Origin of the sequence: Actinoplanes sp. NPDC023801 (assembly GCF_040639655.1) — a bacterium.
Classification (GTDB): domain Bacteria; phylum Actinomycetota; class Actinomycetes; order Mycobacteriales; family Micromonosporaceae; genus Actinoplanes.
Genome location: NZ_JBFAAI010000008.1, coordinates 254,641 through 299,149 on the forward strand (window position 1 = coordinate 254,641; position 44,509 = coordinate 299,149).

Genomic DNA, 44,509 nt, shown 5'->3' on the forward strand with positions numbered 1-44,509 from the left:
ATCGTGTCCGGCGCGGGCCTCGCCGACGAGGACGTCTCGCCGCTGGTCAGCATCACCGCCGCGCTGGATGCGCTGAAGTCCGTCGACGTCGTCTTCCCCTGCCTGCACGGCCCGTACGGCGAGGACGGGACCATCCAGGCGCTGCTCGACCTGGCCGGTGTCCCGTACGTCGGCAGCGGCGTGCTGGCCAGCGCCGCGTCGATGGACAAGGAGTTCACCAAGAAACTCGTCGCCGCGGAGGGCATCGCCGTGGCCGACGGTGTGGTGCTGCGCGACGGTGACGGCGACCTCGCCCCCGCCGACCGTGACCGGCTCGGCCTGCCGGTCTTCGTGAAACCGGCGCGCAGCGGCTCCAGTGTCGGCGTCTCCCGGGTCGACGACTGGGACGATCTGCCCCGCGCGGTCGCCCACGCGAAGGAGCACGACAGCAAGGTGCTGGTCGAAGCCGCGATCGTGGGCCGCGAGATCGACCTGGCGGTGCTGCAGCGCCCGGACGGTGTGGTCGAGGTCGGTCCGGCCCTGGAGATCAACCTCAAGGGCTCCGAGGGCTTCTTCGACTTCGACGCGAAGTACACCTCCGGCCTGGCCCAGTTCACCATTCCCGCCGAGATCGACCCCGGTCACCGCGACCAGCTCGCCGACGCCGCGCGCCGGATCTTCGAGATCCTGGGCTGCGCGGGCCTGCTGCGGGTCGACTTCTTCCTCGCCGAGGTCGACGGGACAGCGGTTCCGGTGCTCAACGAGGTCAACACGATGCCCGGCTTCACCGAGCTGTCCCAGTTCCCCCAGATGTGGCGGGCGGCCGGAGTCGACTATTCACAACTGCTCGACCGACTGATGGACACCGCGCTGAACGGCGCGAATCGGTCGTGATGCCGGCGGCCATGACCCGGGCGCTGATCGATCTCGACGCGATCGGGCACAACACCCGGCTCCTGGCCCGCGCCGCGGCGGGTGCGGGACTGATGGCCGTGGTCAAGGCCGACGGCTTCGGCCACGGCGCGGTCCGGGTCGCCGAGGCGACACTCGCCCACGGCGCGTCCTGGCTCGGCGTCACCTCCCTGCGGGAAGCGCTGGAACTGCGGTCGGCCGGGCTCACGGCGCCGATCCTGATGTGGTTGTACGCCCCGTTCGAGTCGATGGACGACGCCCTGCTCGCCGATGTCGACGTGTCGGCCTCCTCGGTCGAGGCCCTGGAGGCTCTCGGCCGGGCGGCCAAACGGGTGGGCCGGCCGGCGTCGGTGCACCTGAAGGCCGACACCGGTCTGTCCCGCGGCGGCGCCACCGAGGCGGAGTGGCCCGAGCTGATCGAGAAGGCCGTACGCCTCCGGACCGCGGGCCTGGTCGAGATCCGTGCCGTGTGGTCGCATCTGGCCCACGCCGAGGACCTGGCCGACCCGGGCCTGCACCGGCAGCTGGCGACGTTCGAGCGGGTCCGTGCCAAGGCCCGTTCCGCGGACGTCAGCCCGCCTCTGATCCATCTGGCCAACTCGGCGGCGGCCCTGCACCTGCCGGCGGCCCACTTCGATCTGGTCCGGCCCGGCATCGCCCTCTACGGCGTCGAACCGGTACCCGGGAAGACCTTCGGGCTGCGTCCGGCCATGACCCTGGAGTCGACGGTCATCCTGACCAAGCGGGTCGGCCCGGGCACGGGGGTGTCCTACGGCCCCGAGCACGTCACCGACCGGGACACCACGCTCGCCCTGGTCCCGGCCGGCTATGCCGACGGCGTCCCGCGGCGCACCGGCGGGCGGGGCTGGGTGTCGATCGGCGGGATGCGCTGCCCGATCGTCGGCCGGGTCGCCATGGACCAGGTGGTGGTCGACGTCGGTGACCACCCGGTGGTGGCCGGCGACCGGGTGGTGATCTTCGGTTCCGGGGAGGGAGGGGAGCCGACCGTCGCCGAGTGGGCCGTGTGGGCGGAGACGAACCCGCACGAGATCCTCACCGGCATCGGCACGCGGGTGCCGCGGTTCCATTACTCGGTGGAGTCACCGAACGAGACCTCGACCCGCAACCCGTCCCGGCCGGTGGAGTGCGCGGAGATGACCCCGTCGTGAGCCCGGGTGATCGCCCGCACGATGGCGAGGCCGAGGCCGGCGCCACCGCTGTGGTCGATCCGTGTCCCGGAGAGGCGGCGGAACGGCTCGAACAGTCCGACGACCGCCTCCTTCGGGACGTCGTCGCCGGTGTTGACGACGGTCAGCGCGGGGCGCGCACCGACCGTCACCTCGATCGTGCCGCCGGCCCTGTTGTACTTGACGGCGTTCTGGATCAGGTTGGTGACCAGGCGTTCGAGTAGCACCCGCTCGCCGCGGACCACTCTCGGCGCGAGCGAGCGGATGATCGTCACCTCGGCCTCGGCGGCCCGCGCCTCGTGATCGTCGAGAATGGAGCCGACGATCGTGTCCAGTCGCAGCGGTACCCGTGCGGTCAGGCCGCGGTCGCATTCACTGAGCACGAGCAGCCCCTCGATCAGGCGTTCGTTGCGCTCGTTGGTCTGCAGCAGCTGCGCCGTGACCAGGTCCAGTTTGTCCGGTGTGGTGGCGCGCCCGAGGCCGACCTCGATCAGGGTGCGCTGCACGGCCAGCGGGGTACGCAACTCGTGCGCCGCGTTGGCCGCGAAGTGCCGCTGCGACTCGTACCCCATCGCGATCCGGTCCATCATCGTGTCGATGGCGCGGGACAGTACGACGATCTCGTCGTCACCGTCGCCGGGGTTGATCCGGTATCCGAGGTTCTGCGGCCCGACACTCGTGATCGCCGGCACCAGCTGGCGGAACGGCTGGAGCGTCCAGCGTGCCGCGGTCCGGGCCACCACGAGCAGGGCCAGGAAGGTCACCACGAGCGCCGCCATGATCTGCCAGCCGTCGTGCCGGGCGACCGCCTCGCAGACCGCGGAGCGTTCGGGGCCCGGTCCGCACACCACCGCTCCGGCGGTCCGCAGCCGGCGCAGCAGCACCTCCAGGAGGCCCGGCGCCGTGACGCCGGCCAGGAAGGCGGTCGCGCAGACGACCATGGCCCGCCGGCTCGGGGCGAGCACCCGTCACCGTCCCAGCCGGTAACCCACGCGCGGCACGGTGTGGATGACCGGCGGCTCGCCGAGCTTCTTGCGCAACGTCATGATCGTGACGCGGACCGAGTTGGTGAACGGGTCGGCGTTCTCGTCCCAGGCCTGTTCGAGCAGTTCCTCGGCGCTGACGACCTGTCCGCCGGCGCGCAGGAGCACCCGGAGCACGGCGAACTCCTTCGGCGTGAGGTTGAGGGTCAGCCCGTCCCGTGAGGCGAAGTGCCGGGTCGTGTCGAGCAGCACCCCGTCCTGTTCCAGCACCGGTTTCAGCGGCGCCGCCGAACGCCGGGCCAGCGCCTGCACCCGGGCCACCAGCTCGGCGAACGCGAACGGCTTGGTCAGGTAGTCGTCGGCGCCGAGGCCGAGCCCTTCGACCCGGTCGCGGATCCCGGCGGCGGCGGTCAGCAGGAGCAGGCGCGTCGCGGTGCCCGAGTCGACGGCCCGGGTGCACACCTCGTCGCCGGTGACGCCCGGCATGTCGCGGTCCAGGATCGCCACGTCGTACCGATTGACGCTCATGCGCTGTAACGCACTGTCACCGTCGTAGACGACGTCGACCGCCATCGCGAACTGCCGTAGCCCGTCCGCCACGGTGTCGGCGAGGATCCGCTCGTCATCTGCCACCAACACCCGCACGTTGTGTAACCCCCGTCGATGGCAGCACTGATCCGGCAGCCACGATAACGACCCGGAGGCAACCCGGCGGTATCCATCGCGTGGCCACGATCACCGGCGTCTCGTTTTCTTTACTCATTCCAGAAAAGCAGTGCAGACTTCACGCCGGCTGATCGCTCGCTACCCGGAGGACTCCGACTCGCAGGACTGGTGGCCCGCCGACTTCGGCCACTACGGCCGCTCATGATCCGGATGGCGTGGCACAGCGCCGGCACCTACCGGACCTTCGACGGCCGCGGCGGCGGAGGCTCCGGCGAGCAGCGCTTCGCACCGGGACATCCGTGACACGTTCGGCCGGATGGGCATGAACGACGAGGAGACCGTGGCGCTCATCGCCGGCGGCCACACCTTCGGCAAGACCCACGGCACCGGCCCGCACGGCGTCTTCACCGGCACCCCGGGCGTGCTGACCAACGACTTCTTCGTCAACCTGCTCGACCTCGGCATCACCTGGTCGGCGACCGACCCCGACGGTGAGACCTTCGAGGGCCGTGACCGCCGGACCAGTGAGGTCAGGTGGACCGCCACCCGGGCCGACCTGATCTTCGGGTCGAACTCGGTGCTGCGCGCGCAGGCCGAGGTCCACGGCAGCGACGACGCCAAGGAGAAGCTGGTCACCGACTTCGTCAAGGCGCGGGTCAAGGTCGCGAACCTGGACCGTTTCGACCTCGCCTGATCAACCGCCGGTTCTTGCCGGGGCCCGGGTCGGCCGCGCCGATCCGGGCCCCGGCTGCTGGTACCCTCAGCAACGTCGGGCTCGTAGCTCAGTGGATAGAGCAACCGCCTCCTAAGCGGTAGGTCGCGCGTTCAAATCGCGCCGGGCCCACTTCTGCACTTCTAAAGCTTCAAGCGCTGCCCCACCCGCAGGTGGTGCGGGCTGTGCAGGACGTGCGCGTTCGTCCGGTAAAGGGCTCGCCACCCACCCCGGACGTCGTGCCGCGCCGCGATCCGGGCCAGCGTGTCGCCACGCCGGACGACGTAGGTGCCGCCGGAGGCCCTTGTCGTCCGGTTCGACGACACCGACCGCACACTGCCGCGGGACGCCGCCTTGAACGCGTTGCGCCGGCCGCAGTGCGGCCACGCTCCCAGTCCCTGACCGCGCAGCACCCGTTCGGCGATCTGGATCTGTTCGGACCTGGTGGCCCGGTTCGCGGTGCTCGCGTACCTCGTACCGCCGTAGGCCCGCCACGTGCTCCGGCTGAACTGCAGTCCCCCGTAGTAGCCGTTCCCGGTGTTGATGCTCCAGTTGCCCCCGGACTCGCATCGTGCGATGGCATCCCAGTTGATCGAGGCAGCCGCCGGTTCGGCGGGCCCGGCCAGGGCCACACTTCCGGCGAGGCTCGCGGCCATCAGGCCGACCGCGCGGTGGAGCTGCTGACGAATCTGAACCATGAGCTTTTCCTCCACGCCTACGAGGTCAGCTGTCGGGTTCGGGCAGAGGTGCCCGGCCGCCGTCGGCGGCTTCACCCCGAGGCGCCGTAGCGCCGAGGAACTCTTGGGTCCCCCGCTCCATGCCTGGGTTTCGTTGAACCGTGGCCGACGGCTGGACTCGGCGTTTCCGGCCACGGTGCCCGCCTTCTCGCGGGCTGCGACTTGCCGCGCTCCGAGGTAACGCGAGACGCGGCAATGGAGTTGTAAGTCACAAATTAGCGGCTTTGATCTTCCTTTGTGTGGATATTGCGCTGGTTTCGGCGCGGCGCACCGGGTTCCCAACCCTCCACCGAGGGTGCACAATCGGCAGCCATGAGCGAGCTCGCGAGCGAATCATCCGGCACGGACGATCAACCGCAGGAATTTGACGTGATCGTTTACGGCGCCTCGGGTTTCGTCGGCGCGCTCGTGGCGCGGCACCTCACCGGACACGCGCCGGAGGGCACCCGGATCGCATTGGCCGGTCGATCCGCGGAGAAACTCGAGCGTCTGGGACTGAACCTGCCCGTCGTGATCGCCGACGCGGACGACGAGCAGGCGCTGACCACGATGGCCGCCCGCACCCGCGTGGTGGTGACCACCGTCGGGCCGTACGCGAAGTACGGCAAGCTGCTGGCCCGCGTCTGCGCCGAAACCGGCACCGACTACGTGGACCTCACCGGTGAGGTGCTCTTCGCACGGGACAGCATCGACGAGAACCATGAGACCGCCCGGCGCACCGGAGCCCGGATCGTGCACTCCTGCGGCTTCGACTCGATTCCGTCCGACATCGGAGTGCACGTCCTGCATGCGCAGGTGGCGGCGGACGGCGAAGGCGAACTCACCGACACCACACTGGTCGTCACCCACCTGCGCGGCGGTTTCAGCGGCGGCACCATCGACTCGATGCGCCACCAGGTCGACGTGATGAAGAAGGACTCCCGGCTGCGGCGGATCGGTGCCAGCCCGTACTCGCTCAGCCCCGACCGCGGGTCCGAGCCGGACCTCGGCCGCCAGCCGGACATGCCCAGCATGCCGGCCTCGGATGTGGACCCCGGTCTCCGCGGCCACCTCGCGCCGTTCGTGATGGCGTCCTACAACACCCGGGTCGTCCGGCGCAGCAACGCGCTGCGCGGCTGGGCGTACGGCCGCCGGTTCCGCTATCGCGAGGTGATGCGGGTCAAGAACGCGTTCGCCGCCGCGGCCCTCAAGACCGCACTGAGCGCCCTGGTCGTCGGCTTCGCGGTGCCGCCGCTGCGGTTCGTCCTGGATCGTGTCCTGCCGGCACCGGGCGCCGGGCCGAGCGAGGACGTCCAGCGCAACGGACACTTCACCATGGACATCGTCACGACGACGACAACCGGGGCACGCTACCGGGCGCGGGTCAAGGCCAAGGGCGATCCGGGGTACGCCGCGACGGCCGTCATGCTCGGCGAATCCGCTCTGGCGCTGGTGTTCGACCGCGATCGGCTGCCGAAGATCGGCGGTGGCGTGCTCACTCCGGCGACCGGCATCGGCGACGCACTCGTCGACCGGCTGCGCGCCGCCGGACTGGAGATCACCGCCCAGCGGATCTAGCCCGGGCCACCACGTGGAAGACGTGCCAATGCTTCGGGCCGCTGAACGCGGCGCCGGGCCCAGTGCTCGTCCGCGCCCATCGGTGCCGACATGGTGCGATTTTGCCGCCCGAAAGGGTGTCCGTGATCCGACCGGTTGACGGTAAGGAATCGTGCAGGCTTTCCGGCCGGTCGCCACTAGCACCAAAGCCGGTCTTACCGGCACGATTGGAAAGGTGACCATCAGCCCGCTGCCCTACCCGCTGAGGCTGGCGGGCCCCGGCGTCGTGCTGCGGGAATGGCGTGGGGAAGATCTCGACGACCTGGTCGCGCTGCTCGACGAGCCGGACATCGCCCGCTGGACGCTGATGCCCTCCCCGTTCGACGTCGAGGCGGGGCTCGCCTATCTGCGGCGTGCCCATCAGGGCCGCATCGGCGGCAGCCGCATCCAACTGGCGATCACCGCGGACGGTGGCCGGCCGCTCGGCGAGGTGCTGCTCTTCAACGTCCGTTCCGGGCTGCCCGAGGCCGAGCTGGGCTACCTGGTCGGCCGGCCCTTTCGTCGCCGGGGTCTGGCGTCGGCCGCGCTGTCGCTGCTCACCGGGTACGCCTTCGACACGCTCCGGCTGCGACGGCTGCTGCTGCGGATCGACCGGGGTAACTCGGCGAGCACTTCGGTGGCCCGCCGGTGCGGTTACCGTCCGGCCGCCGAGCCGCCCATCGAGCAGGACGGGCCGTACGGGCCGGCCACCCTGGACACCTGGGAACACCTGGAAAGCCGGTCCGACCCGCAGGATGATCGCCGCAAAAACGTCGCCTCCCGGCGGTACGGTCGGCGGTGACCACGGAGGGAGTGCCGATGATCGACGTGGATCGCGCACGCGTGATGGCGTACCGGATCGCCGCACAGGGCCTGGCCGACCGCTCCGGCGACCGCCCCGGTGACCTGCCCCTGCTCGACCTCGGCGTGCAGGAGTACACCCCCGACTCGACGCGGGTCGCGCTGGCCGCCCGCACCACCGCCGAACCGGACGACGACCGTCTGGTCACCGTCTGGGCCGCGCGTGGTGCGCCGCACCTGCACCGCCGCTCCGACCTCGCCGATCTGACCGGGCAGCTGTGGCCGGTCAGCGACGACGACGCGGCGGCCCGGATCAGGAGCGCCCAGATCCCCGACGCTGCCCGGCTCGGTGTCCGGGCCTTCACCGCGACCGCCGAGGCGTTCCGCGAGGTCCTCACCGGGCCCATCCCGCGCGGTGCGGCGAGCACCGAGGTCAGCCGGCGGGTGCCGGCCGAGCTGACGTACGACTGCAGGTCCTGCGGGGCCCGTCACGTGGCCGGGAACGTGTGGCAGCACGCCGGTCTGGCCGGTGGTGTGGAGGTGCTCTCCCGCGGGAAGGACGCGGCCATCGGCCCGCTGCCCGATCCACCGCCGATCCCGGCCGCCAACCGTGGCGTCGACCGGCTGATCGGGACATACCTGCGTTTCCTCGGGCCGGCCGGTCCGGCCGAGGTGGCGAAATACCTGGGCAGCACCACCACGGTGATCAAAACGGTGTGGCCGGCCGAGGGCCTCACCGAGGTCCGGGTGGACGGCCGTCGCGCCTGGCTGCCCGACACGGCCGTCGATCTGCTCGAGTCGGCGCCGGCGCCACGCGGGGTGCGCTGGCTGCCGGCGATGGACCCGCTGCTGCAGGCCCGGGACCGGGACCTGCTGGTGCCGGACCGGGAACGGCAGAAGGCGGTGTGGCGGATTCTCGGCAATCCGGGGGTGCTGCTCGTCGACGGCGAGATCAACGGGGTGTGGCGGGCGAAGATGTCCGGGCGTAAACGGGTCGACCTCACGGTGACCGCGTTCGAGAAGATGACGGCGGCCCGGCTCGAGCAGGAGGCCGCTCAGGTCGCCCGTGCACGGGGCGTCCCGGAGGCGAGGGTGATCCACGAATGACCGTGATCGGGTTCCTGCACACGGCCGAGGTGCACGTCGCGACGTTCCGGACCCTGTTCGCCGAGCTGGCGCCGCCGGGACTGCACGATCTCCACCTGGTGGACGAGAAACTGCTCGCCGACGCCCGTCGAACCGGATCGGCGCCGGACCTGGCGAAGCGGCTGGAGGAACTGGTCGCCGCGGGAGCGGACCTGATCGTGTGCACCTGCTCGACGATCGGCGCCGACGCCGAGGCGATGTCCGGCGACGTGCCGGTGCTGCGTCTCGACCGTCCGATGGCCGAGGCCGCAGTCGCGGCGGGCGACCGGATCGCCGTCGTCGCCACCGTCGAGTCCACTCTGGAGCCGACCCTCGATCTGCTGCGGCAGACCGCCGGGCGGCCCGTGACGCTGATCCGGTCGCCTTGCCTCGCGGCCTGGCGGCACTTCGAGGCCGATGACCTGACCGCGTACCACGAGGAGATCGCCGGACACGTCCGGATGATCGCCGCGGACACCGACGTGATCGTGTTCGCCCAGGCCAGCATGGCCGGGGCGGCAGCACTGCTGCCCGGGATCCCGGTTCTGACCAGCCCGCGGGCCGCCGTCGCGGAGGCGGTGCGGAAGGGCCGCGGCATGGCCGCACGGCCGGAAACTTTCTGAGATCGCGAGCAACCTTTTACCGTCCGGCGGCCACATATGCGATGTCCCCCCGACTCGTATAGGTGGTCGCATGTCAATCCCCTCACACCGTCGCCCCGCTTCCCGCAGCCGCCGCAAGGCACTGGCGGCCGGGCTCGCCTCCGCGGCGGTCCTGGCCGGCGCGGGTCTGCTCGGCTTCGGCCAGCCGTGGGCGAACGCGGCCGCGAACGTCAGCTTCGACACCGGCACCGGCCTGACGTTCAAGATCAACGGCACCAACGGCAACATGACCTCGCTGAAGCACAACGGCACCGAGCTCGCCGCGTCCGGGCAGGCCGCCGGCCAGTTCCAGTCCGGCTGGTCGTCCGCGACCGTGACCAGCAAGACGTTCAACAGCGGCAGTTCGATCCTGGTGAGCGTGGCGAACACGTCGATCGGCGTGACCCAGTACTACTTCGCCCGCAGAGGCGACAACACGGTCTACCTGGCCACGAGCATCACCAAGGCGCTCAACCCCGGCGAGGCCCGTTTCATCTCCCGGCTCAAGCCGTCGGTGCTGACCAACTCGCCGGCCGCGGCCAGGACCGGCGGTCTCACCACCACGGTCGAGGGCTCGGACGTCTTCGCGAACTCCGCCGGCCGGACGGCGTCGAAGTTCTACAGCTCGCAGCGGCTCGTCGCGCAGAAGCCGTTCGGCGCCAGTGGCACCGGGCACGGCGCGTTCATCCTGCCCGCGTACACCGACATGTCCTCGGGTGGCCCGTTCTTCCGGGACATCGAGGTCAACGACACCGGCAGCGCGGTCAACATCACGCACTACATGTTCAGCGGGCACCAGCAGACCGAGGCGCTGCGACTGGGGCTGCACGGGCCGTACGCGCTGGCCCTCACCGACGGCCAGGCGCCCACCGCTCGCAGCATGGACTTCCTGGCGTCGTTCATTCCCGGGATGCTCTCCAACGCGCAGCGTGGCGGGGTCAGCGGCACCGCGTCCGGCACGTGGAACGGGCTGCGGGCCACCGTGGCCCTGGCCGGCCCGAACGGTCAGTACTGGGGGCAGGTGAAGAGCGGGCAGTTCGTGATCGGCCACGTCAAGCCGGGCACCTACACCGCCACCCTGTACGCCGGTGAGCTTGCCGTCGGCGCCCCGAAGACGATCACCGTGACGGCCGGCGCGACCACGTCGCTGAGCATGACCGGCAGCGTGCCCGCCGCGGGCAAGCTCTTCCAGCTGGGCACCTTCGACGGCACCCCCGCGGGCTTCCTGAACGCCGACAAGATCGAGACGATGCACCCGTCGGACAGCCGGATGTCGGCGTGGAAAGCGAGCTCCTACAGCGTCGCGAACGGTGCCGCGAAGTTCCCGATGGCCGAGTTCAAGTCGGTCAACTCACCGGCCGCGCTCAGCTTCGATCTGACCTCGGTTCCGGCGAACGGCGTCAAGCTGCGCATCGCCACCACCTCCAACTTCGCCGGTGGCCGCCCCGCCGTCGCGATCGGCGGCTACACCTCGCCGGCCTCGGCGTCACCCACCCCGGCGAACCTCAACTCGCGTGGCGTCACCCGCGGCACGTGGCGCGGCAACAACACCACGTACACCTTCACGATCCCGGCGAGTGCCCTCAAGGCCGGCGCCAACACCCTGTCGATCTCGGTGGTGAGCGGGAGCAGCGGCGAGACGTTCCTCAGCCCGAACTTCGTCTTCGACGCACTGGCCCTCGACCCCGCCTGATCGGCTCCGGACCGGCCGTGCCGTCCCGCCAGGCAGCACGGCCGGTCCGGTACCCCCGGCTGGACACCACCGCTGCCTCAGCGCGGCTGAGACAGCGGTGATTTCCAGCCGCAAAAGGCGGGCCGGTCACCATGACCGGTCCGCCTTTCTCAACCCCGATGTCGTAGGCCCGGAGCACTCACTTCGTGTAGGTGAAGTACGTCCAGGCGCCGTAGGTGCTGGCGTTCAGGTTGTCGCCGCTGCCGCTCCAGATGTACTCGGACCGGACCCGCCACTTCGTACCCGCCTTGTAGGTTCCGGCGAACCGCACGTACGAGTGCCCGTACCGGTCCAGCGGAAAGTACCCGGCGAGGTAGTTCTTCCACTTGCCGCCCGTGTGACGCTGGATGACGGTGCGCTGCCAGCGGCCCGCGTGCCGGGTCATGGTGACGTTGAAGTGCGGGTCCTTCGTGGTCCGGAAGTGGTAGTACTTCACCGCCCCGATCTTCTTGGTCCTGTAGTGGTTGCGGATCCCGAGCAACACGCTGACCTTGGTGTAGAGCCGTGACCGCACCGATCGCGCCGCGTACTCCCGGTCACCGGTGAACGTGGCGGTGATGGTGGTGTTGTACTGCAGGCGCAGGCTGGCGCTGACCTTTCCGGCGCTGTTCACGGTGGCCCGCTTGAGCAGCCAGCGGGTGTACGGGTCCTCGGCCCAGATCTCGACGACCCGGTTCGAGTACGTCTTGCCGAGCGTCGCGGTCACCGTCGCCGTCGCGTTGTGGGCGTGGGTGGTTCCGTGCTTGTCGAGGGTCAAGGCCGGCGTGAACTGGGTGAGTGCCACCCGGGCGGTCTTCGCCAGACTCCCGCCGTAGCTGACGGTGTAGATCCAGATGCCCAGTTTCGGTGGCGTGTCGGTGAAGGTGTACGCGCCGAAGCTGTCGATGACCGGCGATCCGATCACGGGCGGCTCGCTGCCGGTATCCCATTCTTCCCGGCGGGTGACTCTCAGCGTGTGCCCGACCGGCAGGCTCTTCGCCGTTCCGGAGAGCGTCACCGGGCGACCGTTGACGACCGAGGTGGGCACGGTCACGGTGATCGCCGCGTCTCCCGGGATCGTGACCATGCTGGGCTCGGGCGTCGGCGAGGTGGGAGCCGGGCGCGTCACCGTCTCGAGGTAGTACTTGTTCCTGCCCGATTCGTATCCGCGGGTTACCGCGAGAACGCGCTCGGCACCGGGCTGCCAGACGAGACCTCCGCCGCTCAGCGAGTGGGCAAGGCTTTCCGACCATTGGAATGCCTGGCCGCTCGGGTCGTACACCGAGACGGCGTAGCCGGCCGCCGTCACCAGCCGGCCATCGGCGGCGATGTCGATGTGCTCCTCGTACGGCCTGGGGCTCACCACGGTGACCTTGCCGTCAGCGAGCCGGACGCGACTGAGCCCCATCCCACCGACGCGGAACGCGGACGTGCCGTCCGCCGTGAACGCCACATCGGCGACCTCCAGGCGGTGCCCGGACTCCCGGAGAAGCGCCAGCGGAATTCCGGTGGAGACGTCCAACGTCCGGATGTTGTTGGGAACCGAACCGGCCGGGCGATCGGGTTTGACGACGAGAACCGACGAGTTGGAGAACACGTTCGGCGGACCCGTGTAGAACGATTCGTCGGCGGACGGTTCGTACAGGCGCACGTTTCCTTCGGCATCGACGGACCCGATGTTGCCGGTATTGGCGGTGGCGCCCTTGTCGTACCCGAACCAGAGGCGATCACCGGCGACCGTCACGTCCTCCGGGAAGACGTTCTCGCCCAATGGATAGCGGGCGGTCTCGGCGAGGGTGTCCGTCGCGAAGGCGACGATCGCCGCGGCCCCGTCCACCGCCGCGTAGAGGGTGTTCGAGTCCGTGGAGAGCGCGAGGCCACGCACACCGGGCAGGTCCGCCCGCCGGGCGACTTCCTCACCGGTGTAACCGGTTGCCACGATCGCCCCGGCGGTCGGGTCACTCAGAAAGAGACGCTCGTGCACACCGTCGGCGACGACGTCGCCCAGCGCCGAGAGGCCGAGAGCCTGGCTCCCGGCCGAAGCCGATCCGGTGGAGACGGTGAAGGCCAGCGCGGTGGAACCGGCGAGAACCGTGGCCGCGAGGGCGGCCCGGGAGAGACGCATGAAGACCCCGTGTTGATCGACGCGAATGTCGGTTCGCGCAGATTACCGACCCGGATGACCGAGAATGATCATCCGATTGGCCAGTTCGTGTCGGGATCGTTGCTACGTCACCGACCCGACGCTCAGAGGTCGAACTCGCCGTCGTTCACGCCGCCGGTGAAGGCGTCCCACTCGGCGCGGGTGAAGAACAGGATCGTGTCCGGGTCGTTGGAGTTGCGCATGGCGGCACCGCCGTCGGGCAGGCGGGCGATCTCCACGTATTCGCCGCCCGGCTCACCCGACCGCAACCACTCGGCGGCCCCGGCATCGAACGTGTCGGCGTAGGTCTTCTCGCTCATGTTCCCCAATAAACCGCAGCCTCCCCGGGTCCGGGGAGGCCACATCCAGGTGACGTCTCGTTCAGGCACCTCGGGGGTACGGCCCTCCGGCCGTACCCCCGATGCTTTGACCTGGTCTTTTACTTGCTGATGTAGAGGTACTGGTACGGCGTGTATGTCGTGTAGTTGACGTTGTCGCCGGAGGTGCCGTAGCGGTACGCCGCCCGCACCCGGAACTTGTAGCCGGCCCAGCCCCTGGTGTCCATCGGGATGATGCTGCGGCCGTACCTGTCCTGGGCGACGTAGGCGCTGCCCCAGCCCTGCCACTTGCCCCGGTAGTAGACGTCGACCCGCACGTACGCGGCGCGGTTCGGGTACTTCGGCAGCGTCACCGTGAAGACCGGCTGGGTCTTCTTCTTGTAGTACCGGTAGGTGGTCTTGCCGATCTTGGCGGTCCTGTAGTACTTGGCCAGCTTCAGGCCGGCCGGCACCTTGGTGTACACGGTCGCGGTGACGGTGCGGGGCGCCATCCGGCTGTCACCGGTGAAGACCGCCTGGACCGCGGTGTTCCGGTACACCTTCACGGACGTGTACAGGTAACCCCTGCCGTCGACCGTGGCCTTCTTCAGCAGGCGCCGGCCCTGGTCGCCACCCCACGGGTCGGCGTAGACCTCCACCACCCGGTTCTTGTACGTGACGCCCAGGTAGGCGGAGAAGTGGGCGGTCGCGCCGTAGTTGTAGACCCGGCCGTTGTTGTTCAGGCCCAGCGACGGCGTGGACCGTGCGACCTCGACGGCGTGGCTCGCGCTGACGCCCGAGCGGGTCTCGTCACCGGCGTAGGAGACCCGGTACGTGGCCCGGCCACCCGACTGCGGTGTGTCGGTGAACGAGAAGTTGCCCGATGCGTCGGTCGTACGGCCGGCGAGCGCGACACCGGCCGGGGACTCCGCGTCGGTGCGGGTGATGGTCAGCGGTGTGCCGGCCGGCAGGGCGAGCGACGACTTCAGGGTGCCGCTCACGGTGATCGCCTTGGCCCGTGCCGACGACAACGGGCCGGTCAGGGTCAGCGTGGGCTGCGACTTCCGCGGTTCGTCGAAGACCCGGAGGGTGTAGACGCCTGCGGAGTTCGAGGAGATCGCGAAGAGGCGACCGCCACCGGGCTCCCAGGCGAGGGCGTTCTCGGCGAGCAGATCGCCGCCGCTGTCCTTGCCGGAGTTGCCGAACTCGTAGTCCCGGACCGCGGTGCTCGTTCCGGCCGGGAAGACGAAGACGTCCGGGTCGTACCAGCCCATGGTGCCGGCCGCCACCGCGCCGTCGGCGGCGATGTCGACCGAGGTGGATCCCCCGTCGGTCGGCAGGGTCCGCACCAGGTCCAGGTCGGAGGTGCGCCGGATCTTGATGTGCTGGTCGCTGTAGACGACGGTGGCCAGGAACTCGCCGTCCGGCGTCAGCGCGATGTCCTGCTTCTGGCCGTGGTCGTTGAAGTCGATCCGGGCGAGCTGCTTCAACGTGCCGTCGGACACGTCGAATACGACGTCCTGCTCCTCGTTGGAGATCGCGATCCGAGTGGGGTCCGCGGCCGCGGACGTCAGGCGGGGCGGCGCGTCGTCCGAGGAATCCCAGTTCTCGTCACCCAGCGCGAGGGCGACCGCCGGGGTGTCCCCGGTCACGTCGAGCGAGCCGATGTTCTCCTTGGACGGATACCAGTACGGGTCCTCGGCCGGCTTCTCGCTGTAGCTGAACCAGATCTTGCCGCCACCCGAGGTCAGACGGCGCGGCTGGATGGTGTCGCCGACCGGGTACTCGGCGGTGACGTCCAGGGTCTCCGGGTCGAGCGCCACGATCTTGCGCTGCTCGGGGACCGTCGCGTAGAGACGGGCGGCGTCGCGGGTCAGGATGAGGTCGGAGACGCCGGGCAGCGCGTACTTGTCGATCGCCGAGCCGTCGTATCCGAGGGCCATCACACCGTTGATCCGGTCGCTGAAGAACAGGCGCTCACGGGTGCCGTCGGCGATCAGATTATCGGCGGCGTTGATGGGCAGGGTCCTGGTCGAGTCGGCCGACGCCGGCGAGGCGGCGAGCACGACCGAGCCCAGGACCGCGGCCGCCGAGACGGCCGCGATCGTCTTTCGCATGTGGACCCTTCTCGCTACTTGCTGATGTAGAAGTACTGGTACGGCGTGTAGGTGGTGTAGTTGACGCTGTCGCCGGAGCCGCCCTTGCGGTACGCGCCACGCACCCGGAACTTGTAACCGGCCGAGCCGGAGCTTTCCATGCGGATGAAGGAGCGGCCGTATTTGTCCTGGCCGACGTAGGCGTCACCGAAGGCCCGCCACTTGCCCCGGTAGTGGACGTCGACCCGCAGGTACGCGGTCCGGTACGGGTACTTCGGCATCGTCACGGTGAAGACCGGGTCGGCCTTCTTCTTGTAGTACCGGTAGGTCGTACCGCCGATCTTGCCGGTCTTGTAGTACTTGTTCAGCTTCAGCGCGACCTTCGTTTTCGCGTGGACGGTGGCCGTCACGACGCGGTTCGCGTACTGGGCGTCGCCGGTGAACACGGCCTGGACCGACGTGTTGCGGTACAGCTTCAGGGATGTGTAGACGTAGCCCTTGCTGTTGACCGTGGCCCGCTTCAGCAGCCGCCGCGGCTGGTCACCGCCGTACGGATCGGCCCAGACCTCGACGACCCGGTTCTTGTACGTCTTGCCGAGGTACGCGGAGAAGTACGCGGTCGCGCCGTAGTTGTAGACCTTGCCGTTGTTGTTCAGCGCCAGCGACGTGGTGGCCCGGGAGACCTCGACGGCCTTGGAGGCACTCACCGCGGAGTGGGTGGCGTCGCCGGCGTAGCTGACCTTGTAGGTGACCCGGCCGCCGACGGCCGGGGTGTCGGTGAACGAGAACTTGCCCGCCGCGTCGACCGTGCGGGTGCCGAGCAAGCGGCCGGCCGGCGACTCGATGTCGGTCCGGGTGACGGTGACCGGGGTACCGGCGGGCAGCGGCACCGACGCGTTCAGGGTGCCGCTGATGGTCAGCGCCTTCGCGCGGGGCGCGGAGGCGGGACCGGTCAGGGTCAGCGTGGGCCGGTTGCTCCGCGGCTGGTCGAAGGTCCGCAGGGTGTACCGGTCGTAGTAGGAGTCGCCCGCGATGCCGAAGACCCGGGTGCCACCCGGTTCCCAGGCCACCGCCTCGTAGAAGAAGCCGTCGCCGCCGTAGAAGTCACCGCCGCCGGACAGCTCGTACTGACGGACCGGAGCGCCGGTCCCGGGGGCGAAGATGTTCAGCTCCGGCCCGGCCCAGCCGTCGCCCGCGCCGGCCACGGTCCCGTCCTCGGCCACGTCGACGGCGATTGCGCCGGTCGGAACCGAGAGCGACTGCACCACGCTCTGGTCGGACACCTTGCGTACGACGACGCCGGCGTTGTTCTCGGCCGCCAGGAAGCGTTCGCCGTCCGGTGTGACCGCCAGGTCGAACGGCCGTTCCCAGCTGGCGACCCGGGACAGCGGCTCGACCGTGCCGTCACTGATGTCGAACGTGGCGTGCTCGCGGTCCCCGATCGCGACCAGCTTGCCACCGGCGGCGGCAAGCCGGGGCGCTTCGTACCAGTTACCGCCGCCGAGTGCCAGGGTGACGACCGGCCCCTCGGCGGTGAGCTCGAGCGTGCCGATCTCGCCCTTCATGACGGACTCGTCGTAGCCGAACCAGATCTTGCCGCCGGCGATCGTCAGGAAGCCCGGCTCGACGGCATCACCGAGCTTGTACTCGGCGATGAGCTCGAGCGTCGCCGGGTTGATCGCGACGATCTTGCGGGCGGCCGGCACCGCCGCGTAGAGGGCGGACGAATCCGGTTCGAGCGTGAGGTCGGTGAGAGCGGGCAGGGAGTATTTGCCGAGCAGGGCGCCGTCGTAGCCGAGGGCCACGATCTCGCCGCTGGTCCGGTCGTTGAAGAAGAGACGCTTGTTGACGCCGTCGGCGAGGAGGTCGGTCGCCGACTTGACGGAGAGCGGGACGGTCGAGTCGGCGCGGGCCGGCGAGGCGCCGGACACGAGCACGACCGAACCGAGCATCGCGGCCGCGGTGGCGGCCGCCAATCTGGTGCGCATGGGATCGTTCCCCCGTTTGACTGCGATCTCCCGTGAATGCATGGAGATGCTTCATATCGATCTAGGCAGATGACTGCACCGGCAGCCTAAAGGGAAAAGTAAGAAAGTTGATCAACCGAAAGGATGAGCCGCACCGGGAACGTCGCAACGTCGACGGCGCGACGTGAAAGGGCCGGCCCCATGGAGCCGGCCCTCGTCTCAGCAGGGGTTAATGTCGTCCTTGCAGACGAGCACGTCGGTGCCCGTCACGCCGCTCACCGCCACCGCGAAAACCAGAGGTCATCTTGAATGGCAACGGGTAGCTGGGAGATTCCTGGGTATGCGGGATCCACATCACGCATATGGAGGTGTGTCCATGGTGCAAGCTGCCCCGGCCTCCGGTTCGGAGAGTTCGGGAACCATCCGTAGTCTCATCCCGGCACGTATCGACCGGCTCAGCTGGTCGCCGTTCCACACCCGCATCGTCATGGCCCTGGGTACCGCCTGGGTCCTCGACGGACTCGAGATCACCGTGGCCAGTGCGGTCGGGCCGGTACTGGCCGAGCAGGAGACACTGGCGCTGAGTTCCACCCAGGTAGGGCTGATCGCCACCGTCTACCTGCTCGGCGAGGTCTTCGGAGCGCTGTTCTTCGGCCGGCTGTCCGATGCGCTGGGCCGCCGGAACCTCTTCATCGTCACCCTGGCCGTCTATCTGGGCGGCAACGCGCTCACCGCACTGACCTGGGGCAACGGACCGGCCGCACTGGTCTTCCTGTACCTCACGAGATTCATAGCGGGAGCCGGGATCGGTGGCGAGTACGCCGCGATCAACTCGGCGATCGACGAGATGATGCCGGCGAAATATCGCGGCCGCGTGGACATCGGGGTGAACGGAACCTACTGGGGTGGCGCCATCATCGGCACGCTCGGTACGTACATCCTGCTCAACAATGTGGAGCTCGACTGGGCGTGGCGGATCGCCTTCCTGCTCGGCCCGATCATCGGTGTGGCGATCTGGGGTCTGCGGCGGCACCTGCCGGAGAGCCCGCGCTGGCTGGTCATGCACGGCCGGGAGGCGGAGGCCGAGGAGAACATCGCCCGGATCGAGCGGGCCGCCGAGGCTTCCGGCCAGACGCTGGAGCCGCTCGACGACTCGAAGGCGATCGAGATCCGGCCCACGAAGCCGCACGGTTACCTGTCGCTGCTGAAGGTGCTGTTCCGGCTCTATCCCGCCCGGTCGACGCTCGGTGCGACCCTCATGATCACGCAGTCGTTCCTGTACAACGCGATCTTCTTCACCTACACGCTGGTGCTCACCAAGTTCTTCGGCGTGGATGAGAAGGCGGCGCCGCTGTACCTGGTGGCGTTCGCGGTCGGCAACCTGATCGGGCCGCTCACCATCGGCCGGCTCTTCGACACGGTCGGCCGGCGCAAGATGATCTCCGGCACGTACCTGCTCTCCGGTGCCCTGCTGGCGATCACCGCGGTGCTCTTCCACCAGGGCGCGCTGAACGCGATCACCCAGACGATCGCGTGGAGCGTGATCTTCTTCTTCGCCTCGGCGGGTGCCAGCTCGGCATACCTGACGGTCAGCGAGATCTTCCCGCTGGAGATCCGGGCCCAGGCGATCGCGGTGTTCTTCGCGATCGCCCAGTGCTTCGGTGCGATCGGGCCGGTCTTCTACGGCTGGCTGATCGGCGAGGGCGAGGACCCGGGCAGGCTCTTCATCGGGTTCCTGATCGGCGCCGCCGTGATGGCGATCGGCGGCATCGTCGAGTGGCTCATCGGCATCGACGCGGAGGGCAAGTCGCTGGAGGACGTGGCCACGCCGCTGTCCGCGGTGACGAACCGGCCGCGCGCGACCGGCTGAACCGCGGCCTGAGCGCCGGCCTCTCAGACGAGGCCGGCGCTGCCGGCCACCGCGGCCGCCTCGGTGCGGCTGGAGACATGCATCTTGCGCAGCAGGGCGGCGGTCAGGCGCTTCACCGTACGGTCGGAGACGTGCAGCAGCCCGGCGATCTCGCTGGTCGACGAGCCGGTCGCGATCAGGCGCAGCAACCGGCGGTCGTTGTCGTCGAGCTGGGCCGCCGCGGTGTGGGCGAGCTGCGGTCCGGGCCGGTCCACCAGCGAGGCGAGCAGCGGTACGGGCACGACCGCCCAGCCCTCCAGAGCGGCGAGCAGCGGTGGGACCGCCTCCTCGCCGCGCGGCAGGACGCCGGACGCCCCGGCACGCAATGCATCGAGCACGGCCGCCGGGTCTCCGTCGGCCATGGCCAGGACCCGGGCTTGCGGCGCCATGGACCGCGACGCCGAGATCGCCGCGACCCCGGCGGGCGGCGCCAGATCGACCAGGACCACATCGGGTACGGGCTCACGCAGCAGCCCCGCCACATCGGAGCCGTCGTCCGTTCCGGCGACGGCGGCCCGGCCCCCGGTCGCCTCGGGGATGCGTTGCTCCAGGCCGCGCACCAGGGGAGCGTGGCCGGACACTACGACGATTTTGATCCCGTTGCGCATGGCCCCCGGATGCCCCACCTGCGGCGAATCATGCCTCGGGTCCGGAAGCTCAGCGGTCCCGGAAAATCACAGTGGGCGCGGGTGGGCCGCCACGAACTCGGCAAGGTACTCGTCGAGCCGCTTCTCGGGGTGCCAGCCCAGGCTGTTGGCCTTGGTGGTGTCGGCCTGGCCGCGGACCCGCTCACCACGCCGCTCCGGGACCAGCACGAACTCGGTGCCGAACATCTCGGCCACCTTGGCCAGCGGCCACTCGCAGCCGGTGCCGAGCAGGTAACCGTCACCCGACCCGTCCCGGGCGACCAGCACCAGGCCACGGACGATATCGTCGATGTGGGTGAAGTCGCGGGTCTGGGTGCCGGGCGAAACCACGGTCAGCGGCTCGCCGGCGAGGTACTGCCGCTCGAAGATGCCGATCACGGTGGCGTACTTGCCGTGGGTGATCTGACCGGGACCGTAGACGTTGTAGAAGTACGCGATGGCGTAGTCCAGGCCGTACCAGTTCGAGTAGTTCTTGATGTACTCGATGTTCTTGGCCTTGGTCCACGCATACGGGTTGAGGTTCTCGTCCTCACCGTCGTTGCCGAATTTCGAGCTGGAGCCGGCATAGATCAGTTTCGCGCCTTGCCCGGCCGTGAACTTGACCACCTCCTTGGTGCCGAGGAGGTTGAAGTCCCACGTCAGGTCGTGATCCTCGAACGACTGCGGAATACGCGAGTACTCACCGAGGTGGAAGACGAGCTCGGGCCCCGGGAGACCGCGATCCGCCCAGATCTTGGCGATGTCGGTGGTCGACCCGTCGATGTAGGTGACGCGCGGGTCGTGGACGTGGTTCTCCGGGGTACCGGTGAAGTAGTTGTCCAGCGAGACCACGGCGGCGTCCGGGAAGTCGTTCAGGAGCGACCGGATCAAGGCACTACCGACGAATCCGGCACCACCGGTGACCAACAGGGTTCGACTCAACGTACTTCCCATCTTCCGGTCCACGCAGCGCCGACCAGGCTACCCAAGCCCCGCTCCCGGAAACCAACCGCGCGTACCCTATTACCCGCAGCGGCCGTGACGACACTCTGTGGTCGCCACGGCCGGGTGAAAGCGGCTCAGATCACCACTCGGACGGGGCCGGTGGCGGGACGACCGGCGGGCGGTCGTCGCAGGTGATCACGTTCGGGACGTACGGCCCGAGCCAGCCGCCGTCGTTGCCGCCGAGGTCGGTGAGCCCGAACTCGGAGCCGGTGGCGGGGAAGCCGAAGCGACCGCAGTTGTTCACACCGGCCGCACCGACGTTGCGGGCGTCGACGTTCTTAAAGGACGCGGAGCCGCCGGCGCGGGCGCTCAGGACGCTGGTACCCGTACCGTCGACCCTGATGTCGGAGAACCTGATCGCGTCGATCGAGTAGAGGTCCTTCACGCCCCACTCGGAGACCAGCATGATCGCGTTGTAGGTGCTGTCCAGGTAGTGGTCGCCGCTGACGCGGATGTCCGAGTCGAAGCTGCCCTGCAGGGCGTAGAACCAGATCGCGCCGAGGCCGATCCGCCAGTTCAGCTCGAAAGTGCCGGACCGCGCCGTGGTGTTGTTCGTGAACCGCAGGAACCCGGTGAACGGCTCGGCGGAGAAGCGCGTGCCGGCGTGCAGGGCGCTGCCCTCCCGCACCGGGTCGGCGACCAGGTTGTTCGACACCGTGGTGTCGCGGCCGCCGTAGATCGCGATGCCGTTGGCCAGGGTCGGCGACTGCACCGTGTTGCGGTCGAAGGTGTTGCCGGCGTTGGTGGTCCTCTCCGCCCACATGGCCAGCGCGTCGTCGCCGGTGTTGCGGACGAAGTTGTTGCGGGCCACCGAGTTCACGACCCCGGTGTGGAAGTTGAGCCCGTCCGCGATCTGGTCCACGATGATGTTGTTCGTGACCCTCGTGTTCGACATCGGGCCGTCGAACCAGAGACCGACCTTGGTGTGCTGGATGTACAGCCCGTCGATCGTCGAGTCGCTCATCGCCCCGCCGACCCCGTTGACCTGGTCGGTGTCGATCCGCTCGCGTACGTCGCCCTGGATCGCGAACCCGGACAGGTGCACGTTGCGGCTACCGCCCTCGGCGGCACTCCTGCCGTAGAACCCGACGCCGGTGTGCACCGAGCCGTCCGGGGCCGGCTCGTCGAGAGCGACCTCACGGCCCTTGATGATCGTGTACCAGTTGCCGGCGCCGGTGATCGTCACGTCGTCGACGACGATGTGCCGGTTCACCTGGAAGACGCCCGGCGGCAGATAGACCTTGCGATCGATCTTCCTGGCGTACGCGATCGCACGCTCGATGGCCGGCGCGGAATCCCGCCGCCCGGTCGGGTCGGCGCCGAAGAGCAGCGGATTGACGCCGGTCAGATCGACCTTCGGCAGGCCGACGAGTTCCGAGTCGAGCAGGTCGATGGTGGTGGGCACGTTCCGGGCGGTGAGCCGGACCTTGTCGCCGGCCCGGTACGTGCGCCCCAGCAACAGCCGCTGCTCGTCGTAGAAGTGCGCCGGCCGGAACGGCTTGGTGATCACCGGGGCCGGGGTCGTGGCGGCCGGCACGCACTGGCACTCGGTGATCCACCAGTCCGGGTGGAGCAGGTCGGCCTGCGGGTCGTTGCTGAACTGGTACTGGTTGTAGAGCCACGAGTACTGCGAGGTCAGCGTCATGGTGCGGGTGCCGTGCCTGGTACCGACGGTCAGCGGCGCGGTGATCCCGCCACCGTTCGGCGCGTCCGGGATGCTGTACCGCACGGTGATCGCGTTGGCCGCCCGGGGCAGGGTGAACTCCACCCATTCGCCCGGGTCGAGAGTGACCGCGGACCGGCCGGACGCTTCGGCGGGCAGCGTGTAGGCGGTGCGGTCCGGTCCGATCACGGTTCCGTTGGTGGCGGCGTTCTCGGCCTCCTGCTCCAGGAAGGCGACGGTCGCGCCGCGGCCGGCGGACAGGACCGGGTCCAGGGCGGCCCGGGTGACCCTGGTGGCCGTGGGAGCGGCCTCGGCGGCGTACGGGATGCCGGTGGCGCCGAGCACCACGCCGAGAAGAAGGACGGACCAGCGCGGTGGAACGCCGGTCCGCCTCTCGTCAGAGGACATCGAAGGCTCTTTTCGTCGAGGAAGGTGAGCCGACGATAGATGCAGGGAGATCTAACTCACAATGCTTCGTTCATCTATTTCGTTGATCTGCCGAGTTTTTGCAAGACGCCGCAAGATGACAGCGTGAGACGGTCCTGATGCGGCGCACGGTCTCAGAACTCAGCGGGCGGCACATTGAACGGCGTGATGACGTGCACCGCCGACGGGTGTGACCGGATCGGGCCGGGCAGCACGCCCTGGGCCCGCAGGATCGCCCGGCAGGCGTGCCGTACGTCGGCGCGCAGATCCTGGTGCAGCACCGCGGAGATCCGGTGCTCGCGCAGCAGGGTGGCGTTCTCCCGGTCCAGGCCGTGCGCCACGAAGGCGTCGTAGTTGCGGCGCTCGGCCGCGAAGGCGGCGACCACGGCCGCGTTCCCGCTGGTCCCGGCAGAGTAGACGGCACGGATCGAGGGGTTCGCGGCGAGGACCGTCCGTAACGGGCCGGTGTCCGAGCTGTCCACGGTGAGGAGACGCCGGGACGGCAGGACCGAGCGGAAGCCCTCCGCACGCTCGCCCCGCCCGTTGATCAGCAGCACGTCACCGGCCCGGTCCGCGAGCAGCCGCTCGACCAGGTACGCGGCCGTCGCCCCGGAGTCGAAGCCGTCCACCCCGACGTGCGCGATGCGTTTGCCGGCCGGCAGATCGTGATTGAGGGTGACCACCGGGACGCTCAGCCGGGCCATCGCGTCGGCCACCCCGGGCGCGGGCGGGGCCAGCAGGATCAGCCCGCGCGAGCGGGACCGGCCGATCCGCTCGAGCGCCGCGGCCGGCTCGTCGGTCGGATGCACCCGGGTGCGGACCGCCACCGGGGCGAACTCCGGGGTCTCGGCCTCGCACGCGACCCGGACCGCGGCACTGAACCGCCGGGAGGTGCGCAGCACCACGTCGATGACGAACGGGCGGCCGGACTGCGCCTGCTCCTGCCGGTCCAGATCGGCGATCGCCTGGTGAACCGCGCGGACGGTGCTTTCCCGTACCCCTCCGCGGTGGTGCAGCACACGATCAACGGTGGCCTGGCTCAGCCCGGCACGCGTGGCTATCTCCCGGATCCGGTACGGGTGCTTCACGCCGTACAGAATGATGGTTTTGTGACGTTCTATGGAAGGTTCTTGATGTTTTCTCGCCCCTTCGCGTGACCCCTCGAACCCACGCTAGGCTGCCCGCGTGCGCGTGTTCTCCCGCAAAATGGACAACGTCGTCGAGGTCTACGACACCGACATCGACGACACCGGGCTCGAGCTGGTACGAACGTTCGCCGTCCCACCCCGGAGCACCTTCAAGGAGCCCGGCAGCGAGGGTCACGCGGTCACCCGGTCCCGTGACCGGCTGATCTATGCGACCGACACCGCCGTGCTGCGCGTCGACCCGGACGGCCGGGAGGAGTGGCGTTTCGACCTCGGCGCGCGCGGCCCCGGTTGCGGCGTCTCGTACACCGATGTCGAGCTGTCCGCCGACGACTCGCTGGTCTGGGTCTACGCGCCGAACGCGATGGCCGACCGCGGCCGCGAGGACGAGTGGATCGTGCTTGACGCCGTCACCGGCGAACTGCGCGACCGGCACGTGCTGCCGACCGTGGGGCACGGCGGTGACCAGTACCCGCTGTCCGACGGCCGGATGCTGCTGGAGGTCGGCGAGGGGCAGGACGGCATCCAGATCTATCTGGGTACGCCCGCCGCGGCCCCGCACGACTACGGCTGGGGCGACCGTTCGCTGCACGGCGTCTCGCCGGACGGGACCCGGTTCGTCACCGTGGGCCACGACGCCGAGGACCTGGCCGTGCACGCGTTCCCCGGGGGCGAGGTGCTGTTCCGCTGCACGCTGGCGGATTTCGGCTTCGACGAGGACGCGGACGGCGTGTCCCTCGAGTGGAGTCCCGGGTTCCTGGACGACGACACTGTCGTCGCGGTCGTCTACGGGGCCTACGGGGAGGAGGACGACACCGATTGGTGGCGGCATCTCCGCGTCGACGCTCACACCGGGCGGCTCCTCGGCGAGATCGAGATAACAACCGTCAGCCAATACGACATGGAAGTACTCGGTGACGGAACGTATGTGATTACGGACACCGACGGAACACTCCGGCGGATGTGATCTTGTCTCGGGCGCGTTAAAGTGGTTCCCGGTCCTACCGAGAGGCGCTGCAACGGACTTCGCTGTCGATGAACAGCGGTCCGCCACGCTCGGCCGGGCTTCTTGACGCAAGGGCGCCTCCTGAGAGGGAGGAGCCCTCTTTCCATGAGCGACAAACTTCGATCCGTCAACGGTCTCGACTTCGCGGTCGCCGACCTGTCGCTGGCCGAGGCCGGCCGCCACCAGCTCCGTCTCGCCGAGCACGAGATGCCCGGCCTGATGTCGCTGCGCACGGAGTTCGGCGACAGCAAGCCGCTGCGGGGTGCCCGGATCGCCGGCTCGCTGCACATGACCGTGCAGACCGCCGTCCTGATCGAGACCCTGGTCGCGCTCGGTGCCGAGGTCCGCTGGGTGTCCTGCAACATCTTCTCCACCCAGGACGAGGCGGCCGCCGCGGTCGTCGTCGGCCCGAACGGGACGGTCGACGCCCCCGCCGGTGTGCCGGTCTTCGCCTGGAAGGGCGAGACGCTCGAGGAGTACTGGTGGGCCACCATGCGCCTGTTCGACTTCGGCGACGGCGCCGGCCCGAACATGATCCTCGACGACGGTGGTGACGCCACCCTGCTGGTGCACAAGGGTGTCGAGTTCGAGGCGGCCGGCGCGGTGCCGCAGACCACCGAGAACGACAACCATGAGTACTCGATCATCCTGGAGACGCTGCGCGGCAGCCTCGCCTCGGACAAGCAGCGCTTCACCAAGATCGCTGCCGAGATCAAGGGTGTCACCGAGGAGACCACCACCGGCGTGGCCCGGCTCTACAAGCTCGCCAAGGAGGGCACGCTGCTCTTCCCGGCGATCAACGTCAACGACGCGGTCACCAAGAGCAAGTTCGACAACAAGTACGGCATCCGGCACTCGCTGGTCGACGGTCTCAACCGCGCGACCGACGTGATGCTCGGCGGCAAGCTGGCCGTGGTCTGCGGTTACGGCGACGTCGGCAAGGGCTCGGCGGAGACGCTGCGCGGCCAGGGTGCCCGCGTCGTCGTCACCGAGGTCGACCCGATCTGCGCTCTGCAGGCGGCGATGGACGGCATGCAGGTCGTCCGGATCGAGGACGTGGTCGGTGAGGCGGACCTCTTCATCACCACGACCGGCGGCACCGACATCATCACCGTCGAGCACCTGTCGGCGATGAAGCACAACGCGATCGTCGGCAACGTCGGTCACTTCGACGACGAGATCGACATGGCCGGGCTGGCCAAGGTCCCGGGCATCGAGAAGGTCGAGATCAAGCCGCAGGTGCACGAGTGGCGCTTCCCGGACGGTCACTCGGTGATCGTCCTGTCCGAGGGCCGCCTCATGAACCTCGGCAACGCGACCGGTCACCCGAGCTTCGTGATGTCGAACTCGTTCACCAACCAGGTGATGGCCCAGATCGAGCTCTGGACCAAGCCCGGCGAGTACGAGAAGCAGGTCTACGTCCTGCCGAAGCACCTGGACGAGAAGGTGGCCCGGCTGCACCTGGACGCGCTCGGCGTCCGCCTCACCACCCTCACCAAGAAGCAGGCCGAGTACCTGGGCGTCGACATCGAGGGCCCGTACAAGCCGGAGCACTACCGCTACTGATCATCGAGGAACTCCTCGAGCGCGGAGTTGACGTCGAGGGGCCGCTCCATGTTCGGCATGTGGGCGGTTCCCTCCACCGGTGGCAACCGGCACCGCGGATCCCTTCCGAGACGCGCTCGACCATCGTGAGATGGTCGGGCGCGTCGCGCGTTCCGTACCACGCCGGCGCCGGTACACCCATCTCATGCAGCCGTTCCCGGGCACCACCGTTCGAGCAAGCCATCGGATTGTCCGGCTTGTCCAACTTATAATGCGTTCATGCATTTTCGTCACAAGATTTTTACGTTGAGTGTCGCCGCCCTGACGCTCCTTCCGGCCGGCGCCGCGACCGCCGCACCCGCGCTGCCCGCGGGCACCCACCACGCCGTCGTGGCGGCCCGCCCGGCCAGCCCGGAGGCCGCCTTCCTGATCGCTGCGCATCAGGGCAACCTGGCCCAGATCGCAGCCGGCAGACTGGCCGCCGGCAAGAGTCCGGATCGAACTGTCCGCAAGCTCGGCAAGCGGTTCGCCTCGTACCACAAGAAGCTGGATGCCCAGGTCAAGCAGGCTGCCGGCATGCTCAGCGTCCGCCTGCCCCAGGAACCGAACTCGGAGCAGTCAGCCCTTCTGGCGCGGTACCGGTCCGCGACCGCCGCCGAATTCGATGCCCTGTACGTCGAGACTCAGCTCGCCGCGTACGAGCACGCCGCCAAGCTCGCCCGCCTGATCCTCAAGGTCAGCACCGACCCGGTGATCGTGAAACTCGTCGGGACGGCCCGCCCGGTGATCGAGAAGAACCGTGCCGCACTGACCGCAGCCCGCGACGAACTGGCCGGAAAGCAGCAGCGACAATGATCGAATGACACCCGAGACGATCCTGCTGTTCGCGTTGGGGGCAGTCGCGGTGATCATCGTGGTCCACTGGGTCACGGAGAAAACCGGCCTCCCCGCCGCTGTGCTACTGACGCTGACCGGCATCGCCTACTCCTACCTGCCAGGGGAAAACCTGCGCCTGGAGGAGGAGATCATCCTGATGTTCGTCCTCCCCCCGCTGCTCTACAACGCGGCGCTCGACTCGTCTCTGCTCGACATCCGGCGCAACATGCGGACCGTCATCAGCCTCTCGGTGGTGCTGGTGCTGATCACCGCCCTGCTGCTCGGCTTCGGCTTCTCGTACTGGGTGACCGGGGCGACGCTCGCCACCGGCATCGCCCTGGGCGCGGCGGTCGCCCCGCCGGACCCGGTCGCGGCGCTCGCCGTCGGGCGCAAGGCCGGGCTGCCCGGCAAACTGATCACTCTCATCCAGGGTGAGGGCCTGCTCAACGACGCGACCGCGCTGACCCTGCTCACCGTGGCGATCGCCGCTCAGCGCGACGGTGACTTCTCGTACGACAACGCGGTCGGCAAGTTCGTCATCTCCGCGGCCGGCGGTGTGCTCATCGGTGTGGTGACCGCCTACGTCGTGCGGTTCCTGAAGCCGCTGCGGTCCGACCCGCTGAGCGCCAACGCGCTGTCGATCATCACGCCGCTCGCCGCCTTCGCGATCGCCGAGCACAACCACCGTTTCTCCGGTGTGCTCGCGGTGGTGGTCGCCGGCCTGATCATCGGCCACGACACCCCGCGCTACACCACCGGTGCCAGCCGTCTGCAGACCGCAGCCGTCTGGCGGCTGATCGACTTCCTTCTGGAGGGCGCGGTCTTCCTGCTGATCGGCATGCAGGTCAAGGAGATCATCAGGGGTCTGCGCGACTACCCGTTGAGCCAGGTCGTCGTCGCGGTGGCCGTCACCCTGGGTGTGGTGCTGCTGGTCCGCCCGTTCTGGCTCGTCGTCACCCAGCTGCTGCCGCGTCAGCTGCACCTGCGCCTGGGCGGCCAGCAGGACGACGACATGGAGGTCACGGACGGCCGGACCCGGCAGGAGCCGCTGTCCGGCCGGGAGGTCACCGCGCTGAGCTGGGCCGGCACCCGCGGCGTGATCACGCTGGCGGCGGTCTTCATCATCCCGGACAACTTCCCGAACCACGATCTGATGGTCTTCTGCGCCCTGATGGTCGTGCTGGTCACCCTGGTCGGCCAGGGCCTCACCTTCGCGCCGCTGGTCCGCTGGCTGGGCCTGCGCGCCGACAAGAAGGACCTGGCCCGGCTCCGCAACGAGGCCCGCTCGGCCGCTGTGAAGGCCGCCCTGCACCGGCTCGACGACATCCAGGAGGAGCAGCACGACCACGTCGAGGACGAGGCGATCGAGACGATGCGCAAGCAGCTCGAGGTCCGCCTGGACCGGTACCGGCGGCGACTCGACCTGCTGGAACAGGTCGGATCGCACGAGGTGCCGCAGTCGCCCCAGTACGAGGCGGCCCTGATGGTCCGCCAGGCCGTCATCGACGCCGAACGCGAGGAGCTGCTGCGCTGGCGCGACGCGGGCCGCCTCGCCGACGACAGCCTGCGGGTCCTCAACCGCGAGCTGGACCACGAGGAACTGGTCCTGCCGAAACGGCCGAAGGACTAACCCGGGACGTCCCGGCGGCGCAGGGCGAGCAGTCCGGCGCCGCCGAGGGCGGCCGCGATCAAGGTCAGATTCATCAGCGGTACGGCCGTGAAGCCGGCTCCCGGCAGCTGCGGCACGTGGGTGAACGGCGACAGGTCGAGCACCCACTGATCGAACCCGAGCAACGGCCCGGCCAGCATGAGCAGCAGCACTACGGCAATGCCGGCCCAGGCGCCCGCCGCCGCCCTCGGGACCACTCCGATCAGCAGCATCGCCAGCCCGGCCAGCACCCACACCGCGGGCAGCTGCACGAGCGCCACCTCGACCATCAGTACGACGTCGCCGTGCACCAGTCCGGTCATCAGCCCTTCGGCGAGCAGGGCCGCAGCGGGTCCGGCCAGCACGAACAGCAGGTGGCCGGCGGCCCAGGCGATCCGGCTGACGTCGGTGCTGAGAATCGCCTCGGCGTGCCCGGCCTGTTCCTCGTCACGGATCCGCAGCGCGGCCTGCACCGCGTAGCAGGCGGACAGCACCCCGCAGATCGGCGCGACGGTCCCGAAGTAGCCGTCCAGCACCCCGTCCGACCCGCCGATCCGGGCGAACATCTCGCCCACCCCGGCCGAGTCCTCGGCGAGTGCCACCACGCTGGAGGCCACCGCGCCGAAGATCAGGCCCAGCGCGGCGAACCCGGCGACCCACCCGAACAGCAGGCCACGGTGCAGCCGCCAGGCGAGCGCCACCGGTGAGCGCAGCGACGGCGCCGCACCGGCCGGTCCCGGTCGTCCCGCGAGCAGGCCACCGCCGAGATCACGGCGGGTCAGCAGGTACGCCGAGAGGACCACGGTGACCAGGGTCGCAACGAACGTCAGCACCACCGGCCACCAGTCGTCCGCGCCGAACGGGAAGACCCGGTGCACCCAGCCGATCGGTGACAGCCAGGACAACCACGCGAGGCTGCCGTCCCCGGTCGCCGACATGTCCCCGGCGAGCCGCAGCACCCAGGTCGCACCGAGGATCAGCACCCCGATCGCCCGCGCCCCGCGAGCAGTGCCGCTGAGCTGCGCCGCGACCGCGCCGACGCCGGCGAACACCCAGGCACTGACGGCGAAGACCACACCGAGGGCCACCGAACCGCCGGTGGGCATCCCGTGCCCGATCAGGGTGACCGTCACGATCACGCCCATGACCAGGCCTGCCGCCACGGTTGCGAGCAGTGCCGCGGCCATCGGCGCGAACCGGCCGACCACGGTGGCCCGGATCAGCTCGGTGCGGCCGGCCTCCTCGTCGGCCCGGGTGTGCCGGATGACGGTGAGCAGCGCGGCCAGGCCGACCATGACGGGCACGAAGCCGCCGCGCCACACCACCAGTTCACCGATGCTGTCACCGTGCAGTGGGCCGTACAGGGCCACGAAACCGGCGTTGGCGGCGCTGATCCGGGCGTACTCGACGCGTTCCTGTGCGGTGGCGAACAGGGTGTCGAACCCGGACGCGTAGACGTAGGGCAGCAGGCCCAGCCCCAGCACCCAGAACGGCAGGACGAACCGGTCACGCCGCAGCACCAGCCGGAGCAGGCGCAACGTCCCGGTCATCGGGCCCGCTCCGATTCCCGGCTGTCCGCGTCGCGCGTGTAGTGCCGCAGGAACAGCTCCTCAAGCGACGGCGGCTGGCTGACCAGGCTGCGTACCCCCGCAGCGACAAGCGATTTCAGCGCCGGGTCGAGGGCGTCGGCGTCGACGTCGAAGGTGACCCGGCCGTCCTCGGTCGTCAGGTCGTGCACCCCGGCGAGGCCGGCCAGCCCGTTGACCGGCCCGGCCAGTTCGGCGCGGATCGTGGTGCGGGTCAGGTGCCGCAGATCGGCCAGGGTGCCGCTCTCCACCGATCGGCCGGCCCGGATGATGGTCAGCCGGTCGCAGAGCGCCTCGACCTCGGACAGGATGTGGCTGGACAACAGGACCGTACGATCGCCGCGTCTCTTCTCCTGAAGGATCACCTCCCGGAAGACCTCCTCCATCAGGGGGTCGAGCCCGGAGGTCGGTTCGTCGAGAATGAGCAGCTCCACATCGGAGGCGAGCGCCGCGACCAGCGCCACCTTCTGCCGGTTGCCCTTGGAGTAGGCCCGGCCCTTCTTGCGCGGATCGAGCTCGAACCGCTCGATCAGGTCGTCGCGGCGCTTGCGGTCGAGGCCACCTCGCAGGCGGCCGAGCAGGTCGATCACCTCGCCGCCGGTCAGATTGGGCCAGAACGTGACATCACCCGGCACGTACGCCAACCGGCGATGCAGTGCCGTGGCGTCGGCCCAGGGGTCCCCGCCGAGCAACCGCGCCGATCCGCCGTCGAGACGCATCAGCCCGAGCAGCACGCGGATGGTGGTCGTCTTGCCGGCCCCGTTCGGCCCGAGGAAGCCGTGCACCTCCCCGGTCCGGACCCGCAGGTCCAGCCCGTCCAGAGCAGTGACTGCCCCGAACCGTTTGATCAGTCCTCCGGCATCGATGGCATCCGCCATGGCCCCTTCTCTCCCGTTGATGAATCTCTGAGCCGATCCAGGGCTTTCATTCCCTGTTCGGCCTGCTCAGGAGTGAGAAGTGGCTGGCTGAAGATCTCCAGGCTGGCCCGGATCATCCGCACGTAACCGGGCAGCTCCCCGACGTCCTCGCCGAGCGCCGCGGTCAGCTGGTCACGCATCAGGAACATGCCCAACTTCATGGCGCCGAGGACCGCGACGAACGCGCGCGGGTCGTCGGTCTCCAGTTTCGTGCCGGCCAGCCAGCGTTCGCCGCCCTGCACCGCGGCGGCGAACATGGCCTGGCCGCGGGGTGAACCGTCCATCAGGGATCGGACCAGGTACTGCTGGAGGGCCATGGCGTCGGGGGCCAGCGCGCCACCGAGCGCCTGCGACTCGGTGAACGCCATCTGCAACTGGGTGATCCGGGCCAGCGCGAACTCGTCGCAGGCGTCGCGCAGGCCCTCCTTGGACCCGAAGTGGTGCCGGAGCAGGCCCGAGGAGACGCCGGCGGCCTGGGCGATGTCCCGGATCGTGGCGCCCGCGATGCCGCGCTCGGTGAAGAGCGCGATCGCGGCGTCCCGGATGCGGGCGCGGGCCGTAAGGTCGCTGTCACTACTCACACGTGTAGCGTACTACACGATCGTGTAGCGAACCATGTCCTTCTATCCCGCGTCGACCTATCCCGCGTTGACCGTCGCGGCCTTCACCCCGCTGGCGGACAGCTCCCACCGGGCCAGCAGATCGCTGTAGACCCCGGAGTCGATCAAACGCTGCAGGGCGTCGCGCAGGCAGTCGCGCAGCTTGTCGTTGTCCCGGTCCACCGCGATGCCGAAGAGGCCCGGCTCGTACTGCTGGTCCGAGGCGAGCTGGAAGAACGCGCTGGTCCGCTGATCGGTGGTGACGAACGCGGCGGGCGGGTAGTCCTGCAGCACCACGGCCACCCGGCCGCTCCGCAGCTCCACCAGGGCGTCCGCGTTCGTCGGCAGGCTGTGAATGGTCAGCCTCCGGTCACCGCACTGCTTGCGCAGGCGGATCAGCATCCCCTCGTGGTAGGTGCCCTTCTCGGTGGCGGCCGCCTGCCCGCAGATGTCCTGGAGATCGGCGATGCCACGGGGGTTGCCCCGCTGCACCAGGATCGACGTGCCGGTGGAGAAGTAGTTGACGAAGTCGACCTTCTTCCGCCGTTCGACGGTGTCGGTCATCGAGGAGAGCACGCCGTCATAGGTGCCGGCCTCCACCTCGTCCACGGCCGTGCTGAACGCGCCCACCACCATCTCGACCCGGATGCCGAGGACCTGACCGAGCGCCGCAGCCAGATCCGGCTCGAAACCGATGATCGTACGCCCGTCGGCGGCGAAGTACTCCATCGGCGCATAGCTCGCGTCCGTCACCAGGCGGATGAAGCCGCGCGCCTTGACGTCGTCGGGAAGCAGCGCGTGCAGCGCCTCGTCCCTGGTCACGGCGGCGACCTCGTCCAGCTGACCGGCCTCGGTGGTCATCGTCGCGCCGGAACAGCCGGCCGTTCCGAGGACGGCGGCAATGCCGAGGACAGCGATACCACGACGTACAAGCCTCATCGAATAGCCCCTTCTGAATCAGTCACGGGTACGAAAAAGTCCGGCGAAACCTGGGGCCACGGGACCGGACGCCCGATCAGATAGCCCTGCGCCTCGTCACAGCCGGCGTCGATCAGCCAGCGGTACACCTCGGGCGTCTCCACACCCTCGGCCGTGACCCGGCTGCCCAGACCGTGCGCCAGCTCGATCACCGACCGGACGATGGCCCGGCTCTGCGGGTCGTGCGCCAGGTCCTTGACGAACGCCCGATCGATCTTGATCTCCGCGGCCGGGAAGCCACGCAGGTGCGCGAGGCTCGTGTAACCGGCCCCGAAGTCGTCGACCGAGATGCCGACACCGAGAGCCGACAGCTCCGCGATCGCCCGGTGCACGGTGTCCGTGTCCCCGGCCAGAGCCGTCTCCGTCACCTCGAGCATCAACCACTGCGGTGCCGTGCGGTGCTCGGCCAGCAGTCCGGCGACCAGCGCCGGGAAACCCGGCACCTCCAGGTTGCGGGCCGACACGTTGACCGAGACGACCCACCGCTGCCCGGCGGCGGTCCAGCCGAGCTGGTCGGTCAGGGCCCGGCGCAGCACCCACTCGGTGAGCGGGACGATCAGCCCGGAATGCTCGGCGGCCGGCAGGAAGTCCCCCGGCGGCACCAGGCCACGCTCCGGATGCTGCCAGCGGACCAGCGCCTCGACGGCACGGACCGTGCCGTCGCTGACACCGACCTTGGGCTGGTAGTGCAGAACCAGTTCGTCGCGGTCCAGGGCGTGCCGCAGCTCGGCCTGCACGACCAGCCACTGGTGCGGCTGCGCGGCCTGCTCGCCGGAGTAGACGACGATGTCGACGGTGCCGCGCTTGCCCTGATACATCGCGGCGTCCGCACGCTGCTTCAGCTCCTCCATCTGATGGCCGTGCTCCGGATAGAGCGCGATGCCGAAACTCGCCTCGATGCTGAGCGGCACACCGTCCAGCACCATCTCCTCGGTGAGCCTGGCCCGGGCCTGCTCCAGCAGCGCCACCGCCTCGGCACGATCCCGGCCGGGCAACAGCAACGCGAACTCGTCACCGCCGAGCCGGGCCAGGATGTCGTCCGGGTCGAGCGCGCCCCGGAACCGGGCCGACACCTCCCGCAGCAGCTCGTCACCGGCGTGGTGGCCCAGGGTGTCGTTGACCTCCTTGAACCGGTTGAGGTCGACGAGAACCATGGCTCCGTGGCCGCCGTCACGGGCCGCCCTGTCCAGCCGTTCCTCCACCCACGTGCGGAACGCGGTCCGGTTCGGCAGGCCGGTGAGCGCGTCGTGCAGGGCATTGTGCCGCTGGTCGGCCGCGTACCGGCGCAACGAGCGGGTGGTCAACCAGGCCAGCATGGCCAGCAGTACATAGAGGACGGCGAGTCCGCCGCCGATGCTCCACCAGGTGTGCGCGATCTGCTGCTCGAGCCGATCGGCGATCTTCTGGTACGGCAGATACACCTCGACCACGCCCACCGACTGCCCGGTCGCGCCCGCGAACATCGGCTGCATCACCCGGATCGTCTGGGTGCGGCCGGTGATCACCCGGGCGCGCGGCTCACCGTTCGCGGCGGCCTGGAAATCCGGATCCGAGATGGGTACGCCACTGCTGCTCGACCCGTCGTCGGAGAAGATCACCCGGCCACTGAACCCACGCAGGCGCAGGTGCTGCACCGACCCGTTGAAGACGGCCAGGCGGGTAGCCTCACGCATCCGGTCCTGCTGCTCGACGGTCAGACCGCGGCGGCTCAGATCATCTCCGCCGAGAGTGGGCGACTCGCCACTGTTCAGCGCCGGTGCGACAACCATCTGGGTGATGACGTCCGCCTGCGCCAGCCCTTGGGCACGCCCCTGCTCGGCCGCGTCCTTGGAATAGTCCTGCAGCACGAGCGCACCCAGAGCCACCACGGGTACGAGGCTCGCCGCCGCGAACGTCGCGAACAGGCGGGAGGTGCTCCGCACTCGCGGCCGGACCCGGCGTTTCCACATGTGGGCCTGATCGGTCGCAGGCGGCGACCGGTTGAGGAAATCAGCCCGCCGGCGGCGCGGCGGCGCCGGTCATGATGGCCACCGCGTCCGACATCGAGTGCGCAGCCGGGTCGATCACCGCGATCCGGCGGCCCAGCCGCTGAATGTGGATCCGGTCCGCGACCTCGAAGACGTGCGGCATGTTGTGGCTGATCAGGATGACCGGCAGGCCCCGGTCCCGGACGTCGCGGATCAGCTGGAGCACCCGGTTGCCCTCCTTGACGCCGAGCGCGGCGGTCGGCTCGTCGAGGATCACCACCTTGCTGCCGAAGGCGGCCGACCGGGCCACCGCGACAGCCTGACGCTGCCCACCGGAGAGCGACTCCACCGCCTGCCCGATGTTCTGCAAGGTGGCGACACCCAGCTCGCTCATGTGCCGGGTGGCCTCCTCCCGCATCCGCTTGCGATCAAGCATCCGCAGCACCGAACCGAGCGGGCCGGGCCGGCGCTGCTCCCGGCCCAGGAACAGGTTGTCGGCGATGTCCAGGCCGGGCGCCACCGCAAGCGTCTGGTAGACGGTTTCGATCCCGGCGGCCCGGGCGTCCATCGGATTACGGAAATGAACCGGCTTGCCGTCCAGCAGAATCTCACCGCTGTCCGGCACGACAGCGCCGGACAGGGCCTTGATCAGGCTGGACTTTCCGGCGCCGTTGTCACCGATCACCGCGAGGATCTCACCCGGTAGCAGTTCCAGGTCGCTGCCGTCGATCGCGACGACCCGGCCGTACCGCTTGGTCAGGCCTTTCGCTTGAAGAACCGGAGTGGTCACGCTGTTCCCCCTTTGTCGTGCCCTCCTGGCCCTTGCTTCGCTGCGGTGCAGTCGGTCACGACTTGACCTTTCTGATCCACTGGTCGATCGACACCGCGATCAGCACCAGCAGGCCGATCGCGAAGCCCTGCCAGACCACTTCGACGCCGGCCAGTTGCAGGCCGTTACGGAACACTCCGACGATCAGTGCGCCGATCAGGGTCCCGATCACCCCACCACGGCCGCCGAAGAGGCTGGTGCCGCCGAGCACGACCGCGGTGATCGAATCCAGGTTGTACTCGGTGCCGACGTTCGGGCTGGCCGAGGCGAGCCGGCCGATCAGGATCCACCCGGCGACCGCGTAGAGCAGACCCGCGGTGGTGTAGACCGAGAACAGCACCCGGCCCGTCCGGATGCCCGCCAGCCGGGCCGCCTCCGGGTCGTCCCCGGTCGCGTAGACGTGCTTGCCCCAAGCCGTCCAGCTCAGCGCGTACGCGAAGAACCCGAACAGCAGCAGCATGATGATCGAGCCGTAACTGAGCCGGAAGTCCCCGATCGGGATCGCGTCCCCGGTCCAGGTCATCAGCGCCGGCATGTCCGCGCCCCGGACCGTCTCGCTGTTGCTGACCACCGCGTTCAGGGAGAAGAAGATGGTGAGGGTGCCCAGCGTGACGATGAACGGTGGCAGTTTGATCCGGGTCACGAGCATCCCGTTGAGCGCGCCCATCGCCGTACCGCAGGCGAAGCCGAGCAACAGCGCGAGCGGCGCCGGCACCCCGGCGTCGGTAGCGAAGAGCGCCATCAGGATCGAGGAGAACACCGCGATCGCCCCGGCGGACAGGTCGATCCCGGCCGTCAGGATGATCAGCGTCTGCCCGAGCGCGAGCGTCGCGATGACGGTGACCTGCAGCAGCACCAGCGACAGGTTGGCCGCCGAGAAGAACCGGCCGTTGACGATCGAGAACGCCACGATCGCCACGACGAGTACGGCGAGCGGCCCGAGAACCGGGTTGCCGTGCAACAGATGCTGAACACGCAGGCCGAACGAGTCGTGCCGTCGCGTCTCGAAGTCAGCGGTGGTGGTAGCCATCTCCGCACTCACCCCCAGCAGTTCTGCTTGCCCCACGCGGAGTCCTTCGCCTCCACGCCGGCCTGCGGTTGGTCGGTGATCAGTTGCACGCCGGTGTCGATGAAGTTCTTGCCGGCGGTGTTCTGCGGCTTGGCGCCGGTCTTCGCGTACTCCGCGATCGCCGCGACCCCGAGCTCGGCCATCTTGATCGGGAACTGCATCGAGGTCGCGCCGATCACCCCGTTCGCCACGTTGTCGACACCCGGGCACCCGCCGTCGACCGAGACGATGGTGACCTCGCGATCCCGGCCGGCCGCTTTCAGGGCCTCGTAGGCACCGGCCGCCGCGGGTTCGTTGATGGTGTAGACCAGGTTGATCGACGGGTCCTTCTGGAGCAGGTTCTCCATCGCGGTACGACCGCCCTCCTCGTTGCCGTCGGTGACGTCGTGCCCGGCGATCCGCGGATCGTTCTCGTCACCGATGCGCGCCTTGTCGCCGACGTCCACCCCGAACCCCTCCAGGAACCCCTGGTCACGCTGCACGTCGACGGAGACCTGGTTGGCGTTGAGGTCCAGCATGGCGATTCGCGCCTGTTTGCTCTCCGCCTCGAACTTCGCCTTCGCCCACTGACCGATCAGGCGGCCGGCCTCGTAGTTGTCGGTGGCGAAGGTGGCATCGGCGGCGTCGGCCGGCTCCACCGGGGTGTCCAGTGCGATGACGAGCATCCCGGCCTCGTGCGCCCGGTCGATGGCGGGCACGATCGCCTTGGAGTCGTTCGGGGTGATCAGGAAGCCCTTGGCGCCGAAGGAGATCAGGTTCTCGATCGCCAGCACCTGGGCCTCGTTGTCGCCGTCCACCCGCCCGGCGAACGTCTGCAGGTCGACCCCGGCGGTACCGGCCGAACCCTGCGCGCCCTTCTTCATGGTCACGAAGAAGGGGTTGGTGTCGGTCTTGGTGATCAGGCCTACAACGGGCTCGCCGGTGCCGCGATTGCACGCGGCACCGGCGAGGACCATGAGCACACATCCCGCTGCGGCAACGAACCTTCGCACGTCGCCTCCAAGGAGATCGAGGAATACCTCTGCCTTGGAGTAGACGCCCACCCCATCAGGGTGTCAACAGCGAGTTTCCATCAGGTTGCGGTAAGTGATCAGGGGAAGTTGACCACGTAGGACGGTACGGTCGCGGTTCCCTGCGCCGGGCCGCCCGTCGTGTTGACGACGTTGTCGATGACACCGTTGCCGCCCAGGGAGACGGTCAGCAGGTTGCGCAACCGGACCCCGGACTTGACCGGCACCTCGAAACCCCGGTCCGCGTGGATCGACGGGTTGACGTTGAAGTAGCAGTAGCTGCCCATCGCCCACGCCTCGTGCGTGTTCACCGAGTCGGCCACCTTGTACGCGGCGTACCCCTCCGCACCCGTCCGCCAGGCCGCCTGGGTCGGCGGGTCGTACGGCATCTCGTTCTGGAAGAAGTAGGTCCGGCCGCCGTTGCCGTTCCAGATCACCTGGTACTTCTGGTAGTGCTCGACGAACAGCCCGTACGCCGTGACGTCATTGCCGTTGACGATCAGACCGTGGTCGCCGATCGCCGTGTCCCAGTTGTAGGTTCCCGCGTTGCCGTGGTCGGCGCGCCAGGCCCAGATGTGGTCGATGATCACGTTGTTGCTGTTGACCAGCAGGCTGTTGGTGGCCTTGCCGGCGATGTAACCGCCGACCCGCAGGAACACGTCCTGCACCGACGACGGGTTGGCCGCATGGTTCGCCGACGACCCGGTCTGGCCCATCACCAGCAGGTTCGGTGACAGGGTCGTACCCGCGTCGAAGAGGATGCCGGCGACCTTCACACCGTCCACATCGGCCACCTGCATCGCGGTGACACCGTTCTCCGGGATGATCGTCGCGTAGCCGAGGCCGAGCACCACGGTGTTGGCCCGGTTCACGTTGATCGTCTGGTTGATCCGGTAGATGCCCGGCTGGAAGATCAGGTTGAGCCCCGAGGCGAGGGCCGCGTTGATCGTCGCGGCGCTGTCACCGGGCTTCGCCACGTAGAACTGGTTCAGCGGGATACTGGTGCCCGGGGTGTTGCCGTTCGCCCAGCTGACGCCGGTGCTGTTGGTCCGCAGGGCAGGCACGAAGACGGCGTAGTCGGATCCGGTGTGGTACAGGTACGGCTTCTCCCGTATGACCGGGGTGTTCGGGATGTTGGTGTACGGCGGGTTCGGGAAACTCGCACCCGACGGAGCACCCTGCACACCGACGAACGCCTGGTTCCACACCGCGTTGGTGTTCGAGGCGATCGCGCTGTTCCGGGTGAGCCACTGCTGCTGCGAGTACTGCCCCAGGGTGCCGCTGATCCGCGAGTCGGCGACGTATCCGCCGGAGGCCCAGCCGTACCCGTTCGGCGCCAGGTTCAGGTTGCCGTGGATGTCCATCCGCCGGAACGGCGCGGCCTGCGAGACGGCCCAGCGGTTGGTGCCGTTCACCGGGTAGACGGAGAGGTTCTCGGTGGAGCGCCAGAAATTCTGGGTGGCGTTGCCCTGGAACCAGCCGGCGTCCACGGTGATGTCACCGTTGATCCGCACGTCCTGCGGGTTCTGACCGAGACCGACCACCGAGGTGTAGAAGCCGACCTGGATGTTCAGGTTGTTGTACGTGCCGGGCCGGAACGCCAGCACGTAACGGCCGGTGCCGAACTGGGCCGTCTCCTGCTGCGCGAAGATCTGGTCGGCGCGGGCCTGGATGCTTGCCGACGACATCGACGGGTCGAAGACGACCACGTTGGCGCCGAGGCTGCCGCCGCCCGGAAGGACCGGGCCACCGGACTCGCCGAAGACCTTGAACTCGAACAGCGAGTACCCGTAGCCGGTGGTCCGCTGGGTGCCGTACATCCGCACGTACCGGCCGGTGCCACTGACCGTCAGCGACTGGTTCCCACCGGTGGACGTCGTCGTCGAGTAGACCGTGTTCCAGCTCGACGCGTTGTCGGAGACCTGGATCTGGAACGCCCTGGCCGCGGCGGTCTCCCAGTTCAGTTCGACCCGGCTGATGGCCTGCGAACTTCCCAGGTCCACCTGCAGCCACTGCGGGTCGGAGAAGGCCGACGACCACCGCGTGGCGGGGTTGCCGTCGACCGCCTCGGCCGCGGCATAGGCTCCGGCGGCCTCGGTGGAGGAGGCGGTTGCGGGCTTGCCCTGTGACAGCAGCACCTCGGCGGCGGAGGCGCTGGTCGACGTGACAGCGACTTGGCCGGCGGCGAGGACGGCGACGACGCCGCCTATCACGCCGCTCCGCCAGCGGGAGCGTCTCATGGGAACTCCTAGTGGGACGGGGGGAACCGGGAAGTTGGGAGAGCGCTCACCCGGACCCGACGCTAAGAGTCGTTACCAATCGATGTCCAGGATGTTGCGAGGTTCCGGAACCGGTACCGCCAAACCGTCAGGTTCTCCCGCCGATCACCACCGGTCAAGGCGTTCTCGCTGGTGGCAAGCTCGGCCATCGCTTCGGCCGGAGATTTACCGGTCCCGATAACCCTTTCCCCGGAACCGGTTCCGGCGCCGCCCGCGAGAACACCCAGGCGAACACTGAACGGACAATTAGGATCGTATGCATGCGGCTCGTCCTCATCAGCGACACCCACGTGCCCAAGCGCGCCCGTGACCTTCCGGCCCCCGTGTGGGCGGCGATCGACCAGGCCGACGTCGTCGTCCACGCCGGTGACTGGGTCGACGTCAGCCTGCTCGACAGGCTCGAAGCCCGCGCCGCGCGCCTCGTCGCCTGCTACGGCAACAACGACGGACCGGTGCTACGGGCCCGGCTGCCCGAGATCGCCCGCACCACCCTCGACGGGGTACGGCTCGCCGTGATCCACGAGACCGGTCAGGCCACCGGCCGGGAGAAACGGTGCGCGGCCATGTTCCCCGACACCGACGTACTCGTCTTCGGCCACTCCCACATTCCCTGGGACACCACCGCCCCGACCGGTCTGCGCCTGCTCAACCCGGGCTCACCCACCGACCGCCGGCGGCAGCCCGACCACACCTGGATGAGCGCCCACATCTCCGGCGGTGCCCTGCACGACGTCACCCTCCACCGGCTGCCACCCCGTACGCCGTGATCGCGTCTTCCGCGGGCGTCCTGACCGCTGCCGGTCCTCGCCGGCTGCCACCCCGTACGCCATGCTCGTCGGGTGATTTCGATCAGTGACCGTCTCGCCGACCTCGGGCGACGCCTGTCCCCCATCCTCGATGTCCCCGACAACGACGAGCTCGAGAACGTGCTGATCGCCGCCGGCTGGGAGCCGTCGACGCGGCGCAACGGGCATCGGACGTTCCAGCTCGACGGGATGCTGGCCGGCACCCGGGCGCACCACGGCGGCGCGGAGATCATCGTCGACATCCGTGACTTCGGTGACCCCCAGGACGTGGAGCGCGAAGAGTACGCGAACGGCGACCACGACACGGTCAGCGCCCAGCTGTACGAGGAGGCCCGGGCGCTGGCTGACAGCGTCGCCGGGGAACTCGCCCTCGACCCGGCGGGCCCGTTCGACCTGGATCCGCTCGAGGGTTGGCACTTCGACCCGCACCTGTTCCGGGCCGGACACTGGGTCGTCGCCGTCGCGGACGTACAGCAGGACTCCGACCTGCCGCTGATCGTGGAAGCCCACTTCGCGTGGGGCGCGGACCTCCCGGGCCGGCTCACCGGACTCGTCCCGCCCCCGGCCCGGCCGCCCTCGATTGATTGGGCCGCGATCACCCGGCCGCTGCCCGCCGACTACCGCTGGCTCGTCGACACCTACGGCCCCGGTCCGCTGGGCGGCTACCTCGATCTGATCGCCCCCGATCAGCTCCCCGCCTCCGAGCCCGGTCCGCTTCTCGCACCGGACCGCCTGACGATGGCCACCACCAGCGACGGCGCCACCGTCTCCTGGCTCATGCAGTCGACCCGCCCTTGGGAGACCGACCCGGACGAGGAGGTGAACAGCTGGAGCGTGATGCTGTCCCGGCCCGGCTACGAGCGCGAACACGACTGCGGCCTGCTGCGCTTCCTCGTGCTGGCGCTCACCGGAAAGCACGAACCCGCCGTGACCGGATGAGGGCCACGGCGGGTTCGTCGATGCTTACGGCCGGCTCCGGCCGGGTGCGGCCGGTCAGCCCAGGCTGACCGACGGGTACAGCGGGAACGGAGCGAGCAGCTCCGAAGCCTGCTTGCTGACCCGGTCCGCGAGAGCCGGGTCCAGGCTGAACTTCGCCTTCGAACCCTCGGCCGGGCTGGTGTTCGCCAGCACGGTGTGGATCAGCTCGGCGATCTGGTCCATCTCACCGACGCCGAGGCCACGGCTGGTCAGGGCGGGCGTGCCGACCCGGATGCCGGAGGTGTACCAGGCGCCGTTCGGGTCGTTCGGGATCGCGTTGCGGTTGGTCACGATGCCGCTGTCCAGCAGAGCCTGCTCGGCCTGGCGGCCGGTGATGCCGAACGGGTGCACGTCGAGCAGCACCAGGTGGTTGTCGGTGCCACCGGAGACCAGCTGCACACCACGCCGGCTCAGACCCTCGGCCAGCGCCTGGCTGTTCGTGACGATCTGCTGCGCGTAGGTCGAGAACTCCGGCCGGCGGGCCTCCGCGAACGCGATCGCCTTCGCCGCCATCACGTGGGGCAACGGGCCACCGAGCACCATCGGGCAGCCGCGGTCCACCTGGGAAGCAAGCTCCGGCTGGCAGAAGACGGCACCACCACGCGGGCCGCGCAGGCTCTTGTGGGTGGTCGTGGTGACGATGTGCGCATGCGGGATCGGGTTGTAGTCGCCGGTGAACACTCCACCCGCGACCAGACCGGCGAAGTGCGCCATGTCGACCATGAACGTCGCACCCACCTCGTCGGCGATCTCGCGCATCTTCGCGAAGTTCACCTTCCGCGGGTACGCCGAATAGCCACCCACGATCACCGCGGGCTTGAACTCCTTGGCACTGGCCCGCAGAGCCGCGTAGTCGATCTGACCGGTGGCCGGGTCCACCCCGTAGCTGCGCTGGTCGAACATCTTGCCGGAGATGTTCGGGCGGAACCCGTGGGTGAGGTGACCGCCGGCGTCCAGCGACATGCCGAGCAGCCGCTGGTTGCCGAACGCCTGCCGCAGCTCGGCCCACTCGGCGTCGGTGAGGTCGTTGATCTGCCGCTTCTCGAACTTCTTCAGGAACGGCACCTCGACCCGGTCGGCCAGGATGGCCCAGTAGGCGACCAGGTTGGCGTCGATACCGGAGTGCGGCTGGACATACGCGTACGGAGCGTCGAACAGCGCCTTGGCGTGCTCGACGGCGACCGACTCCACGATGTCGACGTTCTGGCAGCCGGCGTAGAACCGCCGGCCGATGGTGCCCTCCGCATACTTGTCGGAGAGCCAGTTACCCATGGCGAGCAGGACCGCCGGGGAAGCGTAGTTCTCACTCGCGATCAGCTTCAGCGACTCACGCTGGTCGGCTAGCTCCTGCGCGATCGCGTCGGCGATGCGCGGCTCGACGGAACGGACCACCTCGAGGGCGGAGCGGAAAGCGATGGACTCGGCGTTCAACTCTGACATGGGACCTCCCTATCACGTAGCGAAGAGGCCCAGGCGCACGGCAGGTCGTCGTCTCGACGGGGCCGCTCCACGATGGTCAGCCCATCCGAACGCGCCAGTCACGGCCCGGACCCAGCATACCGGCTCCCCGGATGTGCCGCTGCCGTCCCGTCCTCCACGGATGTGCCGCTGCCGTCACGCTCTCCGCGGATGTGCCGCTGCCGTCCAGTCCTCTGCACGCCCCCGTCACGGCACAGAACCCGACGGCAGCGGCCGTCCCGGTTGGTAACCCCGGTTGCGGCCGGCGCGCGATTTATGAAGCGACGCGGATTATTTCAGACGCAAAAAGATCACCAAATAGAGAAAGGCCCACCCCGTGTGGGGTGGGCCTTTCTTAACGTTGAGTCCGGCGGCGTCCTACTCTCCCACACCCTCCCGAGTGCAGTACCATCGGCGCTGGAGGGCTTAGCTACCGGGTTCGGAATGTAACCGGGCGTTTCCCCTCCGCTATGACCACCGAAACACCTTTCAGCAACAGCGAAGTAAACCAGCAACCCGTCAAAAAACCGGGGTGGTTGTTCGTTTGCTGTGAATCACACAGTGGACGCAAGCGCAATGTATAGGGTGGTTAAGCCCTCGGCCTATTAGTACCGGTCAACTCAACACGTTAC

Annotated in this window: 36 protein-coding genes, 1 tRNA gene, 1 rRNA gene and 3 riboswitches (1 of these 41 cut by a window edge); of the genes, 16 read left to right on the forward strand and 22 right to left on the reverse strand. The window is 69.0% G+C overall.

Annotation, left to right across the window (positions count from 1 at the left end; all coding sequences use genetic code 11):
• Both AB0G04_RS17800 and alr read left to right on the forward strand, forming a co-directional pair.
• Positions 1 to 873 carry the 3' portion of a D-alanine--D-alanine ligase family protein gene (locus AB0G04_RS17800; protein WP_360983267.1) on the forward strand. 192 nt of this gene lie to the left of the window's left edge, so the window shows 873 of its 1,065 coding nt (coding positions 193–1,065); its start codon lies off the left edge, out of view; it ends in the stop codon at positions 871 to 873.
• 11 nt (positions 874 to 884) lie between these two features.
• Entirely contained in the window at positions 885 to 2,060 is a 1,176-nt protein-coding gene (gene alr, locus AB0G04_RS17805) for an alanine racemase (protein ID WP_360983269.1), read from the forward strand.
• Here the strand turns inward: alr and AB0G04_RS17810 are convergent.
• The gene (locus AB0G04_RS17810; RefSeq protein ID WP_360983271.1) at positions 1,979 to 3,043 is read right to left on the reverse strand and encodes an ATP-binding protein; all 1,065 of its coding nucleotides are present in this window, start codon (positions 3,041 to 3,043) and stop codon (positions 1,979 to 1,981) included. The genes alr and AB0G04_RS17810 overlap by 82 nt on opposite strands.
• A 3-nt stretch (positions 3,044 to 3,046) precedes the next feature.
• A complete protein-coding gene (locus AB0G04_RS17815; RefSeq protein WP_360983273.1) occupies positions 3,047 to 3,706 on the reverse strand; it encodes a response regulator transcription factor in 660 nt (219 codons plus the stop codon).
• Between the two features lie 316 nt (positions 3,707 to 4,022).
• Between AB0G04_RS17815 and AB0G04_RS17820 the strand changes: the two genes are divergently transcribed.
• Both AB0G04_RS17820 and AB0G04_RS17825 read left to right on the forward strand, forming a co-directional pair.
• Positions 4,023 to 4,421: a peroxidase family protein gene (locus AB0G04_RS17820; protein ID WP_360983359.1), complete on the forward strand. Its 399-nt coding sequence runs from the start codon at positions 4,023 to 4,025 to the stop codon at positions 4,419 to 4,421.
• Between the two features lie 77 nt (positions 4,422 to 4,498).
• Positions 4,499 to 4,571 (forward strand) — tRNA-Arg (locus AB0G04_RS17825).
• Between the two features lie 11 nt (positions 4,572 to 4,582).
• Here AB0G04_RS17825 and AB0G04_RS17830 read toward each other — a convergent pair.
• On the reverse strand, positions 4,583 to 5,137 hold the full coding sequence (locus AB0G04_RS17830) for a transglycosylase family protein (protein WP_360983275.1): 555 nt from the start codon (positions 5,135 to 5,137) through the stop codon (positions 4,583 to 4,585).
• A riboswitch (cyclic di-AMP (ydaO/yuaA leader) is annotated at positions 5,137 to 5,310 on the reverse strand. It overlaps the preceding gene by 1 nt.
• 235 nt (positions 5,311 to 5,545) lie before the next feature.
• Between AB0G04_RS17830 and AB0G04_RS17835 the strand changes: the two genes are divergently transcribed.
• The 5 genes from AB0G04_RS17835 (at position 5,546) to AB0G04_RS17855 (ending at position 11,011) form a co-directional block, all read left to right on the forward strand.
• Entirely contained in the window at positions 5,546 to 6,733 is a 1,188-nt protein-coding gene (locus AB0G04_RS17835; RefSeq protein WP_360983277.1) for a saccharopine dehydrogenase NADP-binding domain-containing protein, read from the forward strand.
• Positions 6,734 to 6,947: 214 nt separating this feature from the next.
• Entirely contained in the window at positions 6,948 to 7,553 is a 606-nt protein-coding gene (locus tag AB0G04_RS17840) for a GNAT family N-acetyltransferase (RefSeq protein WP_360983279.1), read from the forward strand.
• Between the two features lie 17 nt (positions 7,554 to 7,570).
• Complete coding sequence (locus AB0G04_RS17845; protein ID WP_360983281.1) at positions 7,571 to 8,659, forward strand: crosslink repair DNA glycosylase YcaQ family protein; 1,089 nt, start codon at positions 7,571 to 7,573, stop codon at positions 8,657 to 8,659.
• Entirely contained in the window at positions 8,656 to 9,300 is a 645-nt protein-coding gene (locus tag AB0G04_RS17850) for an aspartate/glutamate racemase family protein (protein ID WP_360983283.1), read from the forward strand. Before AB0G04_RS17845 ends, AB0G04_RS17850 begins: the two co-directional genes overlap by 4 nt.
• Before the next feature lie 70 nt (positions 9,301 to 9,370).
• Positions 9,371 to 11,011, forward strand: coding sequence for a rhamnogalacturonan lyase B N-terminal domain-containing protein (locus AB0G04_RS17855; protein ID WP_360983285.1), 1,641 nt, complete (start codon positions 9,371 to 9,373; stop codon positions 11,009 to 11,011).
• Positions 11,012 to 11,189: 178 nt separating this feature from the next.
• On the opposite strand, the gene AB0G04_RS17860 is transcribed toward AB0G04_RS17855, so the two are convergent.
• The 4 genes from AB0G04_RS17860 to AB0G04_RS17875 all read right to left on the reverse strand — a co-directional run bounded on the left by AB0G04_RS17860 (position 11,190) and on the right by AB0G04_RS17875 (position 17,573).
• Positions 11,190 to 13,154, reverse strand: a complete 1,965-nt coding sequence (locus AB0G04_RS17860) for a hypothetical protein (protein WP_360983287.1) — start codon at positions 13,152 to 13,154, stop codon at positions 11,190 to 11,192.
• Between the two features lie 122 nt (positions 13,155 to 13,276).
• A complete protein-coding gene (locus AB0G04_RS17865; protein WP_360983289.1) occupies positions 13,277 to 13,492 on the reverse strand; it encodes a DUF397 domain-containing protein in 216 nt (71 codons plus the stop codon).
• Between the two features lie 119 nt (positions 13,493 to 13,611).
• The gene (locus AB0G04_RS17870) at positions 13,612 to 15,606 is read right to left on the reverse strand and encodes a hypothetical protein (RefSeq protein WP_360983292.1); all 1,995 of its coding nucleotides are present in this window, start codon (positions 15,604 to 15,606) and stop codon (positions 13,612 to 13,614) included.
• A gap of 14 nt (positions 15,607 to 15,620) precedes the next feature.
• Entirely contained in the window at positions 15,621 to 17,573 is a 1,953-nt protein-coding gene (locus AB0G04_RS17875; RefSeq protein WP_360983294.1) for a hypothetical protein, read from the reverse strand.
• Between the two features lie 355 nt (positions 17,574 to 17,928).
• On the opposite strand from AB0G04_RS17875, the gene AB0G04_RS17880 reads away from it, so the two are divergent.
• Positions 17,929 to 19,422: an MFS transporter gene (locus AB0G04_RS17880; protein ID WP_360983296.1), complete on the forward strand. Its 1,494-nt coding sequence runs from the start codon at positions 17,929 to 17,931 to the stop codon at positions 19,420 to 19,422.
• Positions 19,423 to 19,445: 23 nt separating this feature from the next.
• Here AB0G04_RS17880 and AB0G04_RS17885 read toward each other — a convergent pair whose 3' ends face one another.
• The 4 genes from AB0G04_RS17885 to AB0G04_RS17900 form a co-directional block, all read right to left on the reverse strand.
• A complete protein-coding gene (locus AB0G04_RS17885; protein ID WP_360983298.1) occupies positions 19,446 to 20,069 on the reverse strand; it encodes a response regulator transcription factor in 624 nt (207 codons plus the stop codon).
• Between the two features lie 66 nt (positions 20,070 to 20,135).
• Positions 20,136 to 21,029 (reverse strand): NAD-dependent epimerase/dehydratase family protein, encoded by an 894-nt coding sequence (locus tag AB0G04_RS17890; protein ID WP_360983300.1) that lies wholly within the window; start codon positions 21,027 to 21,029, stop codon positions 20,136 to 20,138.
• A 142-nt stretch (positions 21,030 to 21,171) separates the two neighbouring features.
• The gene (locus AB0G04_RS17895) at positions 21,172 to 23,163 is read right to left on the reverse strand and encodes a glycosyl hydrolase family 28-related protein (protein WP_360983302.1); all 1,992 of its coding nucleotides are present in this window, start codon (positions 23,161 to 23,163) and stop codon (positions 21,172 to 21,174) included.
• 152 nt (positions 23,164 to 23,315) lie between these two features.
• Entirely contained in the window at positions 23,316 to 24,269 is a 954-nt protein-coding gene (locus tag AB0G04_RS17900; protein WP_360983304.1) for a LacI family DNA-binding transcriptional regulator, read from the reverse strand.
• A gap of 97 nt (positions 24,270 to 24,366) precedes the next feature.
• Between AB0G04_RS17900 and AB0G04_RS17905 the strand changes: the two genes are divergently transcribed.
• From AB0G04_RS17905 to AB0G04_RS17920, 4 genes are all read left to right on the forward strand, one after another.
• A complete protein-coding gene (locus tag AB0G04_RS17905) occupies positions 24,367 to 25,293 on the forward strand; it encodes a hypothetical protein (protein ID WP_360983306.1) in 927 nt (308 codons plus the stop codon).
• A 33-nt stretch (positions 25,294 to 25,326) separates the two neighbouring features.
• A riboswitch (S-adenosyl-L-homocysteine riboswitch) is annotated at positions 25,327 to 25,419 on the forward strand.
• Between the two features lie 18 nt (positions 25,420 to 25,437).
• Positions 25,438 to 26,898: an adenosylhomocysteinase gene (gene ahcY, locus AB0G04_RS17910; protein WP_360983308.1), complete on the forward strand. Its 1,461-nt coding sequence runs from the start codon at positions 25,438 to 25,440 to the stop codon at positions 26,896 to 26,898.
• Positions 26,899 to 27,156: 258 nt separating this feature from the next.
• The gene (locus AB0G04_RS17915; RefSeq protein ID WP_360983310.1) at positions 27,157 to 27,732 is read left to right on the forward strand and encodes a DUF4142 domain-containing protein; all 576 of its coding nucleotides are present in this window, start codon (positions 27,157 to 27,159) and stop codon (positions 27,730 to 27,732) included.
• A gap of 4 nt (positions 27,733 to 27,736) precedes the next feature.
• On the forward strand, positions 27,737 to 29,383 hold the full coding sequence (locus AB0G04_RS17920) for a Na+/H+ antiporter (RefSeq protein WP_360983313.1): 1,647 nt from the start codon (positions 27,737 to 27,739) through the stop codon (positions 29,381 to 29,383).
• On the opposite strand, the gene AB0G04_RS17925 is transcribed toward AB0G04_RS17920, so the two are convergent.
• The 9 genes from AB0G04_RS17925 to AB0G04_RS17965 form a co-directional block, all read right to left on the reverse strand.
• Positions 29,380 to 30,951 carry an ABC transporter permease gene (locus AB0G04_RS17925; protein WP_360983315.1) on the reverse strand — a complete coding sequence of 524 codons (1,572 nt, stop codon included), beginning with the start codon at positions 30,949 to 30,951 and terminating at the stop codon, positions 29,380 to 29,382. The genes AB0G04_RS17920 and AB0G04_RS17925 overlap by 4 nt on opposite strands.
• Positions 30,948 to 31,865: an ABC transporter ATP-binding protein gene (locus AB0G04_RS17930; RefSeq protein WP_360983317.1), complete on the reverse strand. Its 918-nt coding sequence runs from the start codon at positions 31,863 to 31,865 to the stop codon at positions 30,948 to 30,950. Before AB0G04_RS17930 ends, AB0G04_RS17925 begins: the two co-directional genes overlap by 4 nt.
• The gene (locus tag AB0G04_RS17935; protein WP_360983319.1) at positions 31,835 to 32,485 is read right to left on the reverse strand and encodes a TetR family transcriptional regulator; all 651 of its coding nucleotides are present in this window, start codon (positions 32,483 to 32,485) and stop codon (positions 31,835 to 31,837) included. The genes AB0G04_RS17930 and AB0G04_RS17935 overlap by 31 nt, the downstream gene beginning before the upstream one ends.
• A 57-nt stretch (positions 32,486 to 32,542) precedes the next feature.
• Positions 32,543 to 33,442, reverse strand: coding sequence for an ABC transporter substrate-binding protein (locus tag AB0G04_RS17940; protein WP_360983321.1), 900 nt, complete (start codon positions 33,440 to 33,442; stop codon positions 32,543 to 32,545).
• Positions 33,439 to 35,403 carry an EAL domain-containing protein gene (locus AB0G04_RS17945; RefSeq protein ID WP_360983324.1) on the reverse strand — a complete coding sequence of 655 codons (1,965 nt, stop codon included), beginning with the start codon at positions 35,401 to 35,403 and terminating at the stop codon, positions 33,439 to 33,441. The genes AB0G04_RS17940 and AB0G04_RS17945 overlap by 4 nt, the downstream gene beginning before the upstream one ends.
• Positions 35,404 to 35,470: 67 nt before the next feature.
• A complete protein-coding gene (locus tag AB0G04_RS17950; protein ID WP_360983326.1) occupies positions 35,471 to 36,238 on the reverse strand; it encodes an ATP-binding cassette domain-containing protein in 768 nt (255 codons plus the stop codon).
• 55 nt (positions 36,239 to 36,293) lie between these two features.
• Positions 36,294 to 37,343 carry an ABC transporter permease gene (locus tag AB0G04_RS17955; RefSeq protein ID WP_360983328.1) on the reverse strand — a complete coding sequence of 350 codons (1,050 nt, stop codon included), beginning with the start codon at positions 37,341 to 37,343 and terminating at the stop codon, positions 36,294 to 36,296.
• The gene (locus tag AB0G04_RS17960) at positions 37,316 to 38,338 is read right to left on the reverse strand and encodes a substrate-binding domain-containing protein (protein ID WP_360983330.1); all 1,023 of its coding nucleotides are present in this window, start codon (positions 38,336 to 38,338) and stop codon (positions 37,316 to 37,318) included. Before AB0G04_RS17960 ends, AB0G04_RS17955 begins: the two co-directional genes overlap by 28 nt.
• A gap of 98 nt (positions 38,339 to 38,436) precedes the next feature.
• Positions 38,437 to 40,596, reverse strand: coding sequence for a discoidin domain-containing protein (locus AB0G04_RS17965; RefSeq protein WP_360983332.1), 2,160 nt, complete (start codon positions 40,594 to 40,596; stop codon positions 38,437 to 38,439).
• Positions 40,597 to 40,895: 299 nt separating this feature from the next.
• Between AB0G04_RS17965 and AB0G04_RS17970 the strand changes: the two genes are divergently transcribed.
• Positions 40,896 to 41,402 carry a metallophosphoesterase gene (locus tag AB0G04_RS17970; RefSeq protein ID WP_360983334.1) on the forward strand — a complete coding sequence of 169 codons (507 nt, stop codon included), beginning with the start codon at positions 40,896 to 40,898 and terminating at the stop codon, positions 41,400 to 41,402.
• 72 nt (positions 41,403 to 41,474) lie between these two features.
• A complete protein-coding gene (locus tag AB0G04_RS17975; protein ID WP_360983336.1) occupies positions 41,475 to 42,380 on the forward strand; it encodes a hypothetical protein in 906 nt (301 codons plus the stop codon).
• A 54-nt stretch (positions 42,381 to 42,434) separates the two neighbouring features.
• Here the strand turns inward: AB0G04_RS17975 and AB0G04_RS17980 are convergent, their stop codons facing one another.
• Both AB0G04_RS17980 and rrf read right to left on the reverse strand, forming a co-directional pair.
• Positions 42,435 to 43,859 carry a glycine hydroxymethyltransferase gene (locus AB0G04_RS17980; protein ID WP_360983338.1) on the reverse strand — a complete coding sequence of 475 codons (1,425 nt, stop codon included), beginning with the start codon at positions 43,857 to 43,859 and terminating at the stop codon, positions 42,435 to 42,437.
• Positions 43,860 to 43,879: 20 nt separating this feature from the next.
• Positions 43,880 to 43,971: riboswitch (ZMP/ZTP riboswitch) on the reverse strand.
• A gap of 271 nt (positions 43,972 to 44,242) precedes the next feature.
• Positions 44,243 to 44,359: ribosomal RNA gene (gene rrf, locus AB0G04_RS17985) — 5S ribosomal RNA — on the reverse strand.
• Between the last annotated feature and the right edge of the window lie 150 nt (positions 44,360 to 44,509).

Coding starts and splice junctions, on each gene's coding strand:
- alr (WP_360983269.1), top strand. CDS start 885: ATGACCCGGGCGCTGATCGATCTCGACGCGATCGGGCACAACACCCGG.
- AB0G04_RS17830 (WP_360983275.1), bottom strand. CDS start 5,137: ATGGTTCAGATTCGTCAGCAGCTCCACCGCGCGGTCGGCCTGATGGCC.
- AB0G04_RS17845 (WP_360983281.1), top strand. CDS start 7,571: ATGATCGACGTGGATCGCGCACGCGTGATGGCGTACCGGATCGCCGCA.
- AB0G04_RS17850 (WP_360983283.1), top strand. CDS start 8,656: ATGACCGTGATCGGGTTCCTGCACACGGCCGAGGTGCACGTCGCGACG.
- AB0G04_RS17855 (WP_360983285.1), top strand. CDS start 9,371: ATGTCAATCCCCTCACACCGTCGCCCCGCTTCCCGCAGCCGCCGCAAG.
- AB0G04_RS17860 (WP_360983287.1), bottom strand. CDS start 13,154: ATGCGTCTCTCCCGGGCCGCCCTCGCGGCCACGGTTCTCGCCGGTTCC.
- AB0G04_RS17865 (WP_360983289.1), bottom strand. CDS start 13,492: ATGAGCGAGAAGACCTACGCCGACACGTTCGATGCCGGGGCCGCCGAG.
- AB0G04_RS17870 (WP_360983292.1), bottom strand. CDS start 15,606: ATGCGAAAGACGATCGCGGCCGTCTCGGCGGCCGCGGTCCTGGGCTCG.
- AB0G04_RS17875 (WP_360983294.1), bottom strand. CDS start 17,573: ATGCGCACCAGATTGGCGGCCGCCACCGCGGCCGCGATGCTCGGTTCG.
- AB0G04_RS17880 (WP_360983296.1), top strand. CDS start 17,929: ATGGTGCAAGCTGCCCCGGCCTCCGGTTCGGAGAGTTCGGGAACCATC.
- AB0G04_RS17885 (WP_360983298.1), bottom strand. CDS start 20,069: ATGCGCAACGGGATCAAAATCGTCGTAGTGTCCGGCCACGCTCCCCTG.
- AB0G04_RS17895 (WP_360983302.1), bottom strand. CDS start 23,163: ATGTCCTCTGACGAGAGGCGGACCGGCGTTCCACCGCGCTGGTCCGTC.
- ahcY (WP_360983308.1), top strand. CDS start 25,438: ATGAGCGACAAACTTCGATCCGTCAACGGTCTCGACTTCGCGGTCGCC.
- AB0G04_RS17915 (WP_360983310.1), top strand. CDS start 27,157: ATGCATTTTCGTCACAAGATTTTTACGTTGAGTGTCGCCGCCCTGACG.
- AB0G04_RS17920 (WP_360983313.1), top strand. CDS start 27,737: ATGACACCCGAGACGATCCTGCTGTTCGCGTTGGGGGCAGTCGCGGTG.
- AB0G04_RS17925 (WP_360983315.1), bottom strand. CDS start 30,951: ATGACCGGGACGTTGCGCCTGCTCCGGCTGGTGCTGCGGCGTGACCGG.
- AB0G04_RS17930 (WP_360983317.1), bottom strand. CDS start 31,865: ATGGCGGATGCCATCGATGCCGGAGGACTGATCAAACGGTTCGGGGCA.
- AB0G04_RS17940 (WP_360983321.1), bottom strand. CDS start 33,442: ATGAGGCTTGTACGTCGTGGTATCGCTGTCCTCGGCATTGCCGCCGTC.
- AB0G04_RS17965 (WP_360983332.1), bottom strand. CDS start 40,596: ATGAGACGCTCCCGCTGGCGGAGCGGCGTGATAGGCGGCGTCGTCGCC.
- AB0G04_RS17970 (WP_360983334.1), top strand. CDS start 40,896: ATGCGGCTCGTCCTCATCAGCGACACCCACGTGCCCAAGCGCGCCCGT.
- AB0G04_RS17980 (WP_360983338.1), bottom strand. CDS start 43,859: ATGTCAGAGTTGAACGCCGAGTCCATCGCTTTCCGCTCCGCCCTCGAG.